This is a genomic window from Polynucleobacter sp. CS-Odin-A6 (assembly GCF_018882095.1).
In the GTDB taxonomy this organism is placed as follows: Bacteria; Pseudomonadota; Gammaproteobacteria; order Burkholderiales; family Burkholderiaceae; genus Polynucleobacter.
This window is the reverse complement of sequence record NZ_JACVPD010000002.1, coordinates 57,672-115,342: the sequence shown is the minus strand read 5'-3', so window position 1 is coordinate 115,342 and position 57,671 is coordinate 57,672. Positions and strand designations below refer to the sequence as shown.

The window sequence follows — 57,671 nt, the reverse complement described above, 5'->3', positions numbered from 1 at the left end:
CTACCTCTGCAAATATAGTTTTAACTAGCACGATGACAATTAGTAACCGGATTAAAGTAGAAGGTGATCCGACCATTACGGTAGCGGCTGGTAGTACAGGCACCTTTACTAGCTCTATTGACGATCTGAGTTATCCAGGTGAGATTGTGATTGGCGCCAGCCCTGGTAATACGGGTGGCGGTACGGTTGTGTTTACTGCAGTGAACACCTATAAAGGCGATACCAAAATTGATGCGGGTAACACTTTGGCGCTAAGTGGTAGTGGCTCGATAGCCACTTCAGGCACAGGTGCTGGTTGGACTGGGGTCACGAATAACGGCACCTTTAATATTGTTGGCGTAACAGCGAACACCGTCAGTCTCGGAAAAAACTATACCCAGTCAGGCACTGGTACTTTGGCGATGAACTGGTATCAAAAACTGAGCATCCCCGGCACTGCCAGTCTAGCCGGTACCTTGTCTCTCTTTAATAGTAATAGCAGTACTTACTCTTTAGGCCGCTATACCTTAATCACTTCAACTGGAGCCCTATCTGGCACCTTTGGTACGCTGAACACCAGCAATCTATCTTCAAGCTATAGATACTCACTGAGCTACGATGCCAATGACGCGTATTTAACTATTGCTGCTGGTGGCCCACCACCAGACTACACCCAACAATCCTTAGTCAATACTGCGCAAGCATTGCAAGGCACCTTCGCACTACAAAACAGTATTTTGAACAGCAGCCTAGGCTATGACTGCAATCTATTTGGTCCCAATGGTATTTGTATCTCCACGGGTGGTCGTAATACGACAGTGCAAGCAGAAGGTATTAATAACACCAGCGCGCTCCTCATTGCCGCTTATAAGGCATCACCACAGGTGCGCATTGGGGCCTATGCCGATCAAAACCTCTCTACCCAAGGACCGGGCACTGTCAAGCTAGGGAATAACACACCACTCTTAGGCATGTTTGCGGCTTGGAATGAAAACCCAGATGGCACTGGTCTTGAGCTCAAAGCCTCAGCGTCTTATGGCCAAAAGAGTGCCACCGTGACTCGCAGTGTGGTGGTCACATCTGAACCCGGTAGTGGTAGTAGCAATCTCACCACCCAAGGCGTGCAGGTAGTGGCTAAATATGGCTTGGCACTGACCTCTGCAACGATCCTAAGTCCGTACCTTGGCGTGCGTTATAGTCAAAGTAATATGGGTGGCTACACCGAAGGAACCAGCAGTTCAGTGACAGCGCCTCTGACATACCAAGCCTTAAATACCAATGCCACCACACTTTTGGCTGGCGCAATCGCTACTCATCAGCTCAATCCTAAGACGACGATATTTGCCAGTGCTGGAGTAGAGTCTGATACCAACACTAGCAATGGCTCTTACTCAGCTACTAGCCCCAACATTGCAGGTCTAACCCCCATTAACTTTAACCCCACCGCAGTAAACACCAGACCGACTGCTACTGTTGGTGCTTATTACGATCTAGAGAAAAGCCAACGCCTTGCCCTAACGGCTGGCTATACTCAAACATCGTTTAAGGCCGTATCTACCACTAGTGTGATGGCGACTTATACAGTGGGTTTTTAAGCGGGACAGCTAAACGAATATGAATACACTAACCATCAAATTACTCTCAACCTTAACTGGCCTTGTTCTTGCCTGTATTAGCAGCGTCGCTTTTGCACAGTCAGGAACTGGAGCGGTATTGGTATCAGTTAACGGCATTAAAATTTACACTAGTCAGGTCAATGAGATTGTGGGTATGGCAGTTACTGATGGCGCCAAAGATACCCCAGAGTTACGTCAAAATATCCTAAATGAAATTATTATTCGCGAAGCAGTGAGTCAAGATGTTAAGAAAACAGGCTTATTGACAAAAGAGAGTAACCCTTTAAAACTCAAATTAGCTCAAAGCATTACAGTATTTGAGATTTGGTTTGGCCAATATCTCAAAACCAATCCGATCACCGAAGCGGACATTAAAGCAGAATACGACCGTCGGCTCGCTACGAGTAAAGAGCCTAAAAATACCAAGCAGTATGAAGTGGCGCAAATTACGGTTGCTACCGAAGCCGAAGCCATGGATCTCATCAAGCAGATTAATGCTGGTGCAAAGTTTGAGACTTTAGCTAAAGAAAAGTCTCTTGATAAAGCTTCTGGTGTGCAGGGTGGTGTAGTTGGTTGGGTTTTTTCTTATCAATTAACTCCACCACTCAATGACATTATTCTGATTTTAGATAAGGGCAAGATAACGCCAAATCCAGTAAAAGCAAATAATGCATGGAATATTGTTAAGCTAAATGATGTAAGACCTTTTGTATTACCTGACTTTGATCAACTCAAAAATAATATTGCCCAAGAATTAATACAACAACGTCGCAATACAGCGATCAATATCTTGCTTAAAGAATCTAAGATAGCTAACGGTAGTTGACTCTTTGGCATCTACCAAAAAGAGTCCCATCAAGTAGTCTCCACCACTACCGTGATGGCTACTTATAACGTGGGTTTGTAAGAAGTTGAATATGGGTCTTGGATTCAACCGATCAACGCAACAGATTGTTTATCCGTTGGCCCATTTAAATATGCGGCTATTTAATCGTTAAATGGGATATTTACTTCTATGAAGCCATTATTTGTGGACTGATTAACTGCGGCAATGATTGTTGATGTATTCGGTTTAATTCTTGGCCAGCTGGTGGTGCTGAGTACCACTATGGCAATTTTTCTTTGAATAAGATTTTGTTGATACTGAAGATTCGTGTCTGTTGTAATAAAAACCTCAAAACCATTTGATTCTGCAGCACTTAACAACTCACCATTTTTTAGTGTTGACCATCCTAATTCATAAGCAGTAGAGACATCGTGATTAAGTAAAAGGTCTTTTAATGGCGCAGGTGTTCCCTGATCAAATAATATTTTCACGCAGCAGTTAGAGAATTCTTAGCTGCAAAATCCAAAACAGCGCGCGCCTGTTCTAATTTAATGCCTGGAAAAATTTCAATAAATTCTTTGATCGAAATTCCATCTTCTAAGTTTTCAAAGAGGGCGGCGATAGGCACGCGGGATCCGGAAAATACCAAAGCTCCGCTCACGCGCTCTGGGGCGCTTTCTACGGCTGGGCAGTTTGACCAGTTAATCATGCTCAGATATTAGCATTTTGGAGTTTTAAAGTCACCACCTTAGGATACCCAATAAGTAAGTGGTTTTTAGCCTCTTAAGACCAGTTTATAGATCAACGGTGCTAGAGTCTGTTGCTCTGATTTCTTTACTTATTCAATAGAAAAAGCCCTTGAACATGCATTCAAGGGCTCTATTTTTGGTGGGTCGGGCGAGATTCGAACTCGCGACCAACGGATTAAAAGTCCGCTGCTCTACCGACTGAGCTACCGACCCAGTAAAACAAAGATTATAGCAAGAAGTTTATAGTCGCCCTTGGGTCTTTAGGCCTTTGGCTTCAAGCCCTGTTAACTAGGCGTTTGCTCGTCTAGCAACCGGCGGATTTTTAGAGAAATAGTCCTTAATTCCTCTCATAATCGCTTCAGCAATCCGGTCCTGATAGGCGTCATCATTGAGACGCGCTTCTTCCTGGGGGTTACTAATGAAGGCTGTCTCCACCAGAATTGATGGGATATCTGGAGCCTTGAGAACGGCAAAACTGGCTTGCTCAACCTGTCCTTTATGCAAAGGAGCGAATCCACTAATTTGTTTGAGGATAGAAGTACCCACTTGAAGTGAGTCTTTGATTTGGGCAGTGGTCGACATATCTAGCAATAGATTGGCTACTTGCTTATCTTGAGTCTTGATATTGATACCGCCAATTAAATCTGAAGCATTTTCTTTATTGGCCATCCAACGGGCCGTCGTGCTACTGGCACCCATTTGAGATAAAGCAAAGACTGAAGCCCCCTTTGCTCTGGGTTCAATAAAAGCATCTGCATGAATTGAAACAAACAAATCAGCTTGCACTCGACGTGCCTTTTGAACCCTGGTGTGAAGTGGCACAAAGTAGTCGCCATCTCTCGTTAGAAATGGCCGCATATACGGATCGCTATCGATCTTGTCACGTAAGCGCTTAGCGATGGAGAGAACCACATGCTTTTCTTTGGAACCCATAGTGCCGATAGCTCCCGGATCTTCGCCGCCATGTCCAGCATCAATGGCAATGGTAATCAGGCGCTGGTATTTTGCTTTGGCAGGAGGTTCTTTCACATCCGGAATGGCTTGCGCTACTGGAGCTTTTGGGGCTTCCTTTTCTTTTTTTGTGGCGAACTGGGCAATCAGATCAACTTCTTCATTGGCTTTATCTAAGGCGCTTTCCTTACGAGCACTGCGCTTGACTAATTCCATTAAGGGATCTGGGGGCGTGGCAGGATAGAGATCAAGCACCATACGGTATTGATATTCTGCAATCGGATCCAGCGTAAAAAGCTGAGGCTTAACGGGCTCTTTGAGATCGAATACCAGACGCACCATCCCTGGTTGAAATTGCCCCACCCGAATTTGTGACACATAAGGATCATTCGGTTTCACCTTAGCCACTAAGTCTTTGAGGGTGGAGTTAAGTTCCATGCCTTGTACGTCTACTACTAAACGATCGGGATTGGTGAGGAGTTGCTGGGTAATCGGCAGTGCTTTATCAGACTCGAGTGTAATCCGCGTGTAGTCCTCTGCTGGCCAAATACGGACACCCAAGATCTTGGCACCCCAGGCAATATCGACTTCACTGAAAAACAAAATGAAGCCCATCATCTTCGCCGAAGTTTGGAGATACTTTCTTCTGGAGGAATCGATGGTGGTTTTGCTCATGAGGTTTGCAGGTGAGCTTTCTCTAAAAGGATTGCTCCCTGATCCGAGTTTGCAGTGAGAGTGATCTTTCTCTCATTTTCCTCTGCGTCTGCTACTAGATGAATCTCCATATCAAATGGCGGGAGGGTGTCTTCTGCTTTTTCTGGCCACTCCACTAAGCAAAATCCAGGCCCATCAAAATACTCTGCAAATCCGGCTTCTTGCCATTCCAGTGGATCGCGCATGCGATAGAGATCAAAGTGATAAATTGTGATGTTATTAGAGACATCCTTTTCACCGACCTGCATTTTAGAGATCAGAATAGGGTAGGGCTCACACAAGGTGTAGGTTGGACTCTTCACCCGGCCTTCGAAGCCTAAGCCCTGAATCAGATGCCGAGCAAAAGTGGTTTTGCCTGCCCCAAGATCACCTGCTAAGGCAATATTGAGGTGAATACTAGGATTTACTTGAAAAAGATGGCCAATAGTCAGGGCAAGTTTTTGTGCCAATGTGATGGTTTCTGCTTCCTGCCTACAATATTGAGTAAATGAATTCTGAGCCATTTGCCTAGTGTATTCAATTATTAAGTTACATTCTGTAATCCCCATGACCTCTTCTCAAACACCTAGCTCTGTTGACCATACCCATATCCGCGAATGGCTGGGAGAGCAGTCGAAAAAATTGGGCTTTGATGGTCTACGCATTACGGACACCCATCTTGGGGTCGCAAGTGAGCGCCTAAATGAGTGGCTGGCAGAAGGTCGTCATGGTCAGATGGAATACATGGCTCGGCACGCGCAATTACGCTCGGACCCCAGCCTACTAGTACCAAGTACAGTCAGGGTGATTTGCGTCACCATGAATTACCTCTCTCCTACAATTGACTTTGATAGTGAGTGGCAGCGCCTAGCAGATCCTACCCAAGCAGTCGTCTCCGTATATGCCCGTGGCCGGGACTATCACAAGGTCATGCGTAATCGTTTGCAAGAGTTTGCGCAGATGATTGAACGGCAGATTGGCTCATTTGGCTATCGTGTGTTCACGGACTCAGCACCATTAATGGAAGTGGAGTTGGCTCGTAAGGCAGGATTGGGTTGGCGAGGCAAACATACCTTATTGCTCAATCAACAATCTGGATCCACCTTCTTTTTGGGCGAGATCTTAGTGGATGTTCCGTTGCCGATAGATCAAGAGGTGGAATCGCATTGTGGTACTTGCCAAGCCTGTATTGACATTTGTCCTACGCAAGCCATTACAGCCCCCTATCAATTGGATGCCCGTCGCTGTATCTCGTATTTAACAATTGAGAATCCCGATGCGATTCCAGTAGAGTTTCGGAGGTCGATGGGCAATCGTATCTACGGATGTGATGACTGCCAACTCATTTGCCCTTGGAATAAATTTGCGCAGCGTACGGCCTTGCCAGACTTTGCTGAACGTCATGGTCTTGGTAAGGCGAGTCTCTTAGAGCTGTGGTCTTGGACGGAGAGTCAGTTTGAAAAACGCCATGAAGGCAGCGCCATTCGTCGCATTGGTTACTCTCGCTGGCGTCGTAATCTCGCTGTTGCTTTGGGTAACGCCTTAGCTAGCGGGGTAGAGCAGGGCGGGATACGTGATGCCTTAAGCGCAGCGCTTGACAGTGCAGACCCCTTGGTAGTGGAGCATATTGAGTGGGCTTTGGGCCAGCCTGTATAGCTAGAAGCCTTACAATCAAGGGATGTCCTCTTCCGATCAGCCTTATATTGACCCTAGCGAAATTCCGCTAGAAGAGGCTGCGTTGCAGCGCTTTAAAAATCCGAGTGATGCATTTTGGTCCGGGATTCGGGATGCAGCTGGTGCGCCTGCGATGGTGCTCTTTGCCGGCATGGTGGGTTTTGGAGCGATGGGTAAAACCAATGGATTTGATATCTGGTTTACCACCTTTACTACGTTTTTCATGTTCGCTTTACCAGGACAAGTTGTTTTGCTCGAGATGGCGATTACGGGTTCATCAGTGGTGGCAATTGCTTTAGCAGTAACCTTGACCTCTACCCGCTTCATCACCATGACGGTGACACTCTTTCCGCAGTTTCATCAAAGGGATCGAAATCGTAGCCTCTATGCTTCGGTGCATTTACTGGCAATGACCGCTTGGGCAATCTCCATGCGAGAGTTTCATGCGATTGAAACCAGGCATCGCTTAAGTTACTTTGTTGGCCTAGGTTTGCTGTGCTGGCTGATCTCCGTTCCAGGAACGATCTTGGGTTATTACTTGGCAGGGATGGTGCCAGCAGCAGTCACTCTGGGGCTTGTTTTTATTAATCCACTGTTCTTCTTATTGACCTTTACTGAAGTGAAGCCTTGGATCAATCGGATTGCCCTAATGATGGGCTGTATCTTTGGCCCAATCTTTTTTATGATTGATCGCGATACGAGCCTATTAAGCTCTGGTCTAGTAGCCGGAACCATTGCTTACTTGATTGATCGTAAGTTCTTGCGTAAAAAAGCAGGAGTGCTTAGCTAATGGAAACCTTAAATCACATGAGTGATTCGCTCTTTGGTTGGGGTCTTTGGATCGCTTTGGTTGGCGCTTGTCTAGGTACGTATTTCTGTCGTGCAATTGGAGTATTTCTGTCGCAGAGCATTAATCAAGAGAGCGAGATCTTTCGTTGGTTGGCTGCCGTAACTTACGCTATGGTTGCTGCACTCACCATACGCTTGATCGTCATGCCGCTGGGTCTAATGGCAACTGTTCCCTTATGGGTCCGCATTCTGATTTGTGCCTTAGCAATTGGCGTAATGGTATCTAAACCCACCAAACGATTGGTTCCAGCTTTGCTGACTGGAACCTTATTGATGGTGGGTTACGGCGTGATTCGTTAAGTATTTATCAGATATTTATTAGGTATTTCAATACTTAAAGATGCGCTGCCAAGATCTTGGCAATATGTACCGCTTCTCTTTGTGTTCCATCGGCAATCTGATGGCGACAACTGGTTCCATCCGCAACTACCCAACTCTCAGGCGCTTTACGAATCGCAGGCAAGAGACTTAACTCGGCCATTTGCTTAGACACTTCAATGTGCTCCGCTTCATAGCCAAAGCTACCTGCCATGCCGCAGCAAGAAGACTCAATCAGCTTGGGGTCTGCATTAGGGATCAATTTTAAGAGCTCTAGTGCCGGTGTCACAGCAGCAAACGCCTTTTGATGACAGTGGCCATGGAACAGAACTGGGCGCGACGCTGGCTTAAGGGGTAGATTGAGTCGGCCTGCCTTTGCTTCTTTAGCTAAAAACTCTTCTAAGAGTTGCGCCTGTTTGCTTACGGTAATCGCACGCTCCCCAAGGCCCATCACTAACGCCTCATCCTTTAAGGTGAATAAGCAAGAAGGCTCAAGACCAATGATGGGAATATTTTTTTCTGCAAAAGGAGCGAGATGGTTAACTAATTCATCTAAGCTGGCTTTGGCCTGATCAACCATACCTGCTGCGAGATAAGTGCGACCACAGCAGAATTCCCTGGAGCAAGTGTTTGTCTTTGCGATCTGTTGATCTTGTCTCTTTTGAGGAATATGCACTCGATAGCCAGCCGCTTTCAACACTAGTAGAGCTGCTTTGATATTTTCATCTTCAAAATAGGCGTTGAAAGTATCTGCTAGGAGAACCACTCCTTGATTGCCATTCGCGTCTGCTTTGCTGAGTTCTGCTGGCGTAAATTGATATGGCGCAAGCGCACTGGGCTTACTCCAGAATGTGTTGGCTTTCCAGATGGGCAGACTTCTTTTTGCAGAAATTCCCATCAGCCATTCTTGTAGCTTCGCAATCGGTGCAATCTGATTGCGCAGATTAAGTAATGCAGGAAGTCCCGGAATACTGCTGATGATGGGGGCGTACTTCGGTAAATAAGCCACTGCCAAATCACGCATCGTGTGTCCAACCCGCTTCTTGTAAGCTGACAAAAACTCAATTTTCATCTTGGCCATATCAACGCCCGTAGGACATTCACGGCGACAGGCTTTACAACTGACACAAAGCTCCATTACTTCTTTAATGGCATCACTACCCATTGGCGAGGATGTAATCCCCCCATCGTTTTTTAGATCTAATTGATTCGAGAGTGCTAATCGCAAGGTATTAGCGCGTCCGCGGGTAAGGTGTTTTTCATCACGAGTGACGCGATAGCTAGGACACATCACTTCTGCATCAAACTTTCGACAGTGACCATTGTTATTACACATATCTACTGCTTTTGCTAAACCCATCGCAGGATCGCCGCCAGTGCCTGGGGCACTGGTCTCCTCGGTGATAGGATTATTTTGTACATTCCAGGCCGACCAATCTAAAGCGGGCTGAAGCGGAATGACTTTATAACTCGGCGAGTAGCGGAAGTAACTCGCATCATCCATTTTGGGTGGATTCACGATCTTGCCCGGATTAAATAATCCCTGAGGATCGAATACCTGCTTGATCTCTCCAAGCGCTTCGGTAATCTTGGGTCCAAACTGCCAAGAGATCCACTCTCCACGGCAAAGTCCATCACCATGCTCACCGCTGTAAGCGCCTTTGTATTTCCGCACGAGAGCAGAGGCTTCTTCAGCAACCGCACGCATTTTTTGGGCACCGTCGCGGCGCATATCCAAAATCGGCCGGACATGTAAAGTCCCTACTGATGCATGGGCATACCAAGTACCACGAGAGCCGTATTTAGAAAATACCTCCGTGAGTGCCTGGGTATATTCAGCGAGACTTTCTAATGGCACTGCGCAGTCTTCAATGAAGCTCACTGGCTTGCCATCCCCCTTCAGACTCATCATGATGTTGAGGCCTGCTTTACGCACTTCCCATAAATTCTTTTGCAGTCCGGCATCAGGCATTACGACTACTGATCCGGGAATACCTAAATCACCCATCAGGATTTGCAAAGACTGTAGTTTCTCTAGCAAAGGCGCATGCGACTCTCCCGAAAACTCCACTAGCAAAATGGCTTCAGGTGTCTGAGCACTGGCATCGATGAGTGCAGTTTCAATGGTCTTCTTGAAGCTGAGGTTGTGGCGCGCTAAATCAATCATGGTGCGATCCACTAATTCCACTGCGGTAGGTCCCAGCTTGACGATGTGCTGCGCGCTATCCATCGCCTTAAAGAAGCTAGAAAAGTTCACTACCCCAAGCACTTTGTGTTGCGGCAATGGCGCCAACTTGAGTTCAAGTGATTTGAAGTAAGCCAAAGTGCCTTCACTACCTACCAAGAGGTGCGCTAAATTGACGCTGCCATCTGGCGTATAAGGAAGTTCACTTTGCGGGTGAAATAGATCTAAGTTATAACCAGCAACGCGCCTTAGTACTTTAGGAAAATGTGCCTCGATTTCAGGTTGGAGTTTTTGGGCGAGGCCTTTAACAAAATCTCCTAACTGTTTTGCAGCGCCAGAACTATGGGCATAATTTCCAAAGCTGGCTACTTGTCCATTCGCGAGCCAGGCATCAATCCCGAAGACGTTATGCACCATATTGCCGTACGCAATCGAACGACTGCCACAGGAGTTATTACCGGCCATGCCACCAATCGTTGCTTGCCCACCGGTGGAGACGTCTACTGGATACCAAAGACCATGTGGCTTGAGTGTGGCATTGAGATGATCCAAAACCATTCCAGGCTCTACGATGGCTGTCGCCTTCTCTGGATCTGCATGCAATAGTTTGCGAAAGTATTTCGAGTTATCGATCACGAGGGCTGTGCCAGTGGTCTGACCGCATTGGCTGGTACCGCCACCCCTTGGCAGAATGGGGACATTTAAATCAGCAGCAATCTGAATTGCAATCGCAACGTCTTCTGCAGTTTTAGGTACTAAGACGGCAATTGGCATCGCCTGATAAATAGAAGCATCTGTTGCGTAGCGTCCGCGACTGGCGATATCGGTCATTACCTCGCCGGAGGTTTCTTTTCTGAGGCGTTTAGCTAACGATTCCTGATTGGCAAGCAATTCGGGAAGTGGCAAGTCAAGTGGCTTGTTCATGCCATCACCTGCTCTTTGGAGTCTGCGTCAATTTGTTGAATGACGACATCACGCTTATTCCTCACATGCTGCATCATGACTTTCCGCATCCGTGCGCTATCACGGGCCTTCAATGCGTCTAGCATTTCTTGATGTTCACCCACGGCTTTTTCCCATTTGACGCCATCTTGATTAGAGCGAAAGCGGAGTGCTTCGATCCGGGCATTGACTTGAGTAAATAGCTGACTTAGGACTGGGTTATTCGCTGCTTGATGAATGGCATGATGAATTTTCAGATTGAGTCGGTAGTAGTTTGATAAATCCCTACGCGCATAAGAGGCCATCATTTCATATTGAAGCGCCTCTAATTCAGCCAGGGCTTGCGCACTCATGTTGTGGGCTGCTAACTCTCCCGAGTAACCCTCTAAGTTAGCAATCACATCAAAGGTGTGGATGATGTCATCGCGGGTGAGTTGAACGGCGATTGCGCCCCGATTGGTAATGAGTTCCACTAGACCATCTGCAGCTAAACGGCGAATAGCCTCCCGAATGGGTGTGCGCGACACATGAAGCTGCTCGGCTAGTTCGCGTTCATTCAGTTTGCTGCCAGGATGAATAACGCCCTCTACCAGTAAAGATCTTAGTTTCTGGAAGGTGGCCTCATGCAAATTCTGACTATTTGCTGGTGCGGTGAGGATCATGTAGAGCGCCTAAATTTTGTATACATATTTACTATAACTGATGAATAGTGTTAAAAATCGCTATAAATCACTTATTTTTTACCTATTTAGGAAATATTTTGCATACAAAATGGTAAATTAAAAAAATTGCCTTACACTCACAGGCAATATTAATAACAAAAATGAAGCGAGACTCCGCATGCTAAAACTAGATAATCACCTTTCAGGACGCCATTTCTTACATATTCCAGGCCCAAGCCCAGTACCATCACGCATTTTGCGCGCGATCAGCTATCAAACAATCGACCATCGTGGTCCTGAGTTTGGGGAGTTTGGCCTGAAGGTATTGAACGGGATTAAAAAGATTTTCAAGACGGAGCAGCCTGTCATTATTTATTCCGCATCTGGAACAGGTTCTTGGGAGGGCGCTTTAGTCAACGTACTCAATCCCGGCGATAAGGTGCTCTTTTATGAAACCGGTCATTTCGCAAACTTGTGGTGGGCTTTAGCCAAAAAGATTGGTATTGAGGCTGAGGTGATTGGTAAGGCAGGAAAAGATACTTGGCGTTGGGGTGTAGATGCTGATGTGATCGAAGAGCGCTTACGTAAAGACACTCAGCATGAAATCAAAGCAGTCTGCGTAGTGCATAACGAAACCTCTAGTGGCTTAACTTCCAATATTGCTGCGGTTCGTAAGGCGATGGACGATGCTAAGCATCCAGCCTTGTTGCTCGTAGATAGCGTATCTGGCGTGGGTTCAGCAGATTATTGCCATGATGCTTGGGGAGTGGATGTCACGGTATCCGGATCGCAAAAAGGCTTAATGTTGCCTCCTGGCATTGGTTTTAATGCGGTGTCTAAAAAAGCGCTCGAAGCAAGCAAGCGCAGCACCATTCCAAAAGCCTATTTAGCTTGGGATGAAATCCTTGAATCGAATAAAACCGGTTACTGGCCGACTACTCCGAGCACCAACCTAATGTATGGTTTGCATGAAGCTATCGACATGATGCAGGCGGAGGGATTAGAGACGATCTTTGCCCGTCATCAGCGTTTGGGAGAAGCTTGCCGCCGTGCGGTAGCCGCATGGGGTCTTGAGAACCAATGCGTAGATCCCAATTCCTTCTCGCCAGTCCTGACTGCGATTGTTGCTCCAGAGGGCATGGATGCGGATGCATTACGCAAGCATGCTTTAGAAAAGTTCAATCTTTCCCTTGGGACCGGCTTGGGCAAGCTCAAAAGCAAGGTTTTCCGTATTGGGCACCTAGGCGACTGCAATGAATTGAGCCTGATGGCTGCTTTAAGTGGGGCTGAAATGAGTTTGAGTGCCATGGGCTATCAACCTAAGGCGAGTGGCGTGGTTGCGGCTCAAGACTACTTAAAGTGAGAGTCCACCTATAATTCACTATATATATCAATAGCGTCAGAGACAGCGAGATAAATCATGTTGGCAACTAAACCGTATTTAACCCAAGTAGATGTGCAAAAGATTTTGGATGCAGCGGATAAACATGCTGCAGCGAATAATTTGGCGGTAACCATTGCTGTTTGCGATGATGGTGGACATGTACTGGGTTTAATCCGTCGTGATGGTTGCGCTCCCGTCTCCACTTATATCGCTCAAGAAAAGGCACGTACCGCTGCAATGGGTAAGCGCGAGACTCGGGTTTACGAAGAAATTATTAATAACGGACGTACCTCCTTTTTATCTGCCCCTCATATTTCGGGCATGTTGGAAGGTGGCGTCAATATCGAGGTAAATGGTTTTACCATCGGCGCAGTCGGCGTTTCCGGCGTTAAATCGACCGAGGATGCTGAAACTGCTAAAGCCGGCATTGCGGCCATCCTGTAAGTTACTTTGATAAATACTGTTCCTGAAATAAATCTCCCTACTAGCGCTGTACCTGAAAGCGCATCTCCAGCAACAATCACCTTTGCTGATTTTGGTTTAGATCCAAAGATTCAAAAAGCGGTATCAGAGCAGGGCTACACCATACCCACTCCGATCCAAGCCCAAGCCATTCCACATGTTTTGGCGGGAAGTGATTTGATGGGTGCGGCACAAACCGGTACCGGTAAGACAGCCGCTTTTGTTCTGCCAATTATTCAACAGATTCTGCGTCACGCTAGTAGCAGCGCATCACCTGCCCGTCATCCGATTCGCGCCTTAGTATTAACGCCGACTCGTGAGTTAGCTGTGCAGGTTGCTGAGAATGCAGCGAGTTATTCCAAACATACCGATTTACGTGCTGCCGTGGTGTATGGCGGGGTCGATATGAAAGAGCAGGTCGCTACCTTACGCAACGGCGTAGAGATTTTGATTGCTACCCCAGGACGCTTGCTAGATCACATTGGTTCAAAAGTGGCCAATCTTTCACAGGTAGAGATCTTGGTATTAGATGAAGCGGATCGCATGCTGGATATGGGTTTCTTACCCGACTTGCAGCGCATCATCGATTTGATTCCTGCGCAAAGACAAACACTGTTATTTTCAGCCACGTTCTCGCCAGAGATTAAAAAATTAGCCCAAAGCTATTTACGTACTCCAGTGACTGTCGAGGTTGCTCGCCAAAATGCGGCAGCGGATACCGTCAAACAAGTGGTGCATCTGGTTGCGAGTGCGGATAAACAGCGTGCGATTGTGAAAGTTCTTGAAGCAAGAACGCGTCAAGGCTTATCGCGTCAGTGCATTATTTTTACTAATAGCCGCTTGGGCTGCGCAAAATTGGCGAGAGCCTTAGAGCGCGACGGCATTAAAGCGGGCGCGATTCATGGTGATAAGAGTCAGGGTGAGCGCACCTTAACCTTGGATGCATTTAAGTCTGGCGCGATTGAAGCATTAGTCGCTACTGATGTCGCTGCCCGAGGTTTGGATATCCCATCAATGCCTTGCGTGATTAATCATGAGTTACCCTACAACGCAGAAGACTTTATTCACCGTATTGGTCGTACAGGTCGTGCCGGCAGTAAGGGAGATGCGATTGCCTTGGTGGATGCTAGCGAAAAACGCCTACTCGACGATATTGAAAAGTTGATGAAGCGGAAGTTAGATGTCCAGCCTTTACCTGAGGGCAGTTCAAGCCCTAGCTCTAGTTCAGCATCAAGTAGGACTTCATCAAGATCCGATGCGCCACCAAAAGTGTCTGATCCGTTTTTCTACAAGCCTTATGAGCCTAGTGTTGCACCTCAGTCCTCAGACTCAGTCAATCCTGTAGAGAAAAAAGTAGGCATTACTCCTGCAAAGTCAGCGGTTGGTGCTTTGCTCGGTGGCTCTAAGAAAAAATAATTTTCCTGTCCCAAGCCTGAGTGGCAGCTAACAACCACTCAGCAATGGAAACCGCTTTCCCATCTGGTAGATTTCTTAATCCTAAATAGCTGGCTGCTTTACGCAATTCATTTAGAGCTTGCTGTTCGTTTTCAGTATGAATCGCTGTTGCTAAAGTTTGTTTGCTGAGCTTTTCACCATCCTCATCAAGCACCAGAGGCAGATGCAAGTAAGACGGCGTTGGATATCCCAAGATCTTTTGCAGATGAATTTGGCGCGCGGTATTGCTGAGCAAATCTTTGCCCCGCACTACATGAGTAATGCCTTGCTCAGCATCATCTACCACTACGGCAAGTTGGTAGGTAAATAAGCCATCTCGACGACGCAATACAAAATCCCCCACTTCTCGGTTTAAGTCTTGATGCTGTTTTCCAAGGGCAAGATCCTCGAAATCAATGGAGCAATTTGGAGGAAGGGCTAAGCGCCATGATCCTTCAATTATTAATTCGGTTGCAGGGTGAGTGATTACTTCGTTTAGCGGGATTGTTGCTGGCCGGCAGGTGGCTGGATAAACGATTTCTTGGTTGCGTGCGGTGGTCACGCCGCTGGCCTCTAGGGTGTTTGCAATACTTTGTCGGGAGCAGATGCAGGGATAGATAGTCTGAAGGGCCCTTAAGCGCTCTAGAGCCTCTTGGTAGCGTTCCTGCTGTTGTGATTGCCAAGTCGGCTCCTCGTCCCAGGAGAGGCCGCAGGCAAGCAATTGGCGCATGATTTCTTGATCAACCCCAGGGATACAGCGCGGCGTATCCAAGTCCTCGATTCGGAGGAGCCATTTCCCCTGGTTTTTGCGCGCATCCAACCAGCTTCCGAGGGCTGCAACCAGCGATCCCGGATGCAGCGGACCGGTGGGCGAGGGGGCAAATCGCCCGCGATAGCCGCCGGCTGGGGATAAGGGGTTTTTGGAGTTCGGCACAGCTAAAATGATCTCATGGCTTCACCCCATTTTGTTCATCTGCGCGTCCATTCCGAGTTTTCAATTACGGATGGGGTCGTTCGCATTGATGATGCGGTAGCTGCTGCTGAAAAAGATGGCATGGGCGCTCTGGCGCTGACGGATTTAAGTAATTTATTTGGTTTAGTCCGTTTTTATACAGCTGCACGCTCCAGTGGAGTTAAGCCAATTGCGGGGGCAGATGTTTGGATTAGCAATGCTCAAGACCCAGATCAACCCTATCGTTTGTTGTTGCTAGTTCAAAACCATTCTGGCTATCTCAATCTGTGCCAGTTATTGAGTAAGGCCTCTTTAGAGAATCAGTCGCGTGGTCGCGCTGAAATTAATCCCCGGTGGTTTAGTGAGCCAGCTTCTAAAGTAGAAGATAAAGAATTAAAAAGAACGCTAGCCTATGGCTTAATTGCTCTCTCTGGTGGACGCTGGGGTGACGTTGGAACTGCGCTTTTGGCTGGCCAAGAAGACCAAGCTAAAGGTGCTGCTAAACAATGGGCAACACTATTTCCCAATGCGTTCTTTATTGAAGTACAGCGTGGCGGCCACCCTCAGGATGAAAAACAGCTGCAATTAGCCTGCCACCTCGCTAGTCAATTGGAACTACCCATCGTTGCCACGCATCCTGTGCAGTTTATGCAGAGAAGTGATTTCACGGCCCATGAGGCGCGGGTGTGTATTGCCGAGGGTGAGCTCTTAGGTAATCCTCGCCGTACCAAGAAATTTAATGAGGAACAGTATTTTCTTTCGCAGGCAGAGATGGAAACGCGCTTTGCGGATCTACCAGTCGCCCTCGCTAATTCGGTTGAAATCGCTAAACGCTGCAATCTCTCCTTGACCTTAGGTCAGCCGCGCTTACCGGACTTCCCGACTCCGCCAGGGATTTCGCTTGACGATTATTTATTGCAGCAATCAGAAATCGGTTTGAAGCGCCATATGGAGCGTAATTTCCCCGACTCAGAAGAGCGCGCCAAGGAAGCAGCGCGTTATCACGAGCGCCTCGTCTTCGAGGTGAAGACGATTTCTCAAATGGGTTTTCCAGGTTACTTCTTGATTGTTGCGGATTTCATTAACTGGGCAAAAAATAATGGCGTACCAGTAGGTCCCGGTCGTGGATCTGGTGCGGGATCTTTAGTGGCTTACTCGCTCGGCATTACGGATCTTGATCCCCTGCGTTACAACTTACTCTTCGAGCGCTTCTTAAATCCTGAGCGGGTATCGATGCCCGACTTCGATATTGACTTTTGCCAGCAGGGGCGCGATCGCGTCATTCAGTATGTGAAGGATAAGTACGGTAAAGATGCAGTGAGTCAGATTGCTACCTTTGGCACGATGGCCGCACGAGCAGCGATCCGTGATGTCGGTCGTGTACTTGAGCAGGGATATAACTTCGTTGACGGCATTGCCAAGTTAATCCCCAATAAGCCCGGTCAATACATGACGATTGAAATGGCAAAGAAGGAAGAGAAGCAATTAGCCGAGCGTGAGAAGAATGAAGATGAAGTACGCCAGCTTTTATCCTTAGCTCAGCAGTTAGAGGGCATGACCCGTAACGTTGGTATGCATGCTGGTGGAGTATTAATTGCTCCCGGTCGCTTAACGGATTTTTGTCCCCTCTATACCCAAGAAGCAAAAGATTCTAAAGATCAAGAGAGTGGCTCAGTCATTAGTCAGTTTGATAAAGACGATGTAGAAGCAATTGGCTTGGTTAAATTCGACTTCTTGGGTTTAACGACCCTCACTATTTTGGCCGCTGCGGAGAAGTGGATTAAAACACTCCACGCCGATCGAAAAGATTGGAATATCGGTGAGATTGCACTTGATGATGAAAAGGCGTTCGAGGTTTTAAAGAATGCCAATACCGTTGCCGTCTTCCAGTTAGAAAGTCGCGGCATGCAAGGCATGCTACGTGAAGCTAAGCCAGATCGCTTTGAGGACATCATTGCGCTAGTCGCACTATATCGTCCCGGCCCAATGGATTTGATTCCGGACTTTATTGAGCGTAAGCATGGTCGCCAAAAAGTAGAGTATCCAGATCCACGCATTGAGCCTGTGCTACAAGAAACCTACGGCATCATGGTTTATCAAGAGCAGGTCATGCAGATGGCGCAGATGATCGGTGGTTACTCACTAGGTGGTGCCGATATGCTGCGTCGTGCGATGGGTAAGAAAAAGCCAGAAGAAATGGCACAGCATCGCAAGATCTTTAGTGATGGCGCAAAAGCAGGGGGTATTACCGAAGGCAAGGCCAATGAGATTTATGACTTAATGGAGCGTTTTGCTGGGTACGGATTTAATAAATCTCACGCCGCCGCTTACGCGCTTTTAGCCTATCAAACTGCTTGGTTAAAGGCGTACTACCCTGCTGAATTTATGGCAGCCAACTTATCACTCGCAATGGATGACACCGATAAGGTGAAGATTCTGTATGACGATTGTTTAGCAAATCAAATTCGGGTATTTTCACCAGACATTAATACAGGCGTGTATGTATTTACTCCCTTGCGCGCACCTGATGCTGCTGCTGATGCACCTATCAGCCATATTCGTTATGGTTTAGGTGCTGTCAGGGGTACTGGTGAAGCGGCGATTGAAGTCATTGTCAAAGCGCGTGAGTCAGGTGGGCCATTTAAGGATCTGTTTGATTTTTGTGCTCGCGTCGATCGCAGACAGGTGAACCGCCGTGCCATTGAAGCCCTCATGCGTGCCGGTGCATTTGATAGCCTGTACAAAGACTCAATTCCAGCAGGTGGAAATCTATATGACATTCGTTCCACCCTGCTCGCTTCTCTTGCTCGCGCAATCGAGGCGGCTGAGCAAGCGGAAGCCTCCATTAATCAAGTCAGCTTATTTGAGGTAGCGGGCGAAGATGACCGCCACCTGCCTGAGCTCGTTCGCGAGCCAGTCTGGTCTGAGAAGAAGCGTCTGCAGGATGAGAAAAATGCTTTAGGTCTATGCCTTACAGGGCATATGTTCGATGCATATCGTGATGAGACGGCGCATTTCATTCGTCAGCCATTGGCCAAGGTGACCGAGGGTAAAGATCAACTCATCGCCGGCATCATTACTTCTGCTCGGATGCTGACAGGTCAGCGCGGCCGCATGATGATTGCCACCATTGACGATGGATCCGCTGCTATTGAGATAACCCTTTACAGCGAAGTCTACGAACCCAATCGTTCTTGGCTTAAAGAAGATGAATTGCTGGTCGCGAAAGTGAATGTGATGCCAGATAAGTTTTCTGGTGGAGTGCGCATCGTCTCTGAAGGAGTCATGGATATCACTGGCGCAAGAATGCGTTTTGCGCGCAATCTCCATCTGAGTATTGATTCTGCAATGGATCTGAAGTCTTTGCGTAGCCAAATCGGCCCCTACCTGATGAGTAACCGCGTACGAGACCCAAAGCTGGGTCCCGCAGCAGCCACGATGCCAGGCGGTAATGAGGGCATGAAAGGCTTAATGTTGACAGCTGCCGTGACTACCAGTGGCGGTGCTTGCTTAATGCAGTTCCCGGAAGAGCTCAGGATTTATCCTGATGATGCTTGTTTGCATAGCCTCAACCAAATTTTGGCTGCGAAACAATCCAATACCGTTCAGGTTCAGTACCACTAATACCTTAGCGTGTTGATTTCTGGGTAGCGCTTTGCAAAGCCTCAATCACCTGAATTGGTTCCAGTTGCTCTAAGCATTCACTACGACTGCTTGCATGATCTTCGCAACCGGCTTTACGGCAGGGAACGCATTCACCAGGACCTTGCAAAATGGTCACATTACCAACCGTTTGTGTACGAGCCCTCAATTGATAAGGCTGCTCCCCAATAAAGCCATTAGGCCAAGGTCCGAAGTTGCTTGGCGGTGTGGGACCAAACAAGGCAATGGTTGGCGTATTACATGCCGCTGCAAGATGGGTAATAGAGGTATCTACTCCCACATAAGCTAGTGCACCTTGAATCAATGTCCCTGCCTGAGGAATTGTGAGAAGCCCAGCAGTGTTCACCACCTTGCTAAGGGTTTCCTCATCAAGTAAGGAGAGAATATCTTGGTTCAGTTGCAGATCTTGTTTGGCTGGAGATGCGCTTAAGACAACCCGCCAGCCTTGCTTAACCATCCAAGTCAGTAGCGTCTGCCAATAACTCAAAGGCCAGCGCTTATAGGCCGTCAGTGGCCCTGGATGCACAACTACATAAGGTGAGTGAAGTTGAGCGGCAATACTGGGGGTGATGGGGTCGCCGGCAGGCGGTGTTACCGAAATCGGCCCAGAAAACAATGCCTGCTTGGATTGATAAAAAACTTCTAACAGACGTAGCTTTTCAGTGATGACATGTTGTGCAAAGTAGTCGACATCAACGGTGGACAAGCAAATTGCTTTTTTCCACGCATTCTGTTTCTCACTTTTACTTTTTTTGTTTTTATCCTCAGCAGTCAATCCTTGGGGATGTCCGCCCAGTACACCTACTCTTTGACGGGCAGCTACTAAGCCATAAATATAGGCGCGATCGCTCGGCTGCGTAACCACCGCTAAATCATAGCGCTGAAAGAGTCGAAAAAATAAGGAGAGATATTCTTTAAGACGAGGACGATCTGAAGTTTCTATCGTCTGCGCAATATCGGGATTGCCCTTGAGCATTTCCAGCTTCCCCCGATAACCTAGAAAATGAAATTCGGCATTTGGCCAAAGTTCACGGGCTTTTGATATGAGCGGCGTGGTGACCAGCACATCACCAATTTGGCGAGTGGCAATGAATAATACTTTCTTGGGATTTAGTTTGGAGAATGCAGTCATAGAATGAATGTAAGCTAAGCCGCTTAGTTGGCCTTAGCTAGAATTTTTTCCCGTACGCGACGTGCATTTTCTACAGCGTTCGATTGGTCATTCATTCGATGGTAGAGATGGAGTACTTCAGTAGACCATGATCCTGATTTGCGAATCAAGCCGCTATTGTGTAAGCGAAAGACAAAGTCTGCATCTTCATGACCCCAGCCTGTCATCGTGTCATCAAAGCCACCAATAGCGAATGCATCCGCTTTCCAGCAGGCCAGATTACAGCCTTTAATACGACGCCAGACAAACTGTTTGTAGTTACGCCACGAGCCATCTCCTAACTTGATCTTGAGTGGCCAGTATTTATTAACCCCCCCAGATAAACGGTGGCTTAATAAGTGGTTAGCAAATTTCTTGAAATCCCAGCCTGGCCATGAGAGAACGTCCTTTGTTAATGCCTCATTGAGCAAAGCTCGACTGCCAGTCGTGAAGTAGCCCTTCTGCGCCAATTGACGATGTTGCGCTACAAAGTCAGGCTGAACTATACAATCGCCATCTAAAAATATGAGGTATTCGCCGGAAGCTTCTGCGCTTGCGAGATTGCGGATTAGTGCCAAGCGAAATCCGAGATCTTCCTGCCAAATGTGCTTGATTTGAAGAGAAGATTTCAGCTTGAATGAATCAATAAAATCTTTAGTGTCAGACTTTGAGCCATCGTCAGCGATCAGTACTTCAAAATCCAAATCAGATTGAGTTTCTAGGGATTGCAAAACGAAATCGAGTGCATCGATTCGGTTGTAAGTTGCCACAATCACGCTGATCTTCATTTTTCTGCTTGATTTTGAAGGAGCCAAATTTTCATATATCGGTAATAACTACCTTCCGCATTGGAGAGGGCTAATGCGAGACCCTCGTAACCATCCAAGAACCCAGCCCTAATGAAGTAGGTTCTGATGAATGCCCATAAACCATGCAGAATTGCTTTGAGAGGGTTGCTTCTTCTTCCTTTGGCAAAAGCTTGTTCCGCTGAGGCAGTGGAATAGCGATCTATCTTTTGTAAGACCTGGGAGAAATTCATGAAGCTGAAATGCAACATGGGATTTTGGAGTTTAGCCACTTGACCATTAGGGATCAGGCGCTCATGAACTAAGTCATCCGAGAAGCGCGCAGTGCCCCGCTTAAATAATCGATCGACATAATCTGGACTCCATCCGGAGTGGCGAATAAAGCGGCCGCAATACCAAGAAAGACGTGGGATCGCAAAACAGTCCACCTGAGCAGAATGATGGATTGCCGTCAGAATCTCACTTCTTAAAGCAGGGGTGAGTCTTTCATCGGCATCTAAAGAGAGGATCCAGTCACCCGTCGCCAGGTCTAGCGCACGGTTCTTTTGGATGCCAAAACCGGGCCAATCCGTGGGCTGGGCAATCACAGCGCCATAGTTCTGGGCGATTTCTAGGGTGCTATCGGTACTATTGGTGTCCACCACCACGATTTGTTGGGCAATCCCCTCTAGGGAGCTCAAACAATCGGCCAAATTGACCTCTTCATTGCGGGTGATGAGTATGACGGATAAGGTGGGCATAATTCATTATATGAATGCTCAAGACCGTACCGCACTAAATCGCCTAATTCAGTATCTCAAGCCCCATATTCGCTTGATTATTGGCTCCCTTTTGGCCATGGCCTTGGTTGCTGGGGCTGAAACCTCCATCCCAGCTTTAATGAAGCCTTTGCTAGATAAGGGATTTACCGGACAACTCGACAATAAGTTGTGGCAGGTACCTGTTTTCTTGGTTGGGCTGGCGCTTATTCGGAGTTTGGCTCAATTTTTCTCCAGCTATTTGCTGACGCGCGTCATTAATGCCGTGTTGTTGAAACTGCGTCAGCAGATGTTTCAAACACTCTTGCACGCAAAAACAACTTTCTTTCAGCAGAACTCCGCTTCCAATTTAATTAATGCAGTGGTGTTTGAGGTGAATAATGTTCTTTCTATTATGGGCGGGATGTTAATTAGTTTGGTTAGAGATTCACTAACAGTAGTGGGTTTGATTGGCTACTTAATTTATTTGAATTGGCAATTGACATTAGTCGTACTGTTAATTTTCCCAATCATCGCTTTCATCATGAGTAAGATTAATAAACGTTTACGGAGCCTCAATCGCGAACAACAAGGCTTAACTAGCGAGCTTGCCTACATTGTTGAAGAAGCTGCTGCTGGTTACAAGATAGTCAAGGTCCATGGCGCTGAAGGGTATGAGATGCGTCGCTTTATGGATAAAGCCGATCGGCTTCGCCAATTTGCATTGAAATCTGCGGTGGCTGGAGGGCTGAATCAGCCGATTACCCAACTCATTGCCTCGATGGCGCTTTCGATCGTGTTAGTGATTGCTTTGATGCAATCAGCCTCTGAAGGAACTACGGTGGGTGGTTTTGCTGCTTTTATTACAGCCATGTTATTAGTCATTTCACCCATTAAACATTTAGCCGATATTAATCAGCCCTTACAACGCGGTCTTACTGCTGCAGAAATGATTTTCTCTCTAATGGATCAGCCTATTGAGGAAAATGAGTCCCGTAAAGAAAATATGAAGTCCTTAAATAAGGCTAAAGGCGGGATACGATTTGAGGACGTCGGTTTTTCCTATCAGCAAGAGGTTGGCCGTAAAGATGCGCTCAGTGGTGTGAACTTCAGCATCAATCCCGGAGAGGTCGTCGCTTTTGTGGGTCCATCTGGTGGCGGCAAGTCTACGCTGGTTAATTTATTACCCCGTTTCTTTAAGCCTACTAGCGGGCAAATTTTTCTGGACGATATTCCGCTAGAAGAGATTGTGCTTGAGGATGTTCGTAAGCAAATTGCCTTCGTAAGCCAGGATGTCATTTTGTTCAACGACAGTATTGCTGCGAACGTAGCTTATAGCGCTGTAAATTCAGAAAATGTAGATCGTGGACGAGTGCTGGAGGCTCTCGAAGCTGCAAACTTATCGGCCCTCATGAAAGAATTGCCTGAGGGTATTGATACGCAGATTGGCGATAACGGCAACCGTTTATCGGGTGGCCAGCGCCAGCGTTTGGCGATTGCGAGAGCGATTTATAAGGATGCGCCTATTTTGATCTTAGATGAGGCTACTTCAGCTTTAGATTCTGAATCAGAGCGTCAAGTTCAGGATGCTCTAGAGCATTTGATGGCAGGAAGAACCACTCTAGTAATTGCCCATCGCTTATCAACTATTGAGCATGCTGATCGCATTGTAGTGTTGGAGCACGGTCAGGTAATCGAGAGTGGCTCACATAAGGAGTTGATTGCTAAGGATGGCTTATATGCCAACCTACACCGCATACAGTTCTCGAATGCTTAATTTTTAGAGCTTTTAATCCAGAGCCAGGAGCTGCTGCAAATATCCGAGAGCGTTTTTTTTGCTTTCCACCCAAGCAATTTTTCTGCCTTATCGGCTTTGGCGTAATACTCTGGAAGATCACCTGGCCGACGCCCAACCACTTGATGTGGAATTTTTAGACCACTAGCTTGTTCGAAGTGATAAAGAAGGTCTAAAACGCTATAACTATCGCCACTACCTAAATTGAAATTGTGACAGCCAGGGTTCGATTGAAGCCAGACGAGCGCAGCGAGATGACCTTCGGCTAAATCCATCACATGAATATAATCTCGCTTTCCTGTGCCGTCAGGTGTGTCGTAATCATTTCCAAAAATATTTAGTGATGGCAATATCCCATTCACAACCTGCCCAATCACCGGCATCAAATTATTCGGAATGCCATTCGGATCCTCGCCAATATGTCCAGATTCGTGGGCGCCTACAGGATTAAAGTAACGCAGGCAGCTGATCTTCCATTCTTTGTCACTCACACTTAGGTCTCTGAGCATGTCTTCTATCTGGAGCTTATTGCGGCCGTAAGGATTGGTCGGCTTAGTAGGATGTTCTTCATCATAGGGTAGGTAGATTGGATCTCCATATACTGTGGCACTGCTACTAAAGACTAAGGTGTTAATCCCGGCAGATTGCATTGCCTGAATGAGACTAATGCTTCCTTGTACATTATTTGCATAGTATTCAATCGGCTTTTGAGAGGATTCACCCACGGCCTTCAATCCAGCTAGGTGGATTACTGCCCCAATCTTTTCTTTACGCAATACATCGGCAAGCTTTTCAGTATCCCTAACATCTCCCTCTGTAAACCCAATATCTTTCGAGGTGATTTTCTGAATACGTTCTAAGGTAGATGGGCTGCTATTACAAAGGTTGTCGTAGATATGAACTTGATGTCCGGTATTTGCCAAGAGAACAGCGGTATGGCTACCGATATAACCCATGCCGCCTGTGAGTAAGATATTCAAATGAACCTCGTAGAAACTATCAGCTTAAAACAATATCGTATTGTTCTTGGCGGAAGCTGCCCTCAGCTTGGAGCTTGATGGGCTTATTAATAAAATCACCTAACTGTGCTAAAAATTGATTTTCTTCTTCTAGGAAGAGGTCAATCACGTCCGGGGACGCTACGATTCTAAACTCGCGGGGATTGAATTGACGGTGCTCGCGCACAATCTCTCTCAGGATCTCATAACAAATCGTTTGCGCTGTTTTGATTTCACCTTTGCCTTGGCAGGTAGCACAGGGCTCGCAAGTGATATGCGCGAGTGATTCCCGGGTGCGCTTGCGCGTCATTTCCACTAAGCCCAATGAAGAAAAGTCATTCAGTGAAGTTCGGGCATGATCACGCTCTAAATTGCGCTTGAGTTCATGAAGAACAGCCTCTTGATGATCTTTACTGAGCATATCAATAAAATCAATGATGATGATGCCGCCGAGATTGCGGAGCCGTAATTGACGGGCGATTGCCTGAGCGGCCTCAAGATTGGTTTTATATACCGTGTCATCCAGATTGCGTGCACCCACATAGCTGCCGGTGTTCACGTCGATGGTCGTCATGGATTCTGTCTGGTCGATCATTAGGTAGCCACCGGATTTGAGGTCGACTCGTCGGCCAAGTGCCTTATTAATCTCAGCATCCACATCAAATAAATCAAATAGGGCGCGTTCACCACGATGTAGGGTGAGTCTATCTAGGAGATTGGGCATGTAAAGTGCCGCAAATCCTTTGAGTTTTTCAAAGTTCTCGGCTGAGTCCACTCGAATTTTGGTAGTTTCTTCGCCGGCAACATCGCGCAAGACCCGTTCAGCCAAGCTCAGATCTTGGTAAAGCAGGCTTGGTGCCGCCTGATGGTTTACCGCTTCCCGGATTCTTTCCCAGTTGGTACGCAGGTAATGCATATCATGCTCAAGCTCTGTATCACTGGCGTCCTGCGCGCTGGTGCGCACAATGATTCCGCCTTTTTCATTAGCGGGCATGAGGCCTGCCAGACGCATCTTGATGGCTTCACGCTCTTCAGGATCATCAATTCTTTGGGATACACCAATATATTTCTCGCTAGCTTCATCAGTTCCGGCTGGCGGCAAGTAAACCAAGTTACGACCGGCAATGCTGAGCTGGGTTGTTAGACGGGCACCCTTTGTGCCTAGCGGATCTTTAAGGACTTGTACTAAAACATTTTGACCTTCAAAGAGTAATTTTTCAATTTGTGCTTGAGGGTTATTTTGCGTGATGTCGGCAACGTGCATAAATGCGGTGCGTTCCAGACCAATCTCAATAAAAGCGGATTGCATACCAGGCAGCACACGGACCACTTTCGCTAGATAAATATTTCCAACAATGCCTCGTTGACGTGTACGTTCAATTTGAAGTTCTTGAACCGCACCTTGCTGAATTAATGCCACCCGGGTTTCTTGGGGGGTAATGTTGATCAGAATTTCTTCATTCATATGCGGGCAACTTTAGCAAAATGGAATAATTGGCTGACTTCGTAAATGGGTAAGCCCATGATACCGCTATAGCTGCCCTTGATTGAGGGAATGAATGTGCCACCCAGCCCCTGAATACCATAAGCACCAGCCTTGCCGAAAGGCTCACCACTCTGAATGTAGTTAGCAATCTGCTCTGGCGTGAGATGTGCAAATTCCACTTCAGATACTTGCACCAGGCAGAGGGGCTTGGTTTCGGGATCAATCATCAACACGACAGCGGTTAATACTTCATGTACTTTACCGCTGAGCATTTCTAGGATACGGGTTGCATCAGCGGCATCATTGGGTTTTCCGAGGATTTCACCACCTGGAGTATTGGGAAGACTCACAGTGGTATCCGCGCACAAAATAGGTGCCCAAGGCTTGCCGCTTTTTTGCAAGCGCGCCAAGGCAATGGCACCCTTAGCAAGAGTCACACGCTGAACGTAATCATGCGCCTTTTCATTCGCAAGGGGCATTTCAAGAGTTTCAGTATCTTCGCCGGGTGCCGCCACTAGCATTTCGAACTGCACACCCATTTGCTTGAGTAATTCTTGTCGTCTTGGACTTTGCGAAGCGAGGTAAATATAAGAAAACATAGCCTGATTACTCGCGATGATAAGGGTGGCCTTGCAAAATAGTCCATGCCCGATAGAGTTGCTCTATCAACAGGACTCTAGCCATCGCATGAGGCAGAGTTAGGCTCGAGAGGCGCCACATCGCTTGCGCACTTTCCTTGAGACTGGGATCCAGACCATCAGCACCACCAATCAAAAAGGTGATGTCAAAGCCCTCTTGACGCCAGTTTGCTAGTTGAGTGGCTAGAGTTTGAGTGGTTTGATCTTTACCTCGTTCATCCAGGGCAATGATGCGTGAACCTTTGGGAATAGCCGCCGCTATTTTGATTGCTTCTTTAGCTGGCGTCAGGTCTGGCTTAATTTCTTTAATTTCTATACTGCAATCCGCTGGCATGCGTTTCAGATAGTCCTGCGTTGCAGTAGCAACCCATTCTGGCATTTTGTGACCAACAGAAACAATCGTTAAGCGCATCGTTTAAGAATTACTCTGCGTCATCCTCAGACTCGCTTGCTTTCACTAAGCCTTTGTCAGCAGCAAGTTTCACGCGCACAGGTTTAGCGCCCCACATCCCTTCTAGTTGATAGTAGGCACGCAATGCGGGTTGCAAGATGTGAACTACGATATCGCCACAATCAACGAGTACCCATTCACCCGTTTCTAATCCTTCAACGGAAATCACTTCACCACCTTTGGCGTTGACATCTTCTTTAACAGACATCGCTAAGGATCTCGTCTGGCGATTGCTTGTGCCGGTTGCAATAATGACGCGATCAAATAGTTCACTGAGCTTGGTGGTGTCATAAACACGAATGTCTTGCGCTTTGACGTCTTCAAGTGCATTAATCACGACGCGTTGTAATTTTGATAAGTCCATAGTTTCTTTAATTTTTTTCTGAGATATTTTCTATATAGGGTTGATCTTAGCCCGATTACTTGTAAAGACCCAGGTTTGTAATAATTTCTAGAGTGCGAGAAGGAATTTGCTCTGACCCAATCGAGCTCCGAGAGACGCTTTTAAGCTGGTTTCGAAGGTGGGTTGAGGAAAGGTCTACAGCAAGGCTGTTGTCTATGTAGATGTGGCCAAAAAGGCTTTTTTCAAGGGCGCCAGCATCAATAGTTTGATGCTGAGAGAGCAATGACTTGATTTCAGCGCCCATTTCCATGGAAAGTGCATGCTGCGGCCTGCTGGCTACTGCGAAATTCACGTAACTCAATAATTGATCCCAAGAGTTCCAGGTGGGTAAATTGAAGAGAGTATCGGCTCCCATGAGCCAAGTCAGGCTGACCTGAGGTCCAAAACGATCTCTGAGAGCTTTGACAGTATCAAGTGTGTAGCTGGGGCCCGCACGATCTATCTCGATGCGATCAATACCAATTTGAGTGGGTATCTCGAGATACAGAAATGCTCTGGCCAAGTCAGTGCCTGCTGCCTCAGTCATCTGAAAGCGAATCTCGGCTGAGGTAATGCTAGAGTCTTTTTGCCAAGGCTCACCGCTAGGGATGAGTAGTAATTCATCGAGATGCAATAGCTTGGAAAAATGCGTTGCTAGTTTGAGATGGCCTAGATGGGGAGGGTCAAATGTCCCGCCCAGAATACCAATTTTTTTTGGTGCGTCCAAATGAGGCGATATCAAGTTAAGCTAGCCAATCACGTGGCTTGAGATAGTAATCGTATAGTTTTGCTTCTGGCGTTCCTGGCGTTGGCTGATAGTTGTACCACCATTGCACTACCGGTGGCATGGACATCAGAATGGACTCAGTACGCCCACCAGAATGCAAACCAAAAATAGTGCCACGGTCGAATATTAAGTTGTATTCAACATAACGACCACGACGATATTCCTGAAATGCTTTTTCTTCTGGGGTGAAGGGGTCTTGATAACGTCGCTCCACAATGGGTATGTAAGCATTGATGAATGCATCTCCAACTGCGCGGGTCATGGCAAAACTTTTCTCAAAGCCTAGGCTATTGAAGTCATCAAAAAAGATGCCACCAATACCGCGAGGTTCCTCACGGTGCTTGAGATAAAAGTATTCATCACACCATTTTTTAAAGCGAGGATAGAGATCTTCGCCAAAAGGATCTAGCGCATCTTTTGCAGCCTGGTGAAAGTGTCGACAATCCTCATCTACGCCGTAGTAAGGAGTGAGATCAAAACCACCACCAAACCACCAGACTGGCTCTTTATCCGGAGCTTGCGCAATAAAGCAACGCACATTCATATGAGTCGTTGGCGCCTTTGGATTGTGTGGATGGAACACCAAAGAAACGCCCATGGCTTCAAAGCTACGCCCCGAAAGCTCTGGACGGTGGTGTGATGCAGAGGGAGGCATTTGATCACCACGAACGTGCGAAAAACCTACGCCCCCTTTTTCTAAAATATTGCCAGCATCCATCGTACAGGTCCGACCATAGCCTTTTAGCTTACTGTCTTCAGGCTTCTCCCAGCTATCCACCATAAACGCCTTGCCATCCATGGCGCTGATCGCTGTGGTGATGCGATTTTGCAAGCCTAAAAAATAATCCTTTAAGGCTGTGATATTGATTTGTGTTTGGTCGACAGATGACAAGATTGAAAGTTCTTTTTAATGTGACAGTTTATATCGATTCGTTCAATTTACTTGACTGCGCGAAAGCCAATATCTTGGCGGTATTGCATCCCGTCAAACTGAATCTGGCCAATCACCTCATACGCTTTTTGTTGTGCACCACGAACCGTATCGGATAAGCCAACGATGCACAGGACGCGGCCACCCGAAGTCAGTAGTTTGCCATTTTGCAGATTTGTCCCTGCATGAAAGGTGATCTGATCTTCGGTATCCGCTGGAATGCCAGTGATGACATCGCCATTGCGCGGGTTATTCGGGTAGTTATGAGCTGCGAGCACTACACCCAAAGCGGTGCGTCGATCCCACTCTAACTCCACTTTATTGAGCGTGCCATCAACCGCATGATCCAAGGCGTTGACTAGATCGCTACGCAAACGCGCCATGATGGGTTGCGTTTCAGGGTCACCCATCCTGCAATTAAATTCCAAGGTTTTAATCTGACCATCTGGAGAAATCATGAGGCCCGCATAGAGGAAGCCAGTGTAAGGGATGCCATCTGCTTCCATACCTCTGACCGTAGGCATGATGACTTCGCGTAATGCGCGTGCATGAATTTCTGGGGTCACCACAGGTGCAGGGGAATAAGCCCCCATGCCTCCGGTATTAGGACCTTGATCAGCATCCAGTAAGCGTTTGTGATCTTGGCTAGTAGCTAAAGCTAAAACATGTTTACCGTCTACGAGAACAATAAAACTAGCCTCTTCACCTGTAAGGAATTCTTCAATCACGACGCGTGCGCCTGCATTACCAAGCTTATTATCGGCAAGCATCATGTCGATCGCGGCATGGGCTTCGGCTAGATTCATGGCCACGACTACGCCTTTACCGGCAGCGAGACCATCAGCCTTGATGACGATCGGCGCGCCTTTGGCATCAACATAGGCATGAGCCTCTAATGCATTGGAAAATGTCTGGTACTCCGCTGTGGGGATGCCATGACGCTTCATAAACGCTTTAGAAAAATCTTTCGAAGACTCTAATTGGGCTGCCAGTTGGGTCGGGCCAAAAATACGCAAACCCTGATGTCGGAACACATCGACGATGCCAGCAGCTAAGGGTGCTTCAGGGCCAACTACCGTCAAGTGAATCTTTTCGCGCTTGGCGAAGTTCGCTAATTCTTGCAGGTCAGAGATGGGTAGATTTTGAATGCCAGCTGCAGTTTGTTTGGCTGTGGCGGTTCCACCATTACCCGGCGCGACATAGACTGTTTGAACTTGGGGAGATTGGGCTAGCTTCCAAGCGAGGGCATGTTCTCGACCACCGGATCCAATTAAAAGAATTTTCATAAAGCGCTAAAAGAGATATTGATGATTAGTCTAAAGGATGGATGGATAAATTGATTAAAGGGACGCATTTGTGAAAACTTCCTGCACGTCATCTAGGTTTTCAAGTGCATCTAATAATTTCTGCATACTTTCAGCCTGATCACCTTCAAGTTCGGTCTCGGTCTCGGGACGCATTGTCACCGTGGCTAACTCCGCTTTAAAACCAGCCTGAGTAATCGCATCCTGCACCTTAGAAAAGTCGGGAACTGGAGTAAGCACCTCAAGCGACCCATCATGATGCGTAATGACATCTTCTGCGCCCGCATCTAGTGCGATCTCCATGAGTTGATCTTCATTAGTGCCCGGAGCAAATAGCATTTGACCGCAGTGCTTGAACATGAAGGCAACTGAGCCTTCTGCACCCATATTCCCCCCATTCTTTGCGAATGCATGGCGCACCTCGGCGACGGTACGAGTTCGGTTATCGGTCAAGCAGTCCACAATGATGGCTGCTCCATTTAGGCCGTAACCCTCATAACGAATTTCTTCATAGTTGACACCTTCTAGGGAGCCTGTACCGCGCTGGATTGCCCGTTGTACGTTGTCATTGGGCATATTGGCGTCTTTGGCCTTATCGATTCCTAGACGTAAGCGAGGATTGGTAGCAACATCGCCACCACCCAATTTAGCTGCAACAGTAATTTCTTTAATGAGTTTGGTCCAAATCTTGCCACGCTTTTCGTCTTGACGTCCTTTGCGGTGCTGAATATTAGCCCATTTAGAATGGCCGGCCATACGGGTAAGTCCTTTTGAATGATGTGGCTTGAGGCTCTCATTTTAAGGGCTTCTCAGACCAAGAATGGGGTCCTCACCACTTTTTTGTTACACTCTCACCTCTTAGTTTGCTTCTAAGCAGTATTTCCACTGCAAACACCTGCCCCGGTGATGGAATTGGTAGACGTGCCGGACTCAAAATCCGGTGCCGCAAGGCGTGGCGGTTCAAGTCCGCCCCGGGGCACCATCTCAAAGTGATAGTTCACGTCGTCTGAAGCCGTAAATCTTAAATCTCGTAAGTATCAGATTCGCTATTCATTGCCTGCTCAACGATTTTCTTGGTCAGCGTTGGTGAAAATAATTCAATGAAGGTATAGACGAAAGAGCGCAGATAAGCACCTTGTTTGACACCTAAGTGGGTGACGTTATTGCCAAAGAGATGACCAACCGGAATGACTCGTAAATTGCGATCTCGATCCGCATCATAGGCCAGTCCAGCAACAATTCCTACGCCCATACCTGTTTCAACATAGGTCTTGATCACGTCCGCATCAATTGCTTCCAAAATAATGTCGGGACTCAGATTGCGCTGTGAAAAAGCGGCATCAATCTTGCTGCGACCCGCAAATGCTTTGTCGTAGGTGATGAGCGGATACTTTGCAATCTCTTCTAAAGTGATCGTGGATTGATTGAGTAGTGGATGGCTGAGTGGCACCATGATGACGTGATGCCATTGATAACCCGGCAATGCTAATACGCCTGGAGTGTTTGCTATCCCTTCAGTCGCTATGGCAATATCCGCACGATCATGAATGAGTAGTTCGGCAATTTGTCCTGGACTACCTTGCTGAATGCTGACGCGTACCTTTGGAAAGCGCTTGGTAAATTCCGTCAGTACTTTGGGTAATGCATAGCGGGCCTGAGTATGGGTAGTTGCAATCACAAAGTTGCCTTGATCCTGACTGGCAAAGTCTTTGCCTACCCGTCTTAAGGTTTCAACTTCATCGAGAATGCGCTCAACGGAGACAAGAATTCTTTTGCCTGGCTCGGTGAGCGAGCGAATGCGTTTGCCATGACGTCTAAAGATCTCCACACCAAGCTCGTCCTCCAGCTCAATAATGGCCTTGGAGACGCCGGGTTGCGAAGTAAATAGGGCCTTGGCAGCATTAGTCAGATTGAAATTCTGTCTAACAGCTTCACGAACAAAGCGAAATTGGTGCAGATTCATATGGCTTCCATTCTTTATATCAACTGAGATATAGGAATTAAATTCTATATGATTTTTTGAGTATTAAGCTTTTGATACCCAGCGCAAGGCCACAATCGCCAAAATGAAATACAGCAGGGGTGGGGTGAGGGCTGTAATGAGGGTAGGCCACGCACCCAAGAGTCCGACATTAGAAAAGAGTGAGTTGAACAATTGAAAGCTCATCCCCAGCATGATTCCACCAAACACCTTAATGCCAACGCTACCAGCTCTGACCTTGAGGTAGGCAAATGGTAGGGCCAATGCGAGCATCACAAAAATGGTGAGTGGATAAATGACTTTTTTCCAGAATGCAATCGAGTGGCGCTGTGCATCTTGCTTGTTGTCTGTGAGGTGGGAAATAAAGCGGCCCAAGCTAAAAATGGACATTTTTTCTGGGCTTACTAACAGAACGCTCAAAATTTGAGGCGTGACTTCGGAATCTAGGCTCACGATAGGGTGAGTAAAAGTTTGGGCTGAATAGACTGGGTTTAAGGGATCCGCTTGCTTCGTTTCCTTGAAGCGAGTTTCCGTTACGTCATCCAAAATCCAAGCGCCCGATTCATTGAAACGTCCGGTGACTGCGCTACGAATCGAGAGCAATCGATAAGCATCATCAAACTCGTACATACGAATATTTTGGATTTCATTATCTTGCTCAATCTTACCCACGTTGACATAGCGCACCCCGGGCCTTACGGGCCCACTACCATCTTCGTCTCGCAAACGATCCTTTACCCAAACCCCAGTCTTAAATTGGGAGTTATAGGATGAACCCAAGGCCTTCATGCGAATACGATCAGATAGATTCTCTGTATATGGGCCCAGCCATTCACTCATTACTAAGGTAAAGATAATTAGTGGCAATGAAATCTTTGCTAGCGTCATCAGACCTCTGCGCATATCCAGTCCAGCAATACGCAAAATAGTGAACTCGGATTGACTTGCCAGCATCGCAAATACGTAAATACTGCCAATGAGACTGGCGATCGGAATGATCTCAGATATACGACTGGGTGCTTTTAATAGCACGTGTAATAGGGCCAGTGGGAGGGTGTATTGCCCTTTTACTGAGCCTAACTCACTCAAGATATCGAAGAACAAAAACAAAGCTACCAGCGCAAATAAAATGAAGCCAAAGGCAACATAGATCTGCCTTGCGAGGTAACGCTCAAAAATATAGGGAAATAGATATTTCATCTATTGACCAAAAAGGAAGGCAGTTGACGGCGCCACCATACTAGCGAAGGATTGATACGATTACGAATCAGTAAAAAGGCGATGCCAAAGGCTATGGCGTGTATGGGCCAGGCCGCCATGAAAACGTTCACTTTCCCTTGTGACACAAAGTTTTGCGTGAGGTTAAGGAGGTTGCTGTAGATGAGGTAAATAAGTACCGCATAAAAAAGGGCGGTGTAGTTACCTAGCCTTGGGTTGACGTAGGCAAGCGGTATAGCGATTAAAACTAGGCCCAAAGCCATTAATGGCAAGCCAATGCGCCAAAGTAATTCGGCACGATTCGGGTTCGCAGCGGCTATGTTGGGATCACTTAATAGCTCAGATATAGTTTTTTCGCGATCACGGGGTGCCGGATCAAGGAGGTTCTTGCTCTGAATATTGGTGTCGTATTCGACAAATTCCAAAATCCTAAAATCGGGCTGCGTCGGTATTCCCTCATAGCGCCGGCCATTTTTTAGCACAATGGATTTAGCACCATCAGACGCGTTCTCAATAAATCCGGTAGAGGCGACCGCAACACTGAGTCGACCATTTTTGTTTTCAGCGGAAAAGATATTTTTTACTTCACCTTTATCGACATCTAACTCTTCAATAAAAAATACTCGCTCTGCCTTAGCGGATTCTTTAAACTGGCCTGCCGCCACCATGGAAACATCGCTACGTTGCTGAAAGCGCTGGCTAATAATGGTGGATTCTCGATTGGCCCAAGGCCAAACAAAGAGAGCTAGCAAAGCGATGATGACAATCAGGGGTGATGCAAAACTCAGGATTGGCCGAATGAGGCTGGCAATACTCAGGCCACTCGCAAACCAAACAATCATTTCAGAATCTTTGTACCAGCGAACCAGTACCATTAAGACGGCTACAAAGAGAGAGACTGTGAGCAGAACCGCCATATAGCCGAGCGTAGCTAGCGCGATGAGAACGAGGGCGTCCTCTGGATTTACTGCGCCATTAGCCGCAAAGCCCAGAATTCGGATCACCAGGGTCGTGATCATGATAGTTACCAGGATCAAAAAAACGCCTCCAGTTGTAAAACTGAGCTCTCGGCGAAGGGTTTGGTGAAAAATCATGAATAGATGGTTAAGGTAACGATTATTGGCCCACTCAATAGGTGTAGCTCCGTGTCAGAGGATAATGGATAAACATCCGTTTTTTCCCTTGAATTTACTTAAAAATATCGTAAGACATGATGACTATTCAATTTAGTACCAAGATTTTCTCGCAAGCCGATGTCAGCAACCCTAAGTTGATCAAGGCGAGTCTGACCACTTTATTGGTTCAGAACTCCGATTGTTTGGTTTTGGCCTATTCAAAGGCTGATTTGGATACTTTGGCTACTGCAAAATCCAAGCCTGGACTTTTGGTCGAGCTAGACCGCTTGCTCGGAGGTTCAGTCACCCATGCAAACCTCGTCGGCGACCTGGATAGTCAACAGGCATCGACCTGTATGATTCGCGCCGAAAAATCATGGGCTGGCTCCGGGGTCAAGGTGAAGCGGGTTCTCTTAGTCTGTTTGGGCGATATTGCTCCGGCTAGTGCACGTAGTTTGAACGCCTATTCAAAAATCGCTCGGGCAACTTTGAAACACTTGAGTGGCGGATCAATCCAAAACGCCTTGTGGTTTATCCCAAGCTTTGCCTTGGGTCATCGTGCTGATTTTATTGCCGAAGAAGTGCGTTTAACTATTCAGTATGCCGGTGATCATGCTTATCGTTTTGGTGTTCGTCAGCCTGCAATGAAGTTCAAAGCGAAGGATAAGGCTGATACATTTAACCACCTTATCTTTGCAGGCAACGATGCTTGCGCTAAGGAGCTGAAGGCGGCCGTGCCAGAAGGTGCCGCCATGGTTGAGGGCATGAACTTGGCTAAGGACTTGGGTAATTTGCCTCCCAATATTTGTACGCCAACTTACTTAGGTAAAGCGGCACAAGGTTTAAGTAAAAAAACGGGTTTGAAGGTTGAAGTCTTGGGCCGTAAACAAATCGAAGCATTAGGCATGGGTTCATTCTTATCAGTAGCGCAGGGCTCTGATACGCCTCCTCAATTTATCATCATGCGTCACCAAGGCGGTAAAGCTGGTGAGGCACCAATCGTATTGGTCGGCAAAGGAATCACTTTTGATACCGGCGGTATCTCCTTAAAGCCTGGTGAGGCTATGGATGAAATGAAGTACGACATGTGCGGTGCCGCATCTGTCATGGGAACAATGTATGCCACTGCTTTGATGAAGTTGAAAAAGAATGTCATCGGCGTGATTCCTACTTGTGAAAATATGCCCTCTGGCCAGGCTACGCGCCCTGGCGACATTGTGAAGAGTATGTCTGGGCAAACCATTGAGATTCTGAATACCGATGCCGAAGGCCGTTTGATTTTGTGTGACGCATTAACTTATGTTGAGCGCTTTAAACCGAAGGCAGTCATTGACGTAGCTACTTTGACTGGCGCCTGCATCATTGCCCTGGGTCATGTGCATAGTGGGGTATTTTCCGATGATGAAGGTTTAGTGAGCGCCCTCACTAAGGCGGGGCATGCTTCTTTGGATACTGTATGGCGTTTACCATTAGATGCCGCGTATCACGAGCAACTCAAATCAAATTTTGCGGATGTGGCCAATATTGGCGGGCGTCCAGCCGGTAGTGTTACTGCAGCCTGTTTCTTGTCACGCTTTACCGAGAAATATAAATGGGCTCACTTAGATATCGCAGGAACTGCTTGGAAGAGTGGTGCGGCCAAAGGTTCAACTGGCCGCCCGGTTCCTTTGCTCGTCAATTACTTATTGGAGCAAAAGTAAAGAGATGAAAGACAGCGCTTATGGCCAGGATTGATTTTCATAGCAATGTGAGCGACAAGTTGGAATACGCTTGTCGATTAACGCGCAAGATATGGAGTGCCACAGCCTCTGGTGAACCTGTTCGCAACATTGTGATGGTAGGTGAAAAAGCAGATCTGAAAAAATTAGATGAACTGCTGTGGGCATTTAGTGCAACAGATTTCTTGCCCCATTGCTTTATTGAAGAGGAGACTGCAATAGATACCCCCATTTTATTGGCAGAGCATTTCTTATCACCCGCTTTGTCTGGGCTCCCTCATGCCGATGTTCTGATTCATTTGGGAATGCAAATACCTCAAGATGTCCCTGCTTTGCTAGCCCGTTTTCCCCGAGTTGTGGAGGTTGTCACTATTAATGAAGCAGAGCGTCTGGCGGGTCGCGAGCGCTATAAAGCCTATCGTGACTTAGGGCATGAGCTGCATAATTTTGATCAATCTAAAGCATGATCAATATTGATTTTCTCGTATGTTGATTCATCCTGAATTCGATCCCGCAGCGATTCGCATTGGTTCATTTGCCATTCATTGGTATGGCTTGATGTATCTCTTGGCCTTTGGGCAATTCTTACTATTGGGCCGTTTGCGCATCCGTGCACCACGATATCAATCCTTGGGATGGTCCTATAAAGATCTGGAGGATCTGTTATTTGCTGGAGTGCTGGGCGTTGTGCTTGGGGGTCGCATAGGATATTGCTTGTTCTATATGCCTGGATATTATTTGGCACATCCCTTGAGTATTTTTAAGATCTGGGAAGGCGGTATGTCCTTTCATGGTGGCCTCCTAGGTGTTCTGTTGGCATTGCTTTGGTTTGCTTATCGTCGAAAAGTATCTTTCTTTGTTGTAAGTGATTTAGTCGCACCCCTTGTACCGTTTGGCTTGGCATTTGGTCGGCTGGGTAATTTTATTAACGGCGAATTGTGGGGGCGACCAACTGATTTACCTTGGGCGATGGTATTTCCGATGGTGGACTCCATTCCCCGACATCCTTCGCAGATCTACCAACTCTTCGGCGAGGGCATCTGTTTAGGCATTGTCCTGTGGATTTATTCCAGCAAACCCCGCAGAGTAGGGCAGGTTTCAGGACTATTTTTGTTGGGTTACGGTGTTTGTCGTTTCTTGGCCGAGTTTGCTCGTGAACCAGATGCCTTCTTAGGTCTATTAGGCTTTGGTCTTTCAATGGGGCAGTGGCTTTCTGTACCGATGGTGCTTTTTGGAATTTACCTTATAGTGAGGGTAAATCCGAAACTTCAGACATATTAGTAGTTATAAAAACTACATTTTTCCTTAATTTGTCCTGTTTCTAATCTTTAGACCTCAATAGAAAGTCGTCCATGTTGGAGAAGTTAACCAAATCCCGAAATTTGTCTAAGGCAAATAATGCGATCAAACGACTGATTTCTGAGCGTGGTGAATCGAATGCGCTCAGCATGGCAGATGATGTAGTGAATAACTACCGCAAGTTAACTAAAGATCAATACGTTGCTTTCTTCACCTTTCTGTTTGAAAAGCTCAATCCTGACGCAAACGCTGTTTTAAAAGCCGCACAAAACTTTGTGGCAGATTCCAATGCGCGCAACTACATCACACTGCAAAAAGTTACCGAATCTCCTCGCCAAGAATTTTTTCGCCGCATGAATCGCGCCAGCGAAGGCACGGCTGCTGTAGTTGAAATGCGCCGAGACCTACTGCAATTGTTAGACAAAAAGCCAGAATTAGCTGCAGTCGATTTTGATTTGCGCCATTTGCTGTCCTCTTGGTTCAATCCAGGTTTTCTCAAAATGCATCGGGTCGACTGGAAGTCACCGGCTGATGTGCTTGAGAAGCTCATTAAACATGAGGCGGTTCATGCTATTGATGGTTGGGATGACTTGCGTCGTCGCCTGCAGCCAGATCGCCGCTGCTTTGCTTTCTTTCATCCCCAGCTTCCTAGTGAGCCTTTAATTTTTGTTGAGGTTGCTCTTTTGCCGGAGATCCCAACAGTTATTACACCGTTGGTTGATAAAAAAGTAGAGGTAGTAGATCAAGTCTCCCAATTTAAGGTTGCTGTTTTTTACTCCATTAGTAATTGCGAGCCTGGCCTACGTGGGGTATCCATGGGTAACTTTTTAATCAAGCGGGTTGCGGAGCAATTGCATGCAGAATTTCCTGGGTTAAAAACATTTGTCACTCTGTCGCCGATCCCTGGCTTGATGGATTGGGTTGCTGCTGGCGCGAATTTAGGTGAGGGTGTACCTCCAGAAAGACTGAAGCCTAATCTGAAGCTGGCGAGGGATGCAGCATTGCTTGCACTCAATCTCGAAAATCAATCTTGGAGTGAGCGCTTGGCGGATGGTTGGCATCCTGACCTGGCGCCTGAGAAGGAAAAAGAGGCTTTAATGCGCTTGGCAAGTATCTATTTGGGATTGGCCTCTACTGGACGCCATGGCAATCCAGTGGCCAAGTTTCATTTGGGGAATGGCGCCAAGTTGCACCTCATTAATTGGGCAGGTGATTTATCGCGTAAAGGATTGCGCCAATCTGCTGGCCTGATGGTGAACTATCTTTATGATCTGGGAGGCGTAGAGGACAACCATGAGCGTTTTGCTAATGGTGAAATCGTCTATTCCCGGGCTGTAGCCCGTCTGATGGCGCCCTAGTACTTACTCTAAGGGATCATTTCTGCTAAAAAAGCGAAAGTCCCCTTAGAATGAGGGGTTGAAAAATGGCCGTAACAATGAAACCAGCATAAAAGCTGGTAAAAAATAGAGGAGACAACCATGTTTACTAAAACAAGCAAATGTTCTGCATTCTCATTCAGTATTTTGAAGAAAGCACTGTTTTTGATCTGTGCGGTACCGCTTACTGTCATGGCTCAAGAGTGGCCAAATAAGCCCATTACCTTTGTCGTTCCCTTTCCTGCAGGCGGCGGTACCGATGCTTTTGCCCGTCCTTTAGCGGCGCAATTGACTAAACAGTTAGGTAAGCAAATCATCATTGATAACCGCGGTGGTGCTGGAGGCACCTTGGGCGCATCTATTGCTGCCAAAGCTGCCCCAGATGGTTACAGCTTTTTTATTGGCGCAGCCCATCATGCGATTGCCCCTTCGATGTATCCTAATTTGGATTACGACATTGAGAAGAGTTTTATTCCGGTGGCAATGATTGCGAATCCGCCTCAAGTGATTGTGGTCAACCCTAAGAACGTTCAAGTCAAAAACTTAAAAGAATTTATCGAACTCCTAAAGAAGAACCCAGGTAAGTTCAACTACGCTAGTGCTGGTAACGGCTCTTCACATCACTTGGCTGGCGAGCAATTCAAAATGCTGACCAAGACATTTCTTACCCATATTCCCTATCGCGGTGCAGGCCCAGCAATGCAGGACTTGATAGCGGGTCAGGTAGATGTGGAGTTTGATGGTTTGGGATCCTCAGCAGCGCAAATTAAAAATGGCTCGATCGTCGCATTAGCAGTGGCATCGCAGAAGCGTTCGGCTGCATTCCCCAATGTTCCGACTGCGGCTGAAGCGGGTTTAGTGGGTTATGAAGTTTCTACTTGGTATGGTTTATTTGCCCCCAAGGGAACTCCTCAACCCATCGTAGATAAGATGATTGTTGAGGTGCAAAAAGCGCTCAACACTCCAGAATTAAAAACGATTTGGGTAAATAATGGTTCGGATACCCCAACGATTTCTGGCGATGCCTTTGGCAAGTTTGTCTCCGCAGATATTAAGCGCTGGGCAGCAGTAGCCAAAGCCTCTGGCGCTAAGCTTGATTAACATTTTTTTTTGCATTAACCGGTTTTAATTTGAGGCTCGAATGAATTTATATTCTTTACTGGAAAAAGGTTTTCCAAAAGATAAGCAAGCATGTGCAATAGAAACACATGATGGACTGTACTACTCCTGGAGTGATCTAGAGCGTGCTACAGCTAAGATGGCAAACCTGCTTAAGAGTCTCAAACTACCGGTCGGATCGCGTATTGCAGTTCAAGTTGAGAAATCACCAGAAGCACTTTTTCTGTATTTAGCTACCTTAAAGGCGGGGTATGTGTACCTACCTTTGAATACCGCTTATCAAGCTGCGGAGATTCAATACTTCTTAGAAAATGCAGAGCCAGTAGTGGTGGTTTGCAGTAGTAAAAATTTCTCCTGGGTATCTAAGGTTGCTTTTAAAGCAGGAACAAAACAGGTCTTTACCTTGGATGAAGATCGCAAAGGTACTTTGCTAGATCGTGCGGGTGTTCAAAGCGACCAATTCAAAACGGCAGCCGTGAGAGACGATGACTTAGCGGCCATCCTCTATACCTCTGGTACAACGGGGCGCAGTAAGGGGGCGATGCTGACTCATCGCAACCTAGGAAGTAATGCGCAGGTTTTACAGAAGTTTTGGGGTTGGAAAAAAGGTGATGTCCTGCTGCATGCTCTTCCCATATTCCATGTCCACGGTTTATTTGTTGCTGCCCATGGTGCATTGATTAACGGTAGCAAAATGATTTGGTTACCCCGTCTAGATACAGCGCAACTCATTCATCATATGCCAAGTGCTACTGTAATGATGGGTGTACCTACGTTTTATGTACGACTACTGGCGGATAAAGGTTTTAATAAAAATGTTGCGCGTAACATGCGCCTATTTGTTTCGGGTTCCGCGCCACTGCTGACTGAAACGTTTAATACCTTTAAAGAAGTTATTGGCCAACCTATTCTTGAGCGTTATGGCATGAGCGAAACTGTCATGTTGGTTTCTAATCCTTATAAGGGTGTTCGTGTGGGTGGCTCAGTAGGCTTGCCATTGCCGGGCGTAAAGGTTCGTGTGGTGAATGAAAATAATAAGCCCTGTGGCCTTAATGAAATCGGTAGCATTCAAGTAAAGGGCCCTAATGTATTTAAGGGCTACTGGCGTATGCCAGAAAAAACTGCTGAAGAATTTACTGCAGACGGTTGGTTTAAGACCGGTGATGTTGGCCGTTGGGGTGGTGCCGCTAATGGCGGTAACGCGCCTCAGGATTACCTCTGTATTGTTGGGCGCAGCAAGGATCTCATCATCTCTGGTGGCTATAACGTTTATCCAAAAGAAATCGAGAGCTTCATCGATGACATGGATGGAGTAGATGAAAGTGCCGTTATTGGTATCCCACACCCAGATTTTGGTGAGTCAGTCATGGCTGTCGTGGTGCCAAAAGCGGGTGTAAAGTTGGATGCGCAAGCAATGATTGCAACTTTAAAAACCCAAATTGCGAACTTCAAGATCCCTAAGCGCCTAGAAATTGTTACGGACTTACCACGCAATGCGATGGGTAAAGTGCAAAAGAATATTTTGCGTCAGCAATACACCAGCTAAAACAGTAAAAATGTTGGATTAGAAGCCGAACGCCTTGCGGCTTTCATTAAACATGAAGGCTGCAAGCATAAAAAGCATTACACCAAAAATACGCTTGAGTTGAGCGACATCTAGCTTCCTGGCCATTTTCGCGCCGAGTGGAGCGGTAAATATGCTCACTGTCACAATGCATAGAACGGCTGGAACATAAACAAATCCCAAGGATCCCTCAGGAAGATGAGGGTTACCCCAGCTGCCATACATATAGCCAATGGTGGCTGCTGCTGCAATGGGGAAGCCTAGGCCTGAAGAACTGGCCATAGCAGTGTGTGGCTTTACATTGCACCATAGCATGAAGGGCACTGTAATAAATGCTCCGCCTGCACCAACCAGACTGGCAATTACACCTGTAAATGCCCCAAATGAAAAAAGACCTACAGTACCGGGCAACTCTCGGCCAGCCGAAGGTTTTTTATTGATGATCATCTGAATCGAGGTGTAAACAATAAATAGGGCAAAGAATAATGACAGCCAAGAGGTATTGATAGCCTCGAATATTTCACTGCCACCAATTAGGCTGCCAATGACTAATCCAGGACTAAGTGCAGCAACCAATTTCCAGTCTATGGAGTTGTGTTTGTGGTGAGCCCAGATAGCTGAAGTGGTGGTAAACAAGATGGTTGCCATGCCTGTTGCAATGGCCATATGCACAATCACATCTTGACTAAATCCCAAGTGATTGAAAACCAAAATCATGAATGGAACCAAAATCATTCCACCACCAATGCCTAATAGACCTGCAAGAAACCCAGCGATACTGCCGCACAACATTAACATCGAAATATCTGCTATTGACATGAATTCCCCGCCTTGGCCGCTAGGCCGTCATCCCGAACCCTAAGGTTCAAGGTGGAGCGGCTACTCTGTTTCGGGTGCATTAAGAAACTCAGGGAGTGAACAGCTCGAGGCTGCCACTGTGAAGATTCAAAACGCTCACGCCCACAAGGTAAAGATCGCTCCTGATGCTTGCGCATCGGTTCAAGGAACTATTGGCCTTGGCGAACCAGGCAGGGAAAGGCTTTGCATCAGAGCATCCACTTGATCTTCTAGAGAATGAATTTCATTCTGGAGTCGAGCAATCTCTTCCGGATTGGAGGTGGATGAAGCAGTTGATGCTGCAGTTTGCTGAGGAGATGTTTGCAATTGAATGAGATCGCCGGCGATCTTGAGTGCAGCCATCATACTGGCACGCTCAATACTCCGGTTACCGCCATTGATTGCTAACTGGATTTGCTCATCTACCAATGTACAAGCCGCGCGAAGTAGGGGCTCATGTTCTGTACTGGTAGCTAAAGTAATTTTTTGACCGGCGAGGGTTACTTCAATGCGTTGTTGGCTCATTGCTATCCTCTAGGTTGATTGGTGTAGCGGGCTCACCGAGTAAGTTCAACTGGCGTCCATCACTCTGCTCTGGCAGGCGACTCAAAATATGCTGAATCCGTTTTTGTGCATCCTCGATCTTTGTTTCAAGCTGAATCCGATCTTGATGTAATTTTTTAACAGCCTCTGTAACCAGTTGAATTTTTTTAGATAGCCTTTGCAATGAGACGGCTATCGAATCAGATTCGCTTGGGTCGACAGGGTTGGAAGGGATGTACTCGGACATATACGCATTGTAGCCTCACGAAAACGCTTTGTGAAACTCCCGTTTTCAGGGTTAATTGGACAAGGCTATCCAGCCGAATTCGGCCATCAAATAGCGCTTCCAGGGCTTGGTGCGGGCTTCTCTAGAAAAACAACACAACTCCGACTACCAGATGGCGAAAGTGAGTCGAGATTTGCAGTATGTTTACCATCAATCACTTCATTGCATAGCGAACGCCAGCAAAGAAATTAGAGCCAGGTGTGTTGTAACCATAGCTTAGTTGGTAGTCTTTATTAAACACATTATTCCAGCGAGCAAAAATACTGAGGTTTTTCTCCACTTCGTAATTAGCATATAGGTTATAGATCGTGTAACCACCCATACCAGTATTAGTCCCCAAATAATCATTTCTTCTGCCAGAAAAAGTGGCGCCAATGCCTCCGGTAAATTTCATCTGCATATATTCGGCAGCAATATTGCCATATTGCTTGGCCTGCTTAATAAGCACAGAATCGGATCCCTGATTCACAGGATTTTGCTGTGTGAAGGATCCTTTTAAGCTTAAGTTAGCAATTTGACTCATGCCGCTAACAGATGCTCCCGTGATATTTGCACTGGAAACATTTGAGGCGCACCCTGTCGACGGGTTTGTCCCCAGTGGACAGCCTAATTTACTAACCTGAATTAAATTGGAAATTGAGTTACTAAAGGCGACTATGTGACCCTCCAAATCAGGTCTTTCGTAATGTAATCCTGCTTCAGTATTTTTACTTTTTTCAGGTTGTATATTTGGGTTGCCATATCCCGGGTAATAGAGATCATTAAAAGTTGGCGCCCTAAAACCAGTGCCATAATTAATATTGGTACGCCATTCTTTGGTAAAAAAGTAACCATAGGCGGCTGACCCAGTATTTTGTGGTCCATAACCCGTAATGCTGTCATTTCTGATGGAAAAATTTGCAATACTGGAATCGTGTTTCATCTGGTACGCCGCAGCACCGGAGTTTGTATTTCTTGATTGACTAAATCCAAGAAGTGGAAATGGGTATTCGGCTGAATTGTAATTAAGTTGATTGCTTGAGACTGTCTGCGTTCTTCTCTCGGCTAATATTTGCAGAGTATCCCTGCCTATTGCGATGTCATTTTGCCATGTGTATATATTTTGGCGTTGGTTGAGCGTGCTGTCATATGCAGAATTAAAATCCGTGGACGGAGAATGCGTTAATGCATTGCTTGTTTGAGCAGAAGCTTGCAGCAGACTTTGCCATATGCCGGTTATTTTATTTTTTGAGTAAAGAGAATAGGTTCCAAGTTGAGAAATTTGATTTTGAACTTGCTGAGCGCCATCTTGCCCATTCAGAGATGGCAATTGATTATTTATGCGGCTTTGCAGAAATTGCAATCCCACCTCTTGATCCTTACGCCATTCTTGGGAAAGCTTGCCCGTTACGCTATCCTGTACATATCCTGTTCTACTGCCCGCAACAAGTCCGTCCTTATTATTCGATGCAATCGTATTAAAACCCATAGACAAAGTTTGGCTGGCGGCTAATGCATAGCGAATTTTTTGATCTCCCTCAGAGGACCCGTTGATACTGGCCTCGCTGATGGATGTTCCATACGTTCCATATCCTATTGAGGCACCGACCTTGGGAGGTCCATCCCCACTTTTGGTAAAAATCTGTATGACACCACCAATTGCATCGGCACCGTAAAGGCTGCTCTGCGGCCCGAAGACAATCTCAATATGATCAATGGTGCTCAAGGGGATGACTGCCCAATTGGCTCCACCATTGAATGAGTCATCGACTCGAACTCCATCAATTAAAACCAAGGTCTGATTGTTGGTGGTGCCGCGTAAAAACACGCTCGCATTAGATCCGCCGCCACCATAACTAGAAATAGTGACGCCTTTTTGCCTTTGGAGTAATTCAGTAAGGGTTGTTTGGCCTGACTGTTGAATTTCTTCAGGCCCAATGTAGACGTTATCTGCCAATACATCACTCGCTTTTGTTGGCGTTCGCGTCGCCGTCACAATAATGGGGTTAATGGAATTTGGTGAATTGCTGACCAATACCGTGGAATCACTTTGTGCTGTTACAGGTGATGCCGAGATGAGTGTGATCGCTGCGCCGCAAAGTAGGATGCGGATTAAGACGCTACTGAACTGCTGTTTCATGTTGAACTTTCTGCCTTCGAATCACCTGGCTCACTTCCCCGTAAGCTGGGTCGAACAGAATTTCACTCTTGAGAGTTCATGCGTCAATTGGACATCCATGCCGTGTCGGCTTGGGATGCTTCATTAGCGCGCGAAGATCCCCGTCCGCAAAATTCCACTTGTCTTGGCCGGTATCCGGGCTAGTAAATTTCAGAATCTGGCCTTCCCATGCAATTGACGCGCACAGTGGCTTATTTAGACTCCTGACACCTTAACTAAAAGTTAGCGTGTATTTACTTACCGTTGCGGGGGCAGCACACGTTTAGTGTTTCCCGTTTAACTTTATTGCATTGCAATAAAGCACCACTACAGAGCAATCTTACCTGATGAATCCGTTTTTAGCCACTCTAAATATCAAAAGCCTACAATCATGGTCTAGGAGTAAAGATTGATGACCGCATTAAATAAGCACCCTGAAAAAAACCTGATTCGTTTGCAGCTTAGCCAAAATTCAGTGCTAAAAAGCATGGATCCAGAGGCAATGGCTGATTTAGAGGGCTATTTGGTGGTCTCAGACCTTAAAAAATCAGAAATCGTACTTCATCAAGGCGATCATCAGATGGAGCAGTACTTTGTGTTGGATGGGATTCTGAAGCGCATAGTCTCTAGCCCCGACGCAAAAGAGATGATCTTGCGCTTTGCCGTTGGGGGGGATATTGAGACGAGCTATGCGGCTTGGCGCCTGAAGACGGCTGCCCCATACAGCATTGCTTGTGTTACCAAGACCCGTATTGCTCGAATGCCCCTTAAGCAATGGGCAGAATTTCTAGATGCCCACCTGCCCCTAAAAGAAAGTTTTGAGTTTGAGGTGATGCGCTTAATGAGTGAGATCATGGCCCATACCATTACCCTGCATATGCTTGATGCACCAGGCCGCGTAGAGCGTTTCTTACGCAAATACGAGGACTTATTTGAACTGCTCCCGAAAAAAGAGCTCGCAGCATATCTCAATCTATCCCCAGAAACTTTAAGTCGTCTCAAAACAAAGCACAAAGAGCTTTTTGTCTGATTGGACAAACCCGTTGTATTGAGTTTTCAGGGGAAGTTGACCAAAGTCAATGATGATTTTCATCCCTAGCTCTAATATTCTTTCAGCCTTAATGGGGTATCCATAGGAACTCCTGGCGCTACTAATCATTTAAATGGAGAAAGTTAGCGAAAGCTAAATTGCACTGAACAGGTATGCGTTCGGGCAGTGTAATGAACTAGAAATATTCTATGACAACAGACAATCAAAATACACAAGTTACTGATGGCTTTCATCTCGTCATTGATGCTTTAAAAGCAAATGACTTAGACACCATTTTTGGTCTCGTCGGTATTCCGATTACTGACTTGTGTCGTTTGGCTCAAGCTGAAGGAATCCGTTTTATTGGCTTTCGGCATGAGCAGCATGCTGGCAATGCTGCAGCTATTGCGGGTTACATGACTCAAAAGCCGGGCATCTGTATGACGGTGTCAGCACCAGGCTTTTTAAATGGCTTGACAGCACTAGCGAATGCTACCGTGAATTGCTTCCCAATGATCTTGATTTCTGGCTCAAGTGAGCGCGAGATCGTTGACTTGCAGCAAGGTGATTATGAAGAAATGGATCAGCTCAATGCAGCCAAGCCTTATTGCAAAGCAGCCTATCGTATTAATCATATTGAAGATATTGGTATTGGTTTTGCGCGCGCTATCCGTGCGGCGGTGTCTGGTCGTCCAGGTGGGGTTTACTTAGACTTACCAGCCCAATTGTTAGCCCAAACAATGCCTGCTGAAGAGGCAAAGAAATCCATCTTCAAGGTAATTGATCCAGTCCCACGTCAAATCCCAGCAGCGGATGCTGTTGAGCGCGCCTTGAATGTTTTAAAAGGCGCTAAGCGTCCGCTCATTCTCTTGGGTAAGGGCGCTGCTTATGCTCAGGCTGATGCAGATATTCGTGCTCTGATTGAGCAGTCTGGTATTCCTTATTTGCCAATGTCCATGGCTAAGGGTTTATTGCCAGATAATCATCTGCAATCTGCTTCTGCAGCACGTTCATTTGTCTTGGCTGAAGCCGATGCCGTGTTATTAGTTGGGGCGCGCTTGAACTGGTTGCTTGCGCACGGTAAGGGTAAGACTTGGGGCAAAGATCCGAAGAAATTTATTCAAATCGACATACAGGCAAATGAAGTGGACAGCAATGTACAAATTGATGCCCCCTTGATCGGTGATATTGGTTCATGTGTTGGTGAGCTCTTAAAAGGAATTGCTGCCGTTCCAAAGCCATCTACTGAGTGGATCAGCGCAATCAATGAGAAGAAAAATAAAAACTTAGCGAAGATGGCTGAAACACTTGCAAAAGAAGCTTCACCAATGAACTTCCATGGCGCTTTACGTGCGATTCGGGATGTGATCAAGCAAAACCCAGATGTGAACTTAGTAAATGAAGGTGCCAACACCCTCGACTATTGCCGCGCCATTGTGGATATGTACAAGCCGCGTAAACGTTTTGACTCAGGTACCTGGGGCATTATGGGTATTGGTATGGGCTATGCGATTGGTGCTTCGGTTACTAGCGGCTTGCCAACGGTTGCTGTGGAGGGTGATAGCGCCTTTGGCTTTAGCGGCATGGAGTTAGAAACGATTTGCCGCTACAACTTACCCATTACTACAGTGGTTTTCAATAACAACGGCGTGTACCGCGGCACCGATGTCAACCCAACGGGTGGCGCAGATGTAGCCCCAACCGTCTTTGTAAAGAACGCCCGTTACGACAAAATGATCGAAGCCTTTGGTGGAGTTGGTTATTACGTCACTACCCCTGTGGAACTAGAAGCTGCGTTAACCAAAGCGATTGCTGAAGGGAAGCCTGCCTTGATTAATGCTGTGATCGATGAAACTGCGGGTACAGAAAGTGGACGCTTAACAAATCTCAATCCATCAACGGCTGCCAGTAAGAAGTAATTCGCGAGTATTCATCAAACACTATTTTTGAGCTCAATTTAGTAGTGCATAAGTAATACCTTAAGGAGAATCAAAAATGACTAAACCATTAGACGGTATTCGTATCATCGATTTCACGCACGTGCAGGCTGGTCCTGCATGTACCCAGTTATTGGCTTGGTACGGTGCTGATGTAATTAAGGTGGAGCGCCCAGGCTCTGGTGACGTTACTCGTAGCCAGTTGCGCGATATCCCTGGTGCAGACGCTTTGTACTTCACCATGCTCAATGGCAATAAGCGTTCTTTGACTTTAGATACGAAGACTCAAGAAGGCAAAGAAGTCTTAGAGAAGATGATTAAGACCTCTGATGTGATGGTTGAGAACTTCGGACCCGGCGCCTTAGATCGTATGGGATTTAGCTGGGCACGTATTCAGGAATTAAATCCAAAAATGATTATGGCTTCTGTAAAAGGCTTTAGCGATGGCCACTCCTACGAAGACTTAAAGGTATATGAGAACGTTGCTCAGTGTGCTGGTGGCGCTGCTTCCACAACGGGTTTCTGGGATGGTCCTCCGACAGTTTCTGCTGCTGCCTTGGGTGACAGCAATACAGGCATGCATTTGGCGATTGGTATTTTGACTGCATTAATGCAGCGTCAAAAAACAGGCAAAGGACAAAAAGTGTCCTGCTCAATGCAAGATGCGGTATTGAACTTGTGCCGTGTCAAGTTGCGCGATCAACAACGTTTAGACAAAATTGGTTACCTTGAAGAGTACCCACAGTATCCACACGGTACGTTCTCAGATGTGGTTCCCCGTGGCGGAAATGCTGGTGGTGGCGGTCAACCGGGTTGGGTGCTGAAGTGTAAAGGCTGGGAAACAGATCCAAATGCTTACATCTACTTTACTATTCAAGGTCACGCTTGGGAGCCAATTACTCGCGCGATTGGTAAGCCAGAGTGGGCGACTGACCCAGCCTATATGACTGCTGAAGCCCGTCAAGATAAAATTTTTGATATCTTTGCGACGATTGAGGTCTGGCTCAAGGATAAGACGAAGTATGAGGCGGTCGACATTCTCCGTAAGTTTGATATTCCTTGTGCGCCAGTGTTCTCAATGAAGGAGTTGGCTAACTCACCAGATTTGCGTAAGAGCGGTTCCATTGTTGAGGTTGATCATAAAGTTCGCGGTAAGTATTTGACGATTGGTAGCCCAATTAAGTTTTCGGATTTAGAGATTGAGGTGAAGCCATCACCGGTACTGGGTGAGCACACTGACGAGGTCTTGACTGACCTTGGATATAGTGCAGATGATATTGCGAAGTTGCACGCAGCTAAAGCAGTTTAGTCGCCATTAGTGGTGCTGTTTCTAGTCTCAAAGGCGCTCCTGGTGGGCGCCTTTTTAACACCCAGAAGGAAGAAAAATAGTGCATAAAAATTGCCATAGACTTTCTATATGAATATTGATTTAAGTCAATTAGTGAACTGTATAGGAGACGCAATCATTGTTGTCGATGCAGATGAAAAAATTGTGTTGTGGAATCCCGCTGCAACGCGCATTTTTGGCTACTCTGAAATAGAGGCTTTAGGAGGTACCTTAGATTTCATTATTCCAGAGCGTCATCGTCATCGGCATAACGAGGGTTGTCGTAAGTCTATGGATACCGGCATCACTCGTTACGGCACATCATTACTCAAGGTGCCAGCCCTGCACCAGAACGGCAGCATGCTTTCAATCGCATTTACAGTAGGCATGCTGTTTGATGAGCGCCAAAAGGTCAATGGGATCGTCGCAGTGATCCGAGATGAAACCGAGCGCTTTGCAGAGGAACGCGCACTAAAAAAGCGGATCGCTGATCTTGAGGGGGCTTTAGCATCCCTCTAGGCCTAGTAAGGATGGTGATTTACTTGTTTTTGGGTAAAATAAAGCACATTCCTAGCTGCTGGTAAAACCAGAATCCCCCCGCTGGTAAAATTGGATTAATTCAACATTTCAATATTATTAGGATTTTAATTATGGCAAAAGCATTAGACGGGGTGAAAATCCTCGACTTCACACATGTTCAGTCTGGTCCGACCTGTACTCAGTTACTCGCCTGGTTTGGCGCTGATGTAATTAAGGTAGAAAAATCGGGTGAGGGTGATGCTACTCGTGGCCAATTGCGCGATATCCCGGATGCTGATAGTTTGTATTTCACGATGCTGAACCATAACAAGCGTTCAATCACAGTCAATACCAAAACTCCGCGTGGTAAAGAAATCTTAGAGCGTCTGATCAAAGAGTGCGATGTTTTGGTTGAGAATTTCGCACCTGGCGCATTGGATCGCATGGGATTTTCTTGGGAGCGTATTCAGGAACTCAACCCCATGATGATTATGGCTTCAGTAAAAGGTTTTGGTCCTGGTCCTTATGAGGATTGCAAGGTATATGAAAACGTAGCGCAATGTGCTGGTGGTTCAGCCTCTACCACCGGGTTTGATGATGGACCTCCGATGGTCACTGGTGCACAGATTGGCGATAGCGGCACAGGTTTGCATTTAGCATTAGGTATTGTGACGGCGCTATATCAACGTACACACTCTGGCCGTGGTCAAAAAGTATTAGCAGCAATGCAAGACTCTGTATTAAACCTTTGCCGCGTGAAGTTACGTGATCAACAGCGCTTGGAGCGCAATGGCGTCATGCAAGAGTATCCCCAATACCCTAATGGTGAATTTGGTGAGTCTGTACCCCGTGCTGGTAATGCTTCTGGTGGCGGTCAACCTGGCTGGATTGTGAAATGTAAAGGCTGGGAAACAGATCCTAATGCTTATATGTATGTCATTGTGCAAGCCCCAGTTTGGGAGGCTGTTTGTAAGGTGATTGGTCGTGAAGAGTGGATTACAGATGTTCGTTTCTCTTCGCCCATGGCTCGCTTGCCACACCTGATGGAAATTTTCGGTGAAATTGAAAAGTGGACTATGACCAAGACTAAGTTTGAAGTCATGGATATTTTGAATCAATACGACATCCCCTGTGGCCCTATTTTGTCGATGAAGGAGATCGCAGAAGAGCCAGCGTTACGGGCTACCGGAACCATTGTTGAGGTCGATCATCCTATTCGTGGCAAATATCTAACAGTTGGTAATCCAATTAAAATGTCCGATAGTCCAACAGACATTACTCGCTCACCGCTACTTGGTGAGCATACTGATGAGATTCTCAGTGAACTTGGTTTTACTACCGATGAATTGATTTCTCTTCGTCACGATAAGGTAATCTAAGATGCGAATTGCGCTAATCGGAAGTTCGGATTTTGGTAAAGCGGCCTTGGAGGCTTTTTTAAATCGCGGTGATGAAGTGGTTGCGGTTTTTTGTCCGCCGGATAACCCGAAATCCTCCAAACCTGAAGTGCTTAAGGAGGCAGCTATTGCAAGAGGGTTAACTCCCTTGCAGTTTGCATCGCTCAAAGGCGCTGATGCCGCTCAGGCGATGATAGATAGTCAAGCCGATATCTGTGTGATGGCATATGTGTTGCAATTTGTACCGCAAGAGCTGTGTAAGATTCCGAAGCACGGCACGATTCAATATCACCCCTCGTTATTACCAAAGTATCGCGGTCCTAGCGCGATTAATTGGGCTATTGCTCTTGGTGAAGAAAAGACTGGTTTAACGATCTTCCGTCCATCTGATGGCTTAGATGAGGGTGAAATTATTTTGCAAAAAGAGGTGTGCATTGCACCTAATGACACCCTAGGTACAGTCTATTTCGACCACTTATTCCCGCTAGGTGTAAAAGCTTTGCTTGAAGCTGCTGATCTCGTGGCTGCCAATCAGCATCAAGAGATAGTGCAAGATGAGTCTCAGGCTAACTATGAAGGTTGGTTTGGAGTTGATGCCGCTCAAATTCATTGGGCAACCCACATCACTCAAATCCATAACCTGATTCGAGCATGTAACCCTGCCCCTGGCGCATGGACGAAATTTGGTGATCAAAAGGTGCAGATCTACGATTGTCATAAGCATATCGTTGCTACTTTTGGGGCCGTTAAAGGCAAGCCTGGTGAGATCACTGAAATTACTTTGGACTCCTTCTTTGTAGCCTGTCATGGCGGGCAGATAGAAGTCCTCAAGGCCAAGGGTGCCGCAGGAAAAGTGTCTGGTGCTGAGTTGGCGAGAGAGTTAAACCTTAATGTGGGTCAATTTTTCACGATCTAGATTAGACACTCTCAAATAGCGACTAGCTGTCTCAGCGCGTTCTAACCCTTTAAGATTATGTTCGGTGTCGAACATAATCTTTTTCTATTTCTATAGTCGTAACAAATATTAAATATAAAAGTTATTTTCGATTTCCCTAGGTGAATAACCTTACAGGGAATACGATTAATGCATGTCTGAATCAAGCTTTAAATATCTTCACTTCTCCAGTTCCATTAGGAGAATTAACAAGCGCTACAAGTTGACTGAATACAAACAGGTCATGGTTCTTGAGGCTGTCCTTGCTGCCCACGCAGAAGGCGTCACCCTTTCTGTCTTAGATCTAATACTGCTAAAAGAGATTGCCTCTCAAGCAACCCTGCATTCAATAACCAAGTTATTGATAGATTCAAAACTCATTAAGACTGATGTCTGCAAAATTGACGCACGGCGTAAATACGTATCTCCAACAAAGTTGGGATTATCTTGGTTAAATGACTGCTCAGAGGTATTAACCTCAACAGCTAAAAAATGATTTATTTCGCACTTAGAGGCGGGCTATTGATTTTGCTGGGATTGTTATCCCTATCGAAATTGACCTACGCCCAATCCTCAAAAGAGGATAGCGTGCTTTGTTATAAATCAGCCATTAGGGAGCCCCTCACTTTTTATGGCAATCCAATGGACACCTTCACGCTCTATGATGGTAGTAGGTGGAGGGTTGCCAATGGCGGTCCTTATGAATACATTCCCGTGCGCTATCGCAATGTAATAGTTTGCCCAACCGAACAAGTCCTCATTATTGAGAAGAGGGCATTGTCAGTTGAGAAAATGAGAATCTAAACCCGTCCTTCCTAACTCAGTTCCCTTGGTGTCTTAAAGGGATCGAGGCCTCGCAATTATATTTCTAGGTTATCAATCAAGCGTGTTTTGCCAAGCTTGGCTGCTGTCAGAATCACGAGCCCCTCTCCAGTCTGTAGGCTTTCATTAGAGGGGCGTGCTAAATCGCTTTGCTGGCGAATGGCGATGTAGTCCGGATTCCATCCACGCCGAGTCAGCGTACTAATTGCTACCTTTTCAATTTCATTCAGTGCGTGATCATTGCGCTCACTCAAATCAAGAACGCGTGCGCGAGCTTCCTTCAAAACTTTTTGTAGCTCAGGCGCTTCAGTGCGTTCTGCGCTAGAAAGATAGCTGTTACGAGAGGAGAGTGCGAGTCCATCTTCCGCGCGAATGGTTTCTCCTGGGACGATGTCCACTGGTAAAGCAAATTGTTTAGCCATTTGACGAATGATCATCAACTGCTGGTAATCTTTTTTACCAAAAACAGCAACCTGAGGTTGAACACAAGAGAGTAGCTTAAGTACCACCGTGCAAACGCCTTTAAAGAAACCCGGACGAAACTCACCTTCCAGGATGTCACCCAATTGTTGTGGCGGATCTACCCTGTACTCTTGAGGTTGTGGATATAGGTCACGCTCGGTTGGCGCAAACAAGATATATACCCCTTCTTTTTCTAGCTTATCAATATCAGCCTGCATAGTGCGGGGATAACTATCGAAATCCTCATTTGGACCAAACTGCAATCGGTTTACAAAAATACTGGCCACTACCGGATCACCATGCTGCCTAGCGAGGCGCATGAGCGATAAGTGACCTTCATGGAGGTTGCCCATCGTCGGCACAAAAGAGGCGCGATTTTGTCCTCTTAAATGGTCACGCAACTCTTGTATGTCGCTAATAATTTTCATGCAACGGGGGTATAGGCGAGTCGCACGTAGATGGGTGCATAGGGCTCTGCCTGAGTGATCTCTACCAAGGCTTCGCGTGAGAGCTCGAGCATTGCAATGAAATTCACGATGACTACTGGGATGCCATTGCCAGATTTGATGGCATCTTCAAAAAGCTCACCGAATTCTACAAAGCGCGCATTTTGCAAGCGACGCAAAATGCGGGTCATGAAATCACGTACGGATAGCGCTTCACGAGTAATGGTGTGGTGTTGATTCAGTTTTGCGCGGTGTAAAACATCCCGCCAAGCCATCTGTAGGTCATCCTGATTCACATCCGGCCAGGTCACTGCAACGGTGGTATCGACGTAACCATGGGCGATTTGGAAATCACGACCTTGTTGTGGAATCTGATCTAACTCTTGTGCTGCGAGCTTCATACGTTCGTATTCCAGGAGGCGACGAACGAGTTCTGCGCGGGGGTCTTCAACTTCTTCATCGCTATCTGCTTTTTTCATCGGCAGGAGCATGCGAGATTTGATCTCAATCAACATAGCCGCCATCAAGAGGTACTCAGCAGCTAATTCGAGATTGTGGTGCCGGATTTGATCGATATAACTCAGGTACTGTTGAGTGACCTGCGCCATTGGAATATCCAAGACATTGAAATTCTGCTTGCGAATCAGGTAAAGCAACAGATCAAGAGGGCCTTCAAACGCTTCTAGAAAGACCTCTAGCGCGTCAGGAGGAATGTATAGATCTGTCGGTAGTTTAAATAGCGGTTCACCATATAACTTTGCGAAAGCCTCGGACATGCCATCCGTAACAGATGGAGTGCTATCGAGTAAATCTGATTGAGCGCTTGGCTCTGGTCCCAACTCAGTCATTCGAGTAAACGTAAGCTCGCTGCTTTAATTTGGCAGCCTTGGCTCGGCGCTGATCTTCGGTACTCAAAGGTTTTTGGTCCCATAGGAGGGCGCGACCCGCCTGCTGGCCCGCTTCAAGATCGGGTTTCTCAGATTTGAGTTCATTTAAGAACTGGGTGAATTCAGAGGTATACCTGGCCATCTTATTTCCTAAAATTCTCAATTAATTCAAATACTTAAATAATTATTGGAAAGCAAAAACCTATCCAACCCATCATTATTAACGATTTTTCCTACAAACCCATCGACTTTTTGCTTAAGTCTTGAAAAATCCTCTTTTGGGGATATTTTTAGAGGTTTGCAGCCATTAAGGCCTCAATTTGGGGCTCTTCGACCCGAGCCATAAGGTGTTTATAGGGTTTAATCGGGTTTTGGCTGGAGAGTGGCGTTGCAACATCATTCCAAGTCAAAGCGGGAACAGAGAGAAAGTTCTCGACGCCTGCTGAGACTTGCGGCAGTACTGGCTTGAGATAAAGACTCAACAAACGGAATGCTTCTAGTGTCACGCTACAAACTCTTTGTAAATCCGCCTCACGCTCTGGATCTTTAGCGATTTCCCATGGCTTATTTTCATTCACAAAGGCATTTACCTTGTCGGCTAATTCCATGATGGTGCGCAATGCTTTGGCATATTCACGTGCTTCGTAAAGTTCAGCTATTTTTTCACTAGCAGAGGCAATTTCGGTAAGTAGTGGATTGTTCATGGCTTCATCAGAAACAATGCCGCCAAAACGTTTAACTAAGAAGCCAGCGCTGCGACTAGCGATGTTGATATATTTCCCCAAGAGGTCACTATTTACTCTGGCAACAAAGTCTTGGAGATTCAAATCTAAATCTTCCATACTGGCATTGAGTTTGGTGGCAAAGTAATAGCGGAACCATTCTGGATTAAAGCCAGATTGAATCACGCTATGTGCAGAAATTAAAGTGCCACGGGACTTGCTCATCTTTTCGCCATCAACCGTCAGGAAGCCATGAGCAAATACATTGGTGGGTGTACGGTAGCCTGCAAAGTGAAGAGTCGCTGGCCAGAAAAGGGTATGGAAATACAGAATATCTTTACCGATGAAATGGTATTGCTCAGTAGTAGTATCCGGCCTGACCCATTCCTCAAAATTCAAACCCTTGCTCTGGCAATAGTTGAGAAAGCTGGCGTAATAGCCAATTGGGGCATCAAGCCAGACATAAAAATATTTGCCTGGCGCATCGGGGATTTCAAAGCCAAAGTAGGGTGCATCACGCGAGATGTCCCAGTCACCAAGCTTGCTATCACCGGGTTGTCCAACCCATTCCTTCATCTTGTTACGGGCTTCCGGTTGCAGTGGCGTTCTGACTTGGGTCCAGTCACGCAGGAAGGTTTCACAGCGTGAATCGGATAACTTGAAGAAGTAATGATCGGATACTTTTTTGATTGGGGTTGCGCCACTCACTACAGAAAACGGATTTTTTAAATCAGTTGGCGAATAAGTTGCACCACACTTTTCGCAAGAGTCACCGTACTGATCTTTGGCGCCACATTTAGGGCATTCGCCTTTGATAAAGCGATCTGGCAAGAACATTTCTTTTACGGGATCATATGCTTGCTCAATGGCACGTTTTTCAATCAGGCCAGCATCACGCAATTTCAGATAGATACTTTTAGAGAGGGTTTCATTCTCAGGACTATCTGTGGTGTAGTAGTTGTCAAAAGAAATTAAGAAGTCATCGAAATCGCGCTTATGCTCTTTCCATACATTAGCAATTAATTCTTTTGGAGTTAGACCTTCTTTTTCCGCACGCAGCATGATGGGTGTGCCGTGAGTATCATCGGCACCAACGTAATGCACTTCATGACCCCGCATTCTTTGGAAGCGAACCCAAATATCGGTCTGAACATATTCCACCAAATGCCCAATATGTATCTGGCCATTGGC

At 46.6% G+C, this 57,671-nt stretch carries 52 protein-coding genes, 2 tRNA genes, 1 other RNA gene, 2 pseudogenes and 1 riboswitch (2 of these 58 cut by a window edge); of the genes and pseudogenes, 25 read left to right on the top strand and 32 right to left on the bottom strand.

All coding sequences use genetic code 11. The annotated features are described in order from the left end of the window. Together ICN15_RS05225 and ICN15_RS05220 are read left to right on the top strand one after the other, a co-directional pair. Positions 1-1,574, top strand: partial view of a hypothetical protein gene (locus ICN15_RS05225; RefSeq protein WP_216201647.1) — the end only. The gene continues 3,964 nt to the left of window position 1, outside the view; the window shows 1,574 of its 5,538 coding nt (coding positions 3,965-5,538); its start codon lies off the left edge, out of view; the stop codon is at positions 1,572-1,574. A 19-nt stretch (positions 1,575-1,593) separates the two neighbouring features. Continuing rightward, the gene (locus tag ICN15_RS05220; protein ID WP_216201646.1) at positions 1,594-2,421 is read left to right on the top strand and encodes a peptidylprolyl isomerase; all 828 of its coding nucleotides are present in this window, start codon (positions 1,594-1,596) and stop codon (positions 2,419-2,421) included. Between the two features lie 161 nt (positions 2,422-2,582). Here the strand turns inward: ICN15_RS05220 and ICN15_RS05215 are convergent, their stop codons facing one another. From ICN15_RS05215 to tsaE, 5 genes are all read right to left on the bottom strand, one after another. Further along, positions 2,583-2,912 carry a DUF5615 family PIN-like protein gene (locus ICN15_RS05215; RefSeq protein ID WP_216201645.1) on the bottom strand — a complete coding sequence of 110 codons (330 nt, stop codon included), beginning with the start codon at positions 2,910-2,912 and terminating at the stop codon, positions 2,583-2,585. Beyond that, complete coding sequence (locus ICN15_RS05210; protein WP_216201644.1) at positions 2,909-3,130, bottom strand: DUF433 domain-containing protein; 222 nt, start codon at positions 3,128-3,130, stop codon at positions 2,909-2,911. The genes ICN15_RS05215 and ICN15_RS05210 overlap by 4 nt, the downstream gene beginning before the upstream one ends. A 177-nt stretch (positions 3,131-3,307) precedes the next feature. Next, positions 3,308-3,383 (bottom strand) — tRNA-Lys (locus tag ICN15_RS05205). A 75-nt stretch (positions 3,384-3,458) separates the two neighbouring features. Further along, entirely contained in the window at positions 3,459-4,796 is a 1,338-nt protein-coding gene (locus ICN15_RS05200) for an N-acetylmuramoyl-L-alanine amidase (RefSeq protein WP_216201643.1), read from the bottom strand. After that, positions 4,793-5,338: a tRNA (adenosine(37)-N6)-threonylcarbamoyltransferase complex ATPase subunit type 1 TsaE gene (gene tsaE / locus ICN15_RS05195; protein WP_216201642.1), complete on the bottom strand. Its 546-nt coding sequence runs from the start codon at positions 5,336-5,338 to the stop codon at positions 4,793-4,795. Before tsaE ends, ICN15_RS05200 begins: the two co-directional genes overlap by 4 nt. Before the next feature lie 43 nt (positions 5,339-5,381). Here tsaE and queG point away from each other — a divergent pair, with 43 nt between their 5' ends. The 3 genes from queG to ICN15_RS05180 are packed head-to-tail and all read left to right on the top strand — an operon-like array spanning position 5,382 to position 7,637. Continuing rightward, on the top strand, positions 5,382-6,470 hold the full coding sequence (gene queG, locus ICN15_RS05190; protein WP_216201641.1) for a tRNA epoxyqueuosine(34) reductase QueG: 1,089 nt from the start codon (positions 5,382-5,384) through the stop codon (positions 6,468-6,470). 22 nt (positions 6,471-6,492) lie between these two features. Beyond that, the gene (locus ICN15_RS05185; protein WP_216201640.1) at positions 6,493-7,278 is read left to right on the top strand and encodes an AzlC family ABC transporter permease; all 786 of its coding nucleotides are present in this window, start codon (positions 6,493-6,495) and stop codon (positions 7,276-7,278) included. Further along, positions 7,278-7,637, top strand: coding sequence for an AzlD domain-containing protein (locus ICN15_RS05180; RefSeq protein ID WP_216201639.1), 360 nt, complete (start codon positions 7,278-7,280; stop codon positions 7,635-7,637). The genes ICN15_RS05185 and ICN15_RS05180 overlap by 1 nt, the downstream gene beginning before the upstream one ends. 34 nt (positions 7,638-7,671) lie before the next feature. Here the strand turns inward: ICN15_RS05180 and ICN15_RS05175 are convergent, their stop codons facing one another. Further along, entirely contained in the window at positions 7,672-10,764 is a 3,093-nt protein-coding gene (locus ICN15_RS05175; protein ID WP_216201638.1) for an FAD-binding and (Fe-S)-binding domain-containing protein, read from the bottom strand. Further along, positions 10,761-11,444 (bottom strand): GntR family transcriptional regulator, encoded by a 684-nt coding sequence (locus tag ICN15_RS05170; protein ID WP_216201637.1) that lies wholly within the window; start codon positions 11,442-11,444, stop codon positions 10,761-10,763. Before ICN15_RS05170 ends, ICN15_RS05175 begins: the two co-directional genes overlap by 4 nt. A 178-nt stretch (positions 11,445-11,622) precedes the next feature. Here ICN15_RS05170 and ICN15_RS05165 point away from each other — a divergent pair, with 178 nt between their 5' ends. From ICN15_RS05165 to ICN15_RS05155, 3 genes are read left to right on the top strand one after another with little or no spacing between them, the layout of a single operon-like run. Further along, entirely contained in the window at positions 11,623-12,807 is a 1,185-nt protein-coding gene (locus ICN15_RS05165; protein WP_216201636.1) for an alanine--glyoxylate aminotransferase family protein, read from the top strand. A gap of 60 nt (positions 12,808-12,867) precedes the next feature. Next, on the top strand, positions 12,868-13,272 hold the full coding sequence (locus ICN15_RS05160) for a heme-binding protein (protein WP_216202055.1): 405 nt from the start codon (positions 12,868-12,870) through the stop codon (positions 13,270-13,272). A 6-nt stretch (positions 13,273-13,278) separates the two neighbouring features. After that, entirely contained in the window at positions 13,279-14,706 is a 1,428-nt protein-coding gene (locus ICN15_RS05155) for a DEAD/DEAH box helicase (RefSeq protein WP_216201635.1), read from the top strand. On the opposite strand, the gene gluQRS is transcribed toward ICN15_RS05155, so the two are convergent. Then, positions 14,693-15,658 (bottom strand): tRNA glutamyl-Q(34) synthetase GluQRS, encoded by a 966-nt coding sequence (gene gluQRS, locus ICN15_RS05150; RefSeq protein WP_370625419.1) that lies wholly within the window; start codon positions 15,656-15,658, stop codon positions 14,693-14,695. The genes ICN15_RS05155 and gluQRS overlap by 14 nt on opposite strands. A 15-nt stretch (positions 15,659-15,673) precedes the next feature. Between gluQRS and dnaE the strand changes: the two genes are divergently transcribed. Next, positions 15,674-19,300 (top strand): DNA polymerase III subunit alpha, encoded by a 3,627-nt coding sequence (dnaE, locus tag ICN15_RS05145; RefSeq protein WP_216201634.1) that lies wholly within the window; start codon positions 15,674-15,676, stop codon positions 19,298-19,300. Between the two features lie 4 nt (positions 19,301-19,304). Here the strand turns inward: dnaE and ICN15_RS05140 are convergent, their stop codons facing one another. From ICN15_RS05140 to ICN15_RS05130, 3 genes are read right to left on the bottom strand one after another with little or no spacing between them, the layout of a single operon-like run. Next, positions 19,305-20,471, bottom strand: a complete 1,167-nt coding sequence (locus ICN15_RS05140; protein WP_216201633.1) for a glycosyltransferase family 9 protein — start codon at positions 20,469-20,471, stop codon at positions 19,305-19,307. Between the two features lie 23 nt (positions 20,472-20,494). Beyond that, complete coding sequence (locus ICN15_RS05135; protein ID WP_216201632.1) at positions 20,495-21,277, bottom strand: glycosyltransferase family 2 protein; 783 nt, start codon at positions 21,275-21,277, stop codon at positions 20,495-20,497. Continuing rightward, positions 21,274-22,035, bottom strand: coding sequence for a glycosyltransferase family 2 protein (locus ICN15_RS05130; RefSeq protein ID WP_216201631.1), 762 nt, complete (start codon positions 22,033-22,035; stop codon positions 21,274-21,276). Before ICN15_RS05130 ends, ICN15_RS05135 begins: the two co-directional genes overlap by 4 nt. A 10-nt stretch (positions 22,036-22,045) precedes the next feature. Between ICN15_RS05130 and msbA the strand changes: the two genes are divergently transcribed. Next, the gene (msbA, locus tag ICN15_RS05125; protein ID WP_216201630.1) at positions 22,046-23,809 is read left to right on the top strand and encodes a lipid A export permease/ATP-binding protein MsbA; all 1,764 of its coding nucleotides are present in this window, start codon (positions 22,046-22,048) and stop codon (positions 23,807-23,809) included. Here msbA and galE read toward each other — a convergent pair. The 9 genes and pseudogenes from galE to ICN15_RS05080 all read right to left on the bottom strand — a co-directional run bounded on the left by galE (position 23,806) and on the right by ICN15_RS05080 (position 31,560). Beyond that, positions 23,806-24,807 (bottom strand): UDP-glucose 4-epimerase GalE, encoded by a 1,002-nt coding sequence (gene galE, locus ICN15_RS05120; protein WP_216201629.1) that lies wholly within the window; start codon positions 24,805-24,807, stop codon positions 23,806-23,808. The genes msbA and galE overlap by 4 nt on opposite strands. Before the next feature lie 19 nt (positions 24,808-24,826). After that, the gene (gene rng, locus ICN15_RS05115) at positions 24,827-26,290 is read right to left on the bottom strand and encodes a ribonuclease G (RefSeq protein WP_216201628.1); all 1,464 of its coding nucleotides are present in this window, start codon (positions 26,288-26,290) and stop codon (positions 24,827-24,829) included. Then, positions 26,287-26,910 (bottom strand): nucleoside triphosphate pyrophosphatase, encoded by a 624-nt coding sequence (locus ICN15_RS05110; protein ID WP_216201627.1) that lies wholly within the window; start codon positions 26,908-26,910, stop codon positions 26,287-26,289. The genes rng and ICN15_RS05110 overlap by 4 nt, the downstream gene beginning before the upstream one ends. A 7-nt stretch (positions 26,911-26,917) precedes the next feature. Further along, positions 26,918-27,361, bottom strand: coding sequence for a 23S rRNA (pseudouridine(1915)-N(3))-methyltransferase RlmH (rlmH, locus tag ICN15_RS05105; protein ID WP_216201626.1), 444 nt, complete (start codon positions 27,359-27,361; stop codon positions 26,918-26,920). A 13-nt stretch (positions 27,362-27,374) separates the two neighbouring features. Then, a pseudogene (gene rsfS, locus ICN15_RS05100) lies at positions 27,375-27,764 on the bottom strand (ribosome silencing factor); the annotation flags it as partial. 55 nt (positions 27,765-27,819) lie between these two features. Then, positions 27,820-28,509: a nicotinate (nicotinamide) nucleotide adenylyltransferase gene (nadD, locus tag ICN15_RS05095; RefSeq protein ID WP_216201624.1), complete on the bottom strand. Its 690-nt coding sequence runs from the start codon at positions 28,507-28,509 to the stop codon at positions 27,820-27,822. A 16-nt stretch (positions 28,510-28,525) separates the two neighbouring features. Continuing rightward, the gene (gene hemF, locus ICN15_RS05090; RefSeq protein WP_216202053.1) at positions 28,526-29,437 is read right to left on the bottom strand and encodes an oxygen-dependent coproporphyrinogen oxidase; all 912 of its coding nucleotides are present in this window, start codon (positions 29,435-29,437) and stop codon (positions 28,526-28,528) included. 71 nt (positions 29,438-29,508) lie between these two features. Continuing rightward, positions 29,509-30,786 carry a phosphoribosylamine--glycine ligase gene (gene purD / locus ICN15_RS05085; protein WP_216201623.1) on the bottom strand — a complete coding sequence of 426 codons (1,278 nt, stop codon included), beginning with the start codon at positions 30,784-30,786 and terminating at the stop codon, positions 29,509-29,511. A gap of 54 nt (positions 30,787-30,840) precedes the next feature. Further along, the gene (locus tag ICN15_RS05080; protein ID WP_216201622.1) at positions 30,841-31,560 is read right to left on the bottom strand and encodes a YebC/PmpR family DNA-binding transcriptional regulator; all 720 of its coding nucleotides are present in this window, start codon (positions 31,558-31,560) and stop codon (positions 30,841-30,843) included. Between the two features lie 141 nt (positions 31,561-31,701). On the opposite strand from ICN15_RS05080, the gene ICN15_RS05075 reads away from it, so the two are divergent. Then, positions 31,702-31,786: transfer RNA gene (locus ICN15_RS05075), tRNA-Leu, on the top strand. A gap of 39 nt (positions 31,787-31,825) precedes the next feature. On the opposite strand, the gene ICN15_RS05070 is transcribed toward ICN15_RS05075, so the two are convergent. The 3 genes from ICN15_RS05070 to lptF all read right to left on the bottom strand — a co-directional run bounded on the left by ICN15_RS05070 (position 31,826) and on the right by lptF (position 35,097). Beyond that, positions 31,826-32,767, bottom strand: a complete 942-nt coding sequence (locus ICN15_RS05070) for a CysB family HTH-type transcriptional regulator (RefSeq protein WP_216201621.1) — start codon at positions 32,765-32,767, stop codon at positions 31,826-31,828. Positions 32,768-32,830: 63 nt separating this feature from the next. Continuing rightward, positions 32,831-33,985, bottom strand: coding sequence for an LPS export ABC transporter permease LptG (gene lptG / locus ICN15_RS05065; RefSeq protein WP_216201620.1), 1,155 nt, complete (start codon positions 33,983-33,985; stop codon positions 32,831-32,833). Continuing rightward, complete coding sequence (gene lptF, locus ICN15_RS05060; RefSeq protein ID WP_216201619.1) at positions 33,982-35,097, bottom strand: LPS export ABC transporter permease LptF; 1,116 nt, start codon at positions 35,095-35,097, stop codon at positions 33,982-33,984. Before lptF ends, lptG begins: the two co-directional genes overlap by 4 nt. Before the next feature lie 125 nt (positions 35,098-35,222). On the opposite strand from lptF, the gene ICN15_RS05055 reads away from it, so the two are divergent. From ICN15_RS05055 to ICN15_RS05030, 6 genes are all read left to right on the top strand, one after another. After that, positions 35,223-36,818 carry a leucyl aminopeptidase gene (locus ICN15_RS05055; protein WP_370625427.1) on the top strand — a complete coding sequence of 532 codons (1,596 nt, stop codon included), beginning with the start codon at positions 35,223-35,225 and terminating at the stop codon, positions 36,816-36,818. Between the two features lie 20 nt (positions 36,819-36,838). Further along, positions 36,839-37,303: a DNA polymerase III subunit chi gene (locus ICN15_RS05050; protein ID WP_216201618.1), complete on the top strand. Its 465-nt coding sequence runs from the start codon at positions 36,839-36,841 to the stop codon at positions 37,301-37,303. Between the two features lie 19 nt (positions 37,304-37,322). Further along, on the top strand, positions 37,323-38,117 hold the full coding sequence (gene lgt, locus ICN15_RS05045; protein ID WP_216201617.1) for a prolipoprotein diacylglyceryl transferase: 795 nt from the start codon (positions 37,323-37,325) through the stop codon (positions 38,115-38,117). A gap of 71 nt (positions 38,118-38,188) precedes the next feature. Next, positions 38,189-39,493, top strand: a complete 1,305-nt coding sequence (locus tag ICN15_RS05040) for a malonyl-CoA decarboxylase domain-containing protein (protein ID WP_216201616.1) — start codon at positions 38,189-38,191, stop codon at positions 39,491-39,493. 210 nt (positions 39,494-39,703) lie between these two features. After that, positions 39,704-40,612 (top strand): tripartite tricarboxylate transporter substrate binding protein, encoded by a 909-nt coding sequence (locus ICN15_RS05035; protein WP_255532914.1) that lies wholly within the window; start codon positions 39,704-39,706, stop codon positions 40,610-40,612. 40 nt (positions 40,613-40,652) lie between these two features. Next, positions 40,653-42,176, top strand: coding sequence for a malonyl-CoA synthase (locus tag ICN15_RS05030; RefSeq protein ID WP_216201614.1), 1,524 nt, complete (start codon positions 40,653-40,655; stop codon positions 42,174-42,176). Between the two features lie 18 nt (positions 42,177-42,194). On the opposite strand, the gene ICN15_RS05025 is transcribed toward ICN15_RS05030, so the two are convergent. The 5 genes and pseudogenes from ICN15_RS05025 to ICN15_RS05005 all read right to left on the bottom strand — a co-directional run bounded on the left by ICN15_RS05025 (position 42,195) and on the right by ICN15_RS05005 (position 45,979). After that, on the bottom strand, positions 42,195-43,013 hold the full coding sequence (locus tag ICN15_RS05025; RefSeq protein WP_216201613.1) for a sulfite exporter TauE/SafE family protein: 819 nt from the start codon (positions 43,011-43,013) through the stop codon (positions 42,195-42,197). Continuing rightward, positions 43,014-43,232: non-coding RNA, 6S RNA (gene ssrS, locus ICN15_RS05020), on the bottom strand. Between the two features lie 99 nt (positions 43,233-43,331). Next, positions 43,332-43,556, bottom strand: a pseudogene (locus tag ICN15_RS10960) (cell division protein ZapA); the annotation flags it as partial. After that, on the bottom strand, positions 43,537-43,821 hold the full coding sequence (locus ICN15_RS05010) for a hypothetical protein (RefSeq protein WP_216201612.1): 285 nt from the start codon (positions 43,819-43,821) through the stop codon (positions 43,537-43,539). The pseudogene ICN15_RS10960 and the gene ICN15_RS05010, both read right to left, overlap by 20 nt. A 193-nt stretch (positions 43,822-44,014) precedes the next feature. After that, positions 44,015-45,979, bottom strand: coding sequence for a TonB-dependent receptor domain-containing protein (locus ICN15_RS05005; protein ID WP_216201611.1), 1,965 nt, complete (start codon positions 45,977-45,979; stop codon positions 44,015-44,017). A 147-nt stretch (positions 45,980-46,126) separates the two neighbouring features. Continuing rightward, a riboswitch (cobalamin riboswitch) is annotated at positions 46,127-46,341 on the bottom strand. 68 nt (positions 46,342-46,409) lie between these two features. Between ICN15_RS05005 and ICN15_RS05000 the strand changes: the two genes are divergently transcribed. From ICN15_RS05000 to ICN15_RS04965, 8 genes are all read left to right on the top strand, one after another. Then, positions 46,410-47,027 carry a Crp/Fnr family transcriptional regulator gene (locus ICN15_RS05000; RefSeq protein WP_216201610.1) on the top strand — a complete coding sequence of 206 codons (618 nt, stop codon included), beginning with the start codon at positions 46,410-46,412 and terminating at the stop codon, positions 47,025-47,027. A 209-nt stretch (positions 47,028-47,236) separates the two neighbouring features. Continuing rightward, on the top strand, positions 47,237-48,946 hold the full coding sequence (oxc, locus tag ICN15_RS04995) for an oxalyl-CoA decarboxylase (RefSeq protein ID WP_216201609.1): 1,710 nt from the start codon (positions 47,237-47,239) through the stop codon (positions 48,944-48,946). Positions 48,947-49,022: 76 nt separating this feature from the next. Then, positions 49,023-50,273: a formyl-CoA transferase gene (frc, locus tag ICN15_RS04990; RefSeq protein ID WP_216201608.1), complete on the top strand. Its 1,251-nt coding sequence runs from the start codon at positions 49,023-49,025 to the stop codon at positions 50,271-50,273. Positions 50,274-50,381: 108 nt separating this feature from the next. Next, a complete protein-coding gene (locus tag ICN15_RS04985; RefSeq protein WP_216201607.1) occupies positions 50,382-50,810 on the top strand; it encodes a PAS domain-containing protein in 429 nt (142 codons plus the stop codon). A gap of 131 nt (positions 50,811-50,941) precedes the next feature. Beyond that, positions 50,942-52,189 carry a formyl-CoA transferase gene (gene frc, locus ICN15_RS04980; RefSeq protein ID WP_216201606.1) on the top strand — a complete coding sequence of 416 codons (1,248 nt, stop codon included), beginning with the start codon at positions 50,942-50,944 and terminating at the stop codon, positions 52,187-52,189. Position 52,190: 1 nt separating this feature from the next. Continuing rightward, positions 52,191-53,123 carry a methionyl-tRNA formyltransferase gene (locus ICN15_RS04975; RefSeq protein ID WP_216201605.1) on the top strand — a complete coding sequence of 311 codons (933 nt, stop codon included), beginning with the start codon at positions 52,191-52,193 and terminating at the stop codon, positions 53,121-53,123. Positions 53,124-53,295: 172 nt separating this feature from the next. Then, positions 53,296-53,637, top strand: coding sequence for a hypothetical protein (locus tag ICN15_RS04970; RefSeq protein WP_216201604.1), 342 nt, complete (start codon positions 53,296-53,298; stop codon positions 53,635-53,637). After that, positions 53,634-53,945 carry a hypothetical protein gene (locus ICN15_RS04965; RefSeq protein WP_216201603.1) on the top strand — a complete coding sequence of 104 codons (312 nt, stop codon included), beginning with the start codon at positions 53,634-53,636 and terminating at the stop codon, positions 53,943-53,945. The genes ICN15_RS04970 and ICN15_RS04965 overlap by 4 nt, the downstream gene beginning before the upstream one ends. A 56-nt stretch (positions 53,946-54,001) precedes the next feature. Here ICN15_RS04965 and panC read toward each other — a convergent pair whose 3' ends face one another. The 4 genes from panC to metG all read right to left on the bottom strand — a co-directional run. After that, positions 54,002-54,853, bottom strand: a complete 852-nt coding sequence (gene panC, locus ICN15_RS04960; RefSeq protein ID WP_216201602.1) for a pantoate--beta-alanine ligase — start codon at positions 54,851-54,853, stop codon at positions 54,002-54,004. Then, positions 54,850-55,719 carry a ScpA family protein gene (locus tag ICN15_RS04955; RefSeq protein WP_216201601.1) on the bottom strand — a complete coding sequence of 290 codons (870 nt, stop codon included), beginning with the start codon at positions 55,717-55,719 and terminating at the stop codon, positions 54,850-54,852. The genes panC and ICN15_RS04955 overlap by 4 nt, the downstream gene beginning before the upstream one ends. Further along, a complete protein-coding gene (locus tag ICN15_RS04950) occupies positions 55,712-55,900 on the bottom strand; it encodes a DUF3460 family protein (protein ID WP_216201600.1) in 189 nt (62 codons plus the stop codon). The genes ICN15_RS04955 and ICN15_RS04950 overlap by 8 nt, the downstream gene beginning before the upstream one ends. A 148-nt stretch (positions 55,901-56,048) precedes the next feature. Beyond that, a protein-coding gene (gene metG, locus ICN15_RS04945; RefSeq protein ID WP_216201599.1) for a methionine--tRNA ligase crosses the window boundary here: on the bottom strand, positions 56,049-57,671 show its 3' portion. Its footprint extends 48 nt past the window's final position; only the last 1,623 of its 1,671 coding nucleotides appear in the window; its start codon lies off the right edge, out of view; it ends in the stop codon at positions 56,049-56,051.

What these genes read in the sequence shown, in the direction of transcription:
- frc (WP_216201608.1), top strand. Translation starts at nt 49,023, where the DNA reads ATGACTAAACCATTAGACGGTATTCGTATCATCGATTTCACGCACGTG.
- ICN15_RS05170 (WP_216201637.1), bottom strand. Translation starts at nt 11,444, where the DNA reads ATGATCCTCACCGCACCAGCAAATAGTCAGAATTTGCATGAGGCCACC.
- ICN15_RS04970 (WP_216201604.1), top strand. Translation starts at nt 53,296, where the DNA reads ATGTCTGAATCAAGCTTTAAATATCTTCACTTCTCCAGTTCCATTAGG.
- rlmH (WP_216201626.1), bottom strand. Translation starts at nt 27,361, where the DNA reads ATGCGCTTAACGATTGTTTCTGTTGGTCACAAAATGCCAGAATGGGTT.
- queG (WP_216201641.1), top strand. Translation starts at nt 5,382, where the DNA reads ATGACCTCTTCTCAAACACCTAGCTCTGTTGACCATACCCATATCCGC.
- ICN15_RS05040 (WP_216201616.1), top strand. Translation starts at nt 38,189, where the DNA reads ATGTTGGAGAAGTTAACCAAATCCCGAAATTTGTCTAAGGCAAATAAT.
- lgt (WP_216201617.1), top strand. Translation starts at nt 37,323, where the DNA reads ATGTTGATTCATCCTGAATTCGATCCCGCAGCGATTCGCATTGGTTCA.
- ICN15_RS05110 (WP_216201627.1), bottom strand. Translation starts at nt 26,910, where the DNA reads ATGTTTTCTTATATTTACCTCGCTTCGCAAAGTCCAAGACGACAAGAA.
- ICN15_RS04950 (WP_216201600.1), bottom strand. Translation starts at nt 55,900, where the DNA reads ATGGCCAGGTATACCTCTGAATTCACCCAGTTCTTAAATGAACTCAAA.
- oxc (WP_216201609.1), top strand. Translation starts at nt 47,237, where the DNA reads ATGACAACAGACAATCAAAATACACAAGTTACTGATGGCTTTCATCTC.
- lptF (WP_216201619.1), bottom strand. Translation starts at nt 35,097, where the DNA reads ATGATTTTTCACCAAACCCTTCGCCGAGAGCTCAGTTTTACAACTGGA.
- lptG (WP_216201620.1), bottom strand. Translation starts at nt 33,985, where the DNA reads ATGAAATATCTATTTCCCTATATTTTTGAGCGTTACCTCGCAAGGCAG.
- ICN15_RS04975 (WP_216201605.1), top strand. Translation starts at nt 52,191, where the DNA reads ATGCGAATTGCGCTAATCGGAAGTTCGGATTTTGGTAAAGCGGCCTTG.
- msbA (WP_216201630.1), top strand. Translation starts at nt 22,046, where the DNA reads ATGAATGCTCAAGACCGTACCGCACTAAATCGCCTAATTCAGTATCTC.
- ICN15_RS04955 (WP_216201601.1), bottom strand. Translation starts at nt 55,719, where the DNA reads ATGACTGAGTTGGGACCAGAGCCAAGCGCTCAATCAGATTTACTCGAT.
- dnaE (WP_216201634.1), top strand. Translation starts at nt 15,674, where the DNA reads ATGGCTTCACCCCATTTTGTTCATCTGCGCGTCCATTCCGAGTTTTCA.
- ICN15_RS04985 (WP_216201607.1), top strand. Translation starts at nt 50,382, where the DNA reads ATGAATATTGATTTAAGTCAATTAGTGAACTGTATAGGAGACGCAATC.
- ICN15_RS05130 (WP_216201631.1), bottom strand. Translation starts at nt 22,035, where the DNA reads ATGCCCACCTTATCCGTCATACTCATCACCCGCAATGAAGAGGTCAAT.
- ICN15_RS05180 (WP_216201639.1), top strand. Translation starts at nt 7,278, where the DNA reads ATGGAAACCTTAAATCACATGAGTGATTCGCTCTTTGGTTGGGGTCTT.
- ICN15_RS05175 (WP_216201638.1), bottom strand. Translation starts at nt 10,764, where the DNA reads ATGAACAAGCCACTTGACTTGCCACTTCCCGAATTGCTTGCCAATCAG.
- rng (WP_216201628.1), bottom strand. Translation starts at nt 26,290, where the DNA reads ATGAATGAAGAAATTCTGATCAACATTACCCCCCAAGAAACCCGGGTG.
- ICN15_RS05135 (WP_216201632.1), bottom strand. Translation starts at nt 21,277, where the DNA reads ATGAAGATCAGCGTGATTGTGGCAACTTACAACCGAATCGATGCACTC.
- ICN15_RS05220 (WP_216201646.1), top strand. Translation starts at nt 1,594, where the DNA reads ATGAATACACTAACCATCAAATTACTCTCAACCTTAACTGGCCTTGTT.
- purD (WP_216201623.1), bottom strand. Translation starts at nt 30,786, where the DNA reads ATGAAAATTCTTTTAATTGGATCCGGTGGTCGAGAACATGCCCTCGCT.
- ICN15_RS05080 (WP_216201622.1), bottom strand. Translation starts at nt 31,560, where the DNA reads ATGGCCGGCCATTCTAAATGGGCTAATATTCAGCACCGCAAAGGACGT.
- ICN15_RS05050 (WP_216201618.1), top strand. Translation starts at nt 36,839, where the DNA reads ATGGCCAGGATTGATTTTCATAGCAATGTGAGCGACAAGTTGGAATAC.
- ICN15_RS05005 (WP_216201611.1), bottom strand. Translation starts at nt 45,979, where the DNA reads ATGAAACAGCAGTTCAGTAGCGTCTTAATCCGCATCCTACTTTGCGGC.
- ICN15_RS05140 (WP_216201633.1), bottom strand. Translation starts at nt 20,471, where the DNA reads ATGACTGCATTCTCCAAACTAAATCCCAAGAAAGTATTATTCATTGCC.
- ICN15_RS05210 (WP_216201644.1), bottom strand. Translation starts at nt 3,130, where the DNA reads ATGATTAACTGGTCAAACTGCCCAGCCGTAGAAAGCGCCCCAGAGCGC.
- ICN15_RS05025 (WP_216201613.1), bottom strand. Translation starts at nt 43,013, where the DNA reads ATGTCAATAGCAGATATTTCGATGTTAATGTTGTGCGGCAGTATCGCT.
- ICN15_RS05200 (WP_216201643.1), bottom strand. Translation starts at nt 4,796, where the DNA reads ATGAGCAAAACCACCATCGATTCCTCCAGAAGAAAGTATCTCCAAACT.
- frc (WP_216201606.1), top strand. Translation starts at nt 50,942, where the DNA reads ATGGCAAAAGCATTAGACGGGGTGAAAATCCTCGACTTCACACATGTT.
- panC (WP_216201602.1), bottom strand. Translation starts at nt 54,853, where the DNA reads ATGAAAATTATTAGCGACATACAAGAGTTGCGTGACCATTTAAGAGGA.
- ICN15_RS05010 (WP_216201612.1), bottom strand. Translation starts at nt 43,821, where the DNA reads ATGTCCGAGTACATCCCTTCCAACCCTGTCGACCCAAGCGAATCTGAT.
- ICN15_RS05185 (WP_216201640.1), top strand. Translation starts at nt 6,493, where the DNA reads ATGTCCTCTTCCGATCAGCCTTATATTGACCCTAGCGAAATTCCGCTA.
- ICN15_RS05035 (WP_255532914.1), top strand. Translation starts at nt 39,704, where the DNA reads ATGGCTCAAGAGTGGCCAAATAAGCCCATTACCTTTGTCGTTCCCTTT.
- ICN15_RS05165 (WP_216201636.1), top strand. Translation starts at nt 11,623, where the DNA reads ATGCTAAAACTAGATAATCACCTTTCAGGACGCCATTTCTTACATATT.
- ICN15_RS05030 (WP_216201614.1), top strand. Translation starts at nt 40,653, where the DNA reads ATGAATTTATATTCTTTACTGGAAAAAGGTTTTCCAAAAGATAAGCAA.
- ICN15_RS04965 (WP_216201603.1), top strand. Translation starts at nt 53,634, where the DNA reads ATGATTTATTTCGCACTTAGAGGCGGGCTATTGATTTTGCTGGGATTG.
- tsaE (WP_216201642.1), bottom strand. Translation starts at nt 5,338, where the DNA reads ATGGCTCAGAATTCATTTACTCAATATTGTAGGCAGGAAGCAGAAACC.
- ICN15_RS05000 (WP_216201610.1), top strand. Translation starts at nt 46,410, where the DNA reads ATGACCGCATTAAATAAGCACCCTGAAAAAAACCTGATTCGTTTGCAG.
- ICN15_RS05070 (WP_216201621.1), bottom strand. Translation starts at nt 32,767, where the DNA reads ATGAATCTGCACCAATTTCGCTTTGTTCGTGAAGCTGTTAGACAGAAT.